This window comes from Aquabacterium sp. (genome assembly GCF_049274795.1).
GTDB lineage: Bacteria > Pseudomonadota > Gammaproteobacteria > Burkholderiales > Burkholderiaceae_C > Aquabacterium.
Genome location: NZ_JBASTH010000091.1, coordinates 1 through 55,761, shown reverse-complemented (window position 1 = coordinate 55,761; position 55,761 = coordinate 1). Strand labels below are relative to the sequence as shown.

The following is a 55,761-nucleotide window of genomic DNA, read 5'->3' as shown; positions in this document are numbered from 1 at the left end:
TGCAGGCTGAAACATCCTCGCTTTTTTGGCTAGGGGTTTGCCCTCGATCCTCTACAACCATTGCAGAAGCTCTGTCACAATAAGTTCGTTCTTACAAGAAGCATTGTCAGATTCGATTCAAGAAGAGTGGTTCGTGGGGAAATCCCTTCGCGCATACCATTTTTCCTTCCTCTGATACCCCATAGCTATCCAAGCGACAACGCCATGAGCACCTCCTACAACGTCACCGACGGCGTGGCCGTCATCACGCTGGAAAACCCACCCGTCAACGGCCTGGGCCAGAGCACCCGCGCCGGCATCGTCGACGGCATCGCCAAGGCCAATGCCGATGCCGCCGTGAAGGCCGTGGTCATCACGGGCTCGGGCAAGGTGTTCTGCGGCGGCGCCGACATCAAGGAGTTCGGCTCGCCCAAGGCGGGCGCCGAGCCCAACCTGCACGTCGTGATCGACACGGTCGAGAAGTCGGCCAAGCCCGTCGTGGCAGCCATCCATGGCGTGGCCATGGGCGGTGGGCTGGAGCTGGCCCTGGGCTGCCACTACCGCGTGGTGGTGCCTGGCGCGCAGATCGCGCTGCCTGAAGTGAACATCGGCATCGTGCCGGGCGCCGGCGGCACGCAGCGCCTGCCGCGCGTGTTGGGCGTGGACGCTGCCCTGCAGATGATCACCACAGGCGCCTCGGTGCCCAGCGAGAAGCTGGCCAAGGCCCCCGGCCAGAAGTTGTTCGACCGCCTGCTGGATGGCGATCTGCTGCAAGGCGCCATCGCCTTCGCCAAGGAAGTGGCCGATGCGCGCCCGCTGCCCTCCGTGCGTGACCTGAGCGTGGCCGCCCCGGCCGATGTCGAGGCCTTCGTCAAGGCCCGCGCCGAACTGGCCAAGAGCCGCCGTGGCCTGGACGCGCCGCAGCGTTGCGTCGATTGCGTCGAGGCTTCCGTGAAGCTGGACCTGGACGCCGGCATCAAGTTCGAGCGCGAGGTATTCGAGAAGCTGGTCACCAGCGACCAGGCCCGCGCGCTGCGCCACGCCTTCTTCGGCGAGCGCGCCGCCAGCAAGATCCCCGATGTGCCCGACACCACGCCCCTGCGCAAGATCGAGCGCCTGGCCGTGATCGGCGCCGGCACCATGGGTGGCGGCATCACGATGAACTTCCTCAATGCCGGTGTGCCCGTCACGCTGCTGGAGATGAAGCAGGAGGCCATCGACCGTGGCGTCGGCATCATCCGCAAGAACTACGAAGCGCAGGTGTCCAAGGGCAAGCTGGCCCAGGACAAGTACGAGCAGCGCATGAGCCTGCTGACCACCACCCTGAGCTACGACGACATCGCCCAGGCCGACATGGTCATCGAGGCCGTGTTCGAGGACTTCGGCGTCAAGTCGCAGGTCTTCACCAAGCTGGACGAAGTGATGAAGCAGGGTGCGATCCTGGCCTCCAACACCTCCACGCTCGATGTCGACAAGATCGCCGAAGTGACCAAGCGCCCGGCCGACGTGGTGGGCCTGCACTTCTTCAGCCCGGCCAACGTGATGCGCCTGCTGGAAGTGGTGCGCAGCAAGCACACCGCCAAGGACGTGATGGCCACCGTGATGGCCGTGGCCAAGAAGATCAAGAAGGTCGCCGTGGTCTCCGGCGTGTGCGATGGCTTCATCGGCAACCGCATGATCGAGCAGTACAGCCGCCAGGCCGGCTTCCTGCTCGATGAAGGCGCCACGCCGCAGCAAGTGGACAAGGCCGTCGAGAAGTGGGGCATGGCCATGGGCCCGTTCCGCATGGGCGATCTGGCCGGCAACGACATCGGCTGGGCCATCCGCAAGCGCCGCTACACAGAGAAGCCCGACATGCGCTACAGCGCCACGGCCGACAAGCTGTGCGAGTTGGGCCGCTTCGGCCAGAAGACCGGCGCCGGCTGGTACGACTACGAAGCCGGCAAGCGTGAGCCCATCCCCTCGGCCGTGGTCGAAGAGATGCTGGACAAGCACCGCGCGGAGAAGGGCATCACGCCGCGCCAGATCAGCGATGAAGAGATCATCGGCCGCCTGATCCTGGCCCTGGCCAACGAAGGCGCCTACATCCTGGAAGAAGGCATCTCGTCGCGCGCTTCCGACATCGACATGGTCTACCTGACGGGCTACGGCTTCCCCGTGTTCCGCGGCGGCCCGATGTTCTACGCCGACACCCTGGGCCTGAAGACCGTGGTCGAGACCATGAAGAAGTTCCAGCAGAACCCGCTGGACGATGCAAAGGGCTGGGAGCCGGCACCGCTGCTGGCCAAGCTGGCGGCTGAAGGCAAGTCCTTCAACGGCTGAGCCTGATCCAGAACAAGGCACCGACACGGTCGCGTCCACAAGAAGGTCTGCAGCGCTCTTCGGTCTGCAGACCTTTTTTTCGGCCGCGCGTTGGTGCCGACAGGTCTTTCTACTGCGCCATGAGCGCCTGGGGGCAGCATGTCCTTCATTGAAACCACGCACAACGGCCACATCCTTGAGATCCGCGTCAACCGGCCCGAGAAGCACAACGCGCTGTCGCCCGAGATGTACCGCGACATCGCCCGGGCCTATGGCGAACTCAACCGCAACCCCGAGTTGCGTGTGGCCCTGTTCCATGCCGAGGGCAAGCATTTCACTTCCGGCGTCGAGCTGGACAAGTGGGCGCCCATCTTCGGCAATGGCAAGGGCTTCGAGGTGGGCGAGGGCGAGATCGACCCCTTCGGCCTGACCGGCCCGCGCCACAGCAAGCCGGTGGTGATGGCCGTACAGGGCAACTGCTTCACCTGGGGTGTCGAGATGATGCTCAACACCGAGGTGCGCGTCGCGGCCGAGGACACGCGCTTCGCGATGCTGGAGGTCAAGCGCGGCATCTTCCCGTGTGGAGGCGCGACCCTGCGCCTGCCGCAGCAGATGGGCTGGGCCAATGCGCAGCGCTACCTGCTCACGGGTGACTTCTGGTACGCCGACCTGGCCTTGCGCACAGGCCTTGTGCAAGAGGTGGTGCCGGCCGGCGAGCAACTGGCCAAGGCACGTGCCATTGCCGAGCAGATCGCCAATGCCGCGCCGCTGGGCGTGCAGAACGTGCTCAAGTCCACCCGCACCGCCTGGAACCAGGGCGAGGCCGAAGCCGCCAGCCACCTGTTCAAGGATCTGCTGCCCGTGATGCAGAGCGAGGATGCGGCTGAAGGTATTCGCTCTTTCATCGAACGGCGCGATGCCGTGTTCAAGGGCCGCTGAGCGAGCCCAGCCGGCGCTGATCAGGCGCTGATCTGATCTTGCGCCGGACCACATCGAATCGAGAATCACCATGACCCATCGCGCCACCGTCGATTTCCTGCTGCACGACTGGCTCCACGCCGACACCCTGTGCGACCGCGAGCGCCACGCCGAGCACAGCCGCGAGACCTTCGACGCCGTGCTCGACCTGAGCGAAAAGCTCGCGGCCGAGCAGTTCGCCCCTCACAACCGCCTGATCGACATCCGCGAGCCCGAGTTCGACGGCGTGGCCGTGAGCCTGCCGGCCGAAACGCCCGTGGCGCTCAAGGCCTTCGGTGAAGCCGGCCTGGTGGGGGCCAGCAAGGATGCGGAACTGGGCGGCATGCAGTTGCCCACCGTCGTCGAGATCGCCTCGATGAGCTTTTTCTACAAGGCCAGCGTGGGCCTGGCGGCCTACCCGATGCTCACGCGGGGCAACGCCAACACCATCGTGGCGCACGGCACGTCGGTGCAGATCGAGACCTTCGCCAAGCCAGGCCTGGAGGGGCGCACCTTCGGCACCATGTGCCTGAGCGAGCCGCAGGCCGGCTCCAGCCTGTCGGACATCAACACGCGGGCCGTGCCTGATGTCGAGGGCGATGGCAGTGGCACCGATTGGATGCAGGACCCGCTGGGCCAGCGCTACCGACTCAAGGGCAACAAGATGTGGATCTCGGGCGGCGAGCACGAGATGGGCGAGAACATCGTGCACCTGGTGCTGGCCAAGATTCCTGGGGATGACGGCAAGCCCGTGCCTGGCGTGAAGGGCATCTCGCTGTTCATCGTGCCGCGCAAGCTGGTCAAGGCCGATGGCAGCATTTCCAAGCAACGCAATGACGTGGCCCTGGCCGGCCTGAACCACAAGCTCGGCTACCGTGGCACCGTCAACACGCTGCTGAACTTCGGCGAGGGCAAGTTCCCGGTGAACGGCCAGGCCGGTGCCGTGGGTTACCTGATCGGCAAGCAGGGCGAGGGCCTGAAGTGCATGTTCACGCTGATGAACGAGGCGCGCATCGGCGTGGGCCTGGGCGCGACCATGCTGGGCTACGCCGGCTACGAGGCCTCGCTCAACTACGCCAAGGAGCGCCCACAGGGCCGGCATGTGGCGGCAGGCGGCAAAGACCACAGCGCACCGCAGATCCCCATCATCGAGCACACCGATGTCAAGCGCATGCTGCTGATGCAGAAGGCCGTGGTCGAAGGCGGTCTGGCCCTGGGCCTGCTGTGTTCGCAACTGGTCGATGACGAGATGACCGGCACGCCCGAGCAGGGCGAGAACGCCCGTCTGCTGCTGGAGCTGCTCACGCCGATCGCCAAGAGCTGGCCCAGCGAATGGGCGCAGGAGGCCAACAGCCAGGCCATCCAGATCCTGGGCGGCTATGGCTACACGCGCGATTTCCCGGTGGAGCAGTACTGGCGTGACAACCGCCTGAACATGATCCACGAAGGCACGCATGGCATCCAGGGGCTGGACCTGCTGGGCCGCAAGGTGGTGATGAACGGTGGCAAGGCCCTGAGCGTGCTGGCCGAGCGCATCAGCCAGACCATCCAGAAGGCCGGCCATGTGCCCGGCCTGGCCGAACACGGTACCGCGCTGGCGCAGGCGCTGCAGAAGGTGGGCGCATCGACCAAGGCCGCCTGGGCCACCGGCGTGCCTGAAGAAGCCCTGGCCAATGCCACGCCCTACCTGCAGGCCTTTGGCCACACGGTGCTGGCGTGGATCTGGCTGGAGTTGGCGCTGGCCGCCAAGGAGGCTCAAGCTGAAGGCGAGTGGGACAAGCGCCCCGAAGGTCCCGGCTTTCTGCAAGGCAAGCTGGCCGCCGCTGATTACTTCTTTGCCTACGAGCTGCCCAAGATCGACGCCTGGCTGGGCGTGGTCTCGCGCCGCGATCTGACCTGTGCCAAGGCGCAGGCCGACTGGTTCTGAACACTTCAAGGGATACCCGACATGCTCCGACACATCGTGATGTTCACCCTCAAGCGTCCTGAGGATGCCCCCAAGGTCAAGGCCCTGCTGGACAGTTGCAAGGCTTTGGTACCGGGCATCCATGAGTTCGACGTCGGTATCAAGACCGATGGGCTGGACGCCAACTGCGACGTGGTGCTGGTGTCCACCTTTGCCAACGCCGACGCGCTCGACGCCTACCAGCCGCACCCGCACCACCAGGAGGTGGTCAAGCAGATCCGCGAGATGGCCTCCGCCCGCCACGTGCTGGACTACAACGTCTGACCGCGCCACGCAGTACACCAAGGAATCAATGATGAGCAACACCCCCCGCAAGGTTCAGCAACTCTTCGACCTGACTGGCCGCACGGCCCTGGTCACCGGCGGCTCGCGCGGCCTGGGCCTGCAGATGGCCCACGCGCTGGGCGAGGCTGGCGCCAAGGTCGTGATCAGCTCGCGCAAGGCGGCGGATCTTGAGCAGGCCGTGGCCGCGCTACAGGACGCCGGTATCGATGCGCGCTGGGTGGCGGCCGATGCCGGAAACCCCGATGACATCGAGCGCCTGGTCGGTGAGACGCTGGAGCGCGTGGGCGATGTCGACATCCTCGTCAACAACGCCGGTGCCACCTGGGGTGCCCCCGCGCAGGACCACCCGCTCGAAGCCTGGGACAAGGTGATGAACCTCAACGTGCGTGGCTACTTCCTGCTGTCGCAGGCGATTGCCAAGCGCAGCATGATCGCCCGCAAGAAGGGCCGCATCATCAACGTGGCCTCCATCGCCGGCCTGGGGGGCAACCCGCCCTTCATGCAGACCATCGCCTACAATACCAGCAAGGGCGCGGTCGTGAACTTCACGCGCGCACTGGCCTGCGAATGGGGCCAGCTGGGCATCAACGTCAACGCCATCGCGCCGGGCTTCTTCCCGAGCAAGATGACGGCGGGCCTGCTGGGCGCCGTCGGCGAGGACAACATCGCCAAGCACGCACCGCTGCTGCGCGTGGGTGATGACGAAGACCTCAAGGGCGCCACCGTGCTGCTCGCATCGGATGCCGGCAAGCACATCACCGGCCAGATCCTGGCGGTCGATGGCGGCGTGAGCGCCTGCACGGGCGGCTGAGCCGGCGCCGAGGCAAATCACCATGGCCATTCCCTTCGCCGTCAACATCCCCTTCGTGACCGTGCTGGGCGCCGAGTTGCAGCGCTACGAAGGCGGCCAGGCCGAGCTGACCCTGCAGCTGCGTGAAGACGCGCACACCAACTCCTTTGGCGTGGCCCACGGCGGTGTGCTGATGACCCTGCTCGATGTGGTCATGGCGCACGCCGCACGCAGCATCCACCGCCATCTGCCCGATGGCGGACCGGGCCTGGTCACGCTGGAGATGAAGACCAGCTTCATGCGCCCCGGCCTGGGCCTGCTCACGGCGCACGGCAGCATCCTGCACAGCACGGCCAAGCTGGCCTTCTGCGAAGGCCGTGTCCTCGGTGGTGATGGCGAGCTGTGTGCCCACGCCACCGCCACCTTCAAGTTCCTGCGCGCCTTGCCCATCTCGGGCAAGGAGGCGCGCCCCGCGGCCAAGCCGATCCTGCAAGGCCCCGGGTCCGATTGATCATCCTTCACCCTGAGTAGGAGACACCTCATGAGCCAGATCAACCGCCAGATCCAACTGGCCTCGCGCCCCCAGGGCGAAGCCACCACCGACAACTTCAAGCTGGTCGAGCTGCCTGTGCCTTCGCAGGCCGAGCTGACCGATGGGCAGGTGGTGGTGCGCCATCACTTCCTCTCGCTCGACCCCTACATGCGCGGCCGCATGAACGAGAGCAAGAGCTACGCGCAGCCCCAGCCCCTGAACGACGTGATGATCGGCGGCACGGTGGGTGAGGTGGTCGCCAGCAAGCATCCCAAGTTCGCCGTGGGCGACAAGGTGCTGGGCATGGGCGGCTGGCAAGAGTACTCGGTGGTCGATGCCAATGTGCGCGGCGCCATCCACAAGGTTGACACCACGCACATCCCGCTGTCGGCCTACCTGGGCTCGGTGGGCATGCCGGGCGTGACGGGCTGGTACGGCCTGGTCAAGATCATCAACCCGAAGGAAGGCGAGACGGTCGTCGTCAGCGCCGCCAGCGGTGCGGTGGGCAGCGTGGTCGGCCAACTGGCCAAGGCCCGTGGTTGCCGCGTGGTGGGCGTGGCCGGTGGCGCCGACAAGTGCCGCTACGTGGTCGATGAGCTGGGCTTCGACGCCTGCATCGACTACAAGGAACACAAGGATTCCAAGGCCTTCTACACCGCGCTCAAGGCCGCGACGCCCAATGGCATCGACGGCTACTTCGAGAACGTGGGCGGCATGATCCTGGACGCCGTGATGCTGCGCATGAACGCCTTCGGCCGCATCGCCATGTGCGGGATGATCGCTGGTTACGACGGCCAGCCGCTGCCCCTGTCCAACCCCTCGCTGATCCTGATTTCGCGCCTGAAGATCGAAGGCTTCATCGTGAGCGAGCACCCCGAGGTGTGGCCCGAGGCCACCAAGGAACTCGGTGGCATGGTCGCCACCGGCAAGATGAAGTTCCGCGAATCCGTGGCCGATGGCATCGCCAGCGCGCCTGAGGCCTTCCTGGGCCTGCTCAAGGGCAAGAACTTCGGCAAGCAACTCGTCAAGCTGAGCTGATCCCTTTCAAGAAAGGCATTCACCCATGTCCACACTGGAACTCAAAGCTGGCCGCACGGCCGTGATTACTGGCGCTGGCAGCGGCTTCGGCCTGGAGCTGGCCCGCCTGGGCGCCTCGCGCGGCATGAACCTGGTCCTGACCGACGTGCAGGCCGACGCGCTGGACGCTGCCGTGGCCGAGCTGACCAAGACAGGCGCCAAGGTGGTGTCGCTGCGCGGCGATGTCTCGCGCGCGGAAGACGTGCAGGCCCTGGCCGACCTGTGCCTGGAGCGCTTCGGCGTGCCGCACCTGGTGGTCAACAACGCCGGCGTGGCCCATGGCGGCCTGATCTGGGAGCACACCCAGCGTGACTGGGAATGGGTGCTGGGCGTGAACTTGTTCGGCGTGATCCACGGCGTGCGCATCTTCACGCCGCTGATGCTGGAAGCCGCTCGCAAGGATCCGGCCTGGACGGGCCACATCGTCAACGTGGCCTCGATGGCCGGCCTGCTCAACGCGCCCAACATGGGCGCCTACAACGTGAGCAAGCATGCCGTGGTCAGCCTGAGCGAAACGCTCTACCAAGACCTGGCCCTGGTGACGGATCAGGTCAGCGCCTCGGTGCTGTGCCCATACTTCGTGCCCACCGGCATTCACCAGTCGCACCGCAACCGCCCGGAGGAGCTGCGCAGCGATGCCAAGCCCACGGCCAGCCAGATGATCGCGCAGGTGATGAGCAGCAAGGCCGTCACCTCCGGCCGCCTCACGGCCACCGACGTGGCCAACCTGGTGTTCGATGGCGTGGAGAAAGGCCAGTTCTACCTCTACACACACCCGCAGGCTCTGGCCATGGTGCAGACGCGTCTGGAGGATGTGGTGCAGGTGCGCAACCCGACGGATCCCTTCGTGGGCAAGCCGGAGATCGGTGAGCAGCTCAAGAAGGCGCTGCGCGAGGCCGCGGCTCAGGCTCGCTGAGCTTCGGCAGGGGCGGGTTCAGCGCCCGTCCTGCTCGCGGTGGCGGGCCAGCACCACGTTGCGGCCCGTGAAGCGCTGCACCAGTTGCTCCACGCAATACACCGAGCGGTGTTGCCCGCCGGTGCAGCCGATCGCCACGGTTACGTAACTGCGCTGGTCGCTTTCCAGTGCCGGCAGCCAGCGCAACAGGAAGGCCTCGATCTGGGCGATCAGCTCGCCCGCTTCGGGCTGCTCCCGCAGGTAATCGATCACTGGCTGATCCCGACCGGTCAAGGGCTTGAGCTCCTTGATGTAGTGCGGGTTGGGCAGCATGCGCGAATCGAACACGAAGTCCGCATCCAGCGGCACGCCGTGCTTGTACGCGAAGGACTGGAACACCAGCGTCAGCCGCGATGGCAGGGCCTGCACGGTGTGGCGCACCCAGGTGCGCAATTGGGCCGGCCGCAGCAGGGTGGTGTCGATCACGGCCGAGCGCTCGCGCAGCGGCTCCAGCAACTCACGCTCGCGCTCGATGGTGTCCAGCAGGGCCTGGGCCGAATCGTCGTCCAGCGGCATGGAGGCGGTGTCGCCATCGGTGCTGCCTCGCTGAGAGGCCTGTGGCGACAGCGGGTGTGGGCGCCGCGTTTCCGAAAAGCGGCGCAATAGTGCCTCGTTGCTTGCATCGAGGAACAGCGGGCGTACCACCGTGCCTTCGGTGCGCAGGTTGTCCAGCACGGGCAGCAGATGGTGCAGTGATTTGGCGCTGCGCGCGTCCACGGCCACGGCCAGCAGGCGAGTGCGGCTGGGGTCTTCGCTGGCGCGTTGGCGCTCCAGTGTGAGCAGTTGCGTGAGCAGTTCGGGGGGCAGGTTGTCCACGCAGTAATAGCCGGCGTCTTCCAGTGCGTTCAGGGCGATGGACTTGCCCGAGCCGGACATGCCGGTCAGCACGACGATGTCAAGCGCGGCGCTCATGGGTACTTCCGTGCCTTTTCAGTGATGATGCGGATCAGTTGGGCTGAGTTGCGTCGGCGGGTGAGGCTCATGCCGCTTCCCGGCGTTTGCCACCGGCCTTGCCAGCGCGCGAAGTATCGGCGGCAGCCTGATCGCTCACGGCAGCCTCATGCGCCTGCTTCAGCATGGCCTGTGCATGCGCGCGGCTGGTGTCGGTGATGCTGCCGCCCAGCATGCGGGCGACCTCGTGCACACGGTTGTCGCCGTCCACGGGGCGGATGTCGCTGGTGGTGGTGCCGCCTTGCAGCGCCTTGCTCACCACCAGGTGGTGATGGGCGCTCGCGGCCACCTGCGCCAGGTGGGTCACGGCCAGCACCTGGCGGCCTTCGCCCAGTTGCTGCATCAGGCGGCCCACGGTGTCGGCCACCTGGCCACCCACGCCGGAATCGATCTCGTCGAAGATCAGGGTGTCGACCTGCTCGTCCCTGCCTGCCTGCTGCGAGGTGGTCACGGCAATGGCCAGTGCCAGGCGCGACAACTCACCACCGGATGCGACCTTGCCCAGCGGGCGCGGTGTGCTGCCCGCGTGGCCGGCCACCAGGAACTCGGCCGATTCCAGGCCATAGGCCTGTGGCTCGGGTTGGGTGGTCAAGGCCACCTCGAAGCGGCCACCGGCCATGCCCAGCGACTGCATCGCCTGCGTGACACTGGCGGCCAGTTGCGGCGCGGCCTTGGCGCGCTGGCGCGACACGGTCTGCGCCACCTTCAGCCAGGCGGCATGCGCCTTCTCGGTTTCGCGGGCCAGGCCTTCCAGATCAGCGGCGGCGTCCAGTTCGTCCAGTTCGGCCTTCCAGGCTTGCAGGGTGGCGGGCAGTTCGTCGGCGGTCTTGCGGAAGCGCCGGGCCAGGCCCATCCAGGTCGAGAGGCGTGCATCCAGCTCGCCCAGGCGATCCGGATCCAGCTCGGTGTGGCGCAGCGCGGCGTTCAGGCTGTGGGCGGCATCCTGCAATTGCGCCTGGGCGCTGCGCAGCACCTCCAGCGCATTGCCCAGATTGGGCTCCACACCGGCCACGTCTTCCAATGCATGGATGGCGCGTGAGGTGAGGCTGTCGGCGCTGTCATCGGCCTCGGACACGACGTTCAAGGCGAGCTGCGCGGCATCCAAGATGGCCTGCCCATGTGCCAGGCGCTGGTGCTCGGCGTTCAGTTCGGGCCATTCGTCGGCGCCGGGGTTGAGCTTGTCCAGCTCGGTGATCTGCCATTGCAGGCGCTCGCGCTCGCTGTCCAGGCTGGCTTGGCGGGCCTTGGCTTCATCCAGCCGGCGCTGGGCCTCGCGGCGGGTGGTCCAGGCGGCTTGCAGCGCGGTGGTGTCCACGCCGGCCTGTGCATCCACCAGCGCGCGCACCGAATCGGCACGCGTCAGGCTCTGCCAGGCATGCTGGCCGTGGATGTCGACCAGGTGCTCGCCCAGTTCGCGCAGTTGCGCCACGGTGGCGGTGCTGCCGTTGATCCATGCGCGGCTCTTGCCCTGGGCATCGACCACGCGGCGCAGCAGCAGGGCGGGCTGCTCGTCGTCGATGGCATCGAAGCCGGCTTCTTCAAGCCACGGGGCCAGGCGCGCGATCAAGGGGGCGGAGGGCTCGAACTCGGCGGTGATGTCCGCACGCGCCGCGCCTTCTCGCACCACGCCGGCATCGCTGCGGCTGCCCAGGGCCAGTTGCAGCGCGTCGATCAGGATGGACTTGCCCGCGCCGGTCTCGCCGGTCAGGGCCGTGAAGCCGGCGCCCAGATCCACTTCCAGGGCCGTGACGATCACGAAATCCCGCAGGGTCAGGCGGCGCAGCATCAGCTCACTCCTTCGTTCCAGCGCAGCTTGCGGCGCAAGGTGGCGTAATAGTTCCAGCCCTTGGGGTGCAGGAAGCGCACCCGGTGGGCCGATCGGCGCACCGTCACGCGGTCGCCGGGCAGCAGGCTGGCCAGGCTCTGCATGTCGAAGTTCATGCTCGCGTCCTTGGCCGCCACGATCTCGATGGTGATGGTGCCCGAATCCGGCACCACGATCGGCCGGTTGGACAGCGTGTGCGAGGCGATCGGCACCACCACCCAGCCACCCAGCCCGGGGTGGATGATGGGGCCGCCGGCCGACAGCGAATACGCGGTCGATCCGGTGGGCGAGGCCACGATCAGGCCATCGGCGCGGTAGTTGGCCACGAACTGGCCATCGACCTCGGCGCGCAACTCGACCATGCTGGCGGTGGCGCCGCGGCTCACGACCACTTCGTTGATCGCGAAGCCTTCGTAGATGGTGTCGACACCTCCATCGCGGTTGGGGCGCAGCACGGCGCCGGCCAGCATGGCGCGCTTTTCTTCTTCGTACTGGCCGCTGAGGATCTGGGGCAGGGCGGTCGTCATCTCCTTGTGCTGGATGTCGGTGATGAAGCCCAGACGGCCCTGGTTGATGCCGATCAGCGGGATGTCAAACGGGGCTAGTTCGCGCGCGATGGCCAGCATGGTGCCGTCGCCGCCCAGCACGACGGCCACGTCGCACTGCTTGCCGATGTCCTGCACGGACAGCGCGGGGTAGTCGGTCATGCCCGTGTTCTGTGCGGTTTCAAGCTCCAGCGACACGTCCAGGCCGGCGCGGGCCAGCAGGTGGGCGACGTCCTCCAGAACAGGCCGGATACCACGCGCGTGGTACTTGCCCACCAGGGCGGCGTGACGGAAGCGGCAGGGCAATTGGGGCATGTCTGGAATTACACCACAGGGGCATGACGGCACGGCGACGCTCTAGAATGAAACGACATGCTGGAAGACCGCGCCAAACTCCTCCTGAAAACCCTGGTCGAGCGCTACATCGCCGACGGGCAACCCGTGGGCTCGCGCACGCTGTCGCGGGCGTCCGGATTGGACCTGTCCGCCGCCACCATCCGCAATGTGATGGCGGATCTGGAAGAGCTGGGCCTGATCGTGAGCCCGCACACTTCGGCTGGGCGCGTGCCCACCCCGCGTGGCTACCGCATGTTCGTGGACACCATGCTCACGCGTGGGCGTGGTTTTGACGATCTGGCCGGCGGCGCCCACCACCAGCAACTGCAGCCCGACCAGCCCCAGCGCGTGATCACCAACGCCGCGCAGATGCTGTCCAGCCTGTCGCAGTTTGTGGGCGTGGTCACGGCGCCGCGCAAGGCCAGCGCCTTTCGCCATGTCGAGTTTTTGCGTCTGGGTGATCGCCGCGTGCTGGTCATCCTGGTCTCGCCCGATGGCGATGTGCAGAACCGCGTGATCTTCACCGCGCAGGATGTCACGCAGAGCCAACTGGTCGAGGCCAGCAACATCCTCAACACCCACTATTCGGGCCTGACCATTGAGCAGATGCGCGAGCGCCTGCGGCAGGAGGTCGATGCCCTGCGCGCCGACATCGCCTCGCTGATGAGCGCGGCCGTGCAGGCCGGCAGCGAGGCCATGGAAGAGAACACCGACCAGGTGGTGGTGTCTGGCGAGCGCAACCTGCTGCAGGTGCAGGATTTCAGCAACGACCTGGGATCGCTGCGCCGCATGTTCGACCTGTTCGAGCAGAAGACCCAACTGATGCGTCTGCTCGACGGCTCAAGCCGCGCCGAGGGCGTGCAGATCTACATCGGTGGTGAAAGCCAGGTGGTGCCGTTCGAGGAACTGTCCGTCGTGTCGGCACCGTACCAGATCAACGGCCAGGTGGTCGGCACGCTGGGCGTGATCGGCCCCACCCGCATGGCCTACGACCGCATGATCGAGATCGTGGACATCACGTCCCGGCTGGTCAGCAACGTGCTCAGCCAGAAGTAAACGCTTTCATGGGGCCGCTTAGAGCCCTCTGCGCTGACCAAGTCTTGTTTTTGGTATTGGTATTTCTTTAAAATTTACCAAGAAAATTCGATTTTACTTATCGATGCCGCTTGCCTATCGTGAGGCTGCTTCCCACAACCACAAGGCACATCGATGACCAAAACGACCATATCCCCCCTGGCCCAAGCGACTCGGTAAGACCGTGTTGGGCCTGGCCCTGCTGCTGGCCCTGGGCTGCGGCCTGATCAGCGCGGGCGACCGCACCCTGCCCATCGGCCCCGAGCCCGCTGGCCTGGCCACCTTGCCCGCCACCCAACCACCGCAGGGCCTGGCCTTCACGACCTTGCAGACTTCGCAATCCAAGGGCGCGGCCGAGGCCCTGATTGTGGGCGGTGGCCGCTGGTGGGTGCACCGCCGGCCCGTGCAGGTGGCCGTGCTGGTGCGCCACCCCAAGGGCTAGTTGCTGTTGGACACCGGCCTGGGCCGCCAGGTGGACGCGCAGTTCGCCGTCAACAACCTGTTCCATCGCCAGGTGTTCGCCTACGAGCGTGGCGACCATTTGCCCGTGGCCGACCAGTTGCAGCGCCAGGGCTGGCCGCTCAAAGGCATCAGCATGATCGTGCCCTCGCACATGCACTGGGACCATGTCAGCGGCCTGCCGGATTTCCCGGATGCCGAGGTGTGGGCCACGCCCGCCGAGCGCGAAGAGGCCGATCACGCCCACGCGCCTGCCTTTTTGCACAGCCAGTTCGACGGCGTGAAGCCCTGGCGCGAGCTGCGCTTCGACGGCCCGCCCGTGCTGGGCTTCGCGCACAGCCATGATGTGTTCTGCGATGGCAGCGTGCTGCTGCTGCCCTTGGGCGGTCACACGGCGGGGCAGGTGGGCATGCGGCTGAGCCTGCCCTCGGGCCAGCGCTACCTGTTCACGGGTGACGTGACCTGGGCGATCGAAGGTTTCAATAAGCCGGCCGACCGGTCCTGGCTGCTGCGCCGCATCCTGCCGCTGGACCACGACCCGGCCGCCAACCAGGCTGCCATTGTGCACATCTACCAACTGATGCAGCGCCACCCGCGGACATCACCGTGGTGCCCGCGCACGACGAGAACGTGCTCAAGACCTTGCCGCATTTCCCCGAACTGAGAGGCTGACCACCCGCATGAACCTGCGCAACCTGCGTTACTTCTGCGCCGCCTACGAGGTGCGCACCACAGTGGGCGCGGCGCGGCAATGCCATGTCACGCAGCCGGTGATCTCGAACGCCATCGCCCAGCTGGAAGAAGAGCTGGGGGCGCAGTTGTTCACGCGCCAGCAGCGCGGCCTGCTGCCCACCGCGGCGGCGCAGCGCCTGTACCGCCTGGGCGGCAAGCTGCTGGCCGATGCCGAGGCGCTGGTGGAAACCTTTCAGGATGCGGCCAGCCACCCGCGCCTGAGCCTGCGCGTGCACCCGTCGATGAACATCGAGTGCGCCACCTGCGGCGTGAGCTGACGCACCTGGAGGTGTCCGTGCACAGTGACGATGCCGGTGATGCGGCCACGCTGGGCCAGCCCGTGGACGCCGACCTGGTGGCCGACACCTGCGTGCCCACGGGCCATGTCTTCGTGCCGCTGTGGGAAGAGCAGTACGCCCTGGTGGTGCCGCCGGATCACCCACTGGCGATCCGTGAAGCGGTGGCCTTGCAGGATCTGCATGGCGTGGCTTTCGTGGAGCGCACGCATTGCGAATTGGCGGCCAGTTGGCACGCCGGCATGGGCCCGTTGCAGGTGGTGCCCGACGTGCGCGCCCGCGTGCGCAGCGAGGAATGGGCGCTGGGGCTGGTGGCCGCCGGCGTGGGCGTGACGATCGCGCCGCTGCACCTGGCGCGCCAGCGCGATGACGTGGTGGTGCGGGGCGATGTGCCTGAGCTGCAGGCCGCGAAGAGGCGGGTGGGGCTGGTGCACTCGGGCCGGGCCGAGGGCACGCTGGCGGAGGTGTTGCGGGTTTGCGAGGCCTGGGTGGCGGGTGGGGTGCTGGCGGGGGCGTGAGCCGACTTAGAATGGCGCACTGTTTCGCCAGATTTCTGGGCCTCTAGCTCATGCTTGGTTAGAGCAGCGGACTCATAATCCGTTGGTGCCGGGTTCGACTCCCGGGGGGCCTACCAAGCGTTCAAAAGCCAACCTCACGGGGTTGGCTTTTTCGCCTGCCGTCGTCCGTGCTCGCATCGCATGTAAGGCGATGTCGACACGGCATCGGCCACTTGGACTATTCAACGCACCCAGCGTCTCAGCGACGATGTGACCTTGGCGACCCAACACGCCTCGCGCCCTGCCATTGCCCGCATCGACGTGAACGACATGTTCGGGCTTGTCTGTTGGGCTCAGCATTTCCGGGTGTCCCGGCAGCATGTGCGGCAAGCCGTGCAGCGTGTGGGAGATGATGCGGAGCAGGTGGCTTTGTACCTGGCACGCTCGGTGTGCGCCACCGTGACGCAGGTTTGGCCTCGCTGGGCGATCTGAACTTATCGGCGCTCAGTCTTCCAGCGTTTTCAGGCGATCCTGCAGGCGCCGGACTTCTTCTTCCAGATCAGCCACCAGAGCGGCCAGCTCGGGCAGGGCGTCGAAATCACGCTCCAGGCAGGCCAGCCTGCGCAGGCGCGTCAGGGTGACGGCGTTGTAGCAGCGGGTGGCGTCCGGCGCGTCGGGGCAGGCCAGCAGCGCGCCATCGGCCAACCGCTGCTCCAGCCAGCAGGCTTCGACCACGCCCAGGCGGCACAGGTCGTCCAGATCGAACCACAGCTCTTCGAGCGGTGCTTCGATGATCACGGTGATGTCGCTCATCGTGGCTCCTCCTCTTTGGGCCGCCAGTCCGCTTCGGAGGCGGCCACCTTGCGGGCGTCAAACTCGTTTTTCAATGCATCGGACATCTGCTCGTAGAACTCGCGGGCGCGCGGATCATGCGCGCTGGGCAGCACCACGCGCAGCTTGAGCTCCAGATCGCCCGGGGTGGGTGAGGGCAGACCCTTGCCACGCACCGTGAGCGACTGGCCGCTCTGCGCACCGGCCGGCACGCGCACGTTCAGGCCCGGGCCGTGGGGCAGGGGCACGGGCACCACCGCGCCCAGTGCGGCTTCCCAGGGAGCCACGGGCAGTTCGGCCAGCAGGTTGGTGCCATCGAGCTTGAAATCGGGATGCGGTTTGATCTGCACTTCCAGCAGCAGGTCGCTAGGCGAACTGCCCCGGCTGGCCGGTGCGCCCTGGCCGGCCAGGCGGATCATCTGCCCGGGCCGCACGCCGGCCGGGATCTTGACCTGCAGTTTGCGTTCGCCGACCGAGGCATGGCCTTGCGCATCGAACTGCGGTGATTTGAGGGTAATGGTGCGTGTGGAGCCGCTCCAGACATCGGCCAGATCCAGCGCGACGGTGGCGCGTTGATCCTCGCCCCGCGCAGATGACGACGCCTTGGCGCGGGCGCCCACGCCCATGCGGCCGAACAGGTCGCTGAAGAAATCGCTGAAGCCGTTGGTGTCGGCCACGCCTGGGCCAGTGTTGCTGCTGGCGCTGGTGTGGGCGGCGGTGTCCGCATAGGCCTTGGCGGCTTCGGCCGGGCTGCGGGGGCGGGCGGCTTCTTTGCCGAAAGGGGGCTGCCGAAAGGCGGCTTCACCGGCTTCGCGTTGTTCGACCAGGCGGTCATAGGTGGCGCGCTTGTCGGGATCGGAGAGCACCGCGTAGGCCTCGTTGATCTCGCGCATGCGCTGCTCGGCCTTGTCTTCCTTGCTGATGTCGGGGTGAAAGCGGCGGGCCTGGCCTCTGAACGCCTTCTTGATCTCCTCCAGCGTGGCCTGGCGTGCAACGCCCAGCCTGGCGTAGTAATCGTGAAACTCCATGGGCGAGCGCTCCTCCCGTTGCTGCAGGGACGAGGCCCATGGTAGGCGGGTGGGCAAGCCCTGGCTGCCGACCCAGGAATCGGGCTGCATCGGGCCGACGCGGATCCGGCCCTGCCCGGGCACAATAAGGGCCATGGACGCCTCCCAAGATTTCTTCGACCTGTACACCCATGGTTTTGCCCGCGTGGCGGTGGCGGTGCCCGCCATCCGCGTGGCTGATCCGGCCTGGAACGCGGCGCGCACGGTCGAACTGATGCAGGAGGCGGCTGGTTGGGGCGCTGCGCTGGTGGCGTTTCCGGAATTGGGCCTGTCGGGCTACACCTGCGATGACCTGTTCCACCAGCATGCCCTGCTGGACGCCTGCGAGGCGGCGCTGGGCCTGGTGGTGACGGCCTCTGCCACTTTGCCGATCGCGGCTGTGGTTGGCCTGCCCCTGCGCGTGGACGAGCGCCTGTTCAACTGCGCGGTGGTGGTGCAGGGCGGCCAGGTGCTGGGCGTGGTGCCCAAGACTTTCCTGCCCAACTATGCCGAGTTCTACGAAGCGCGCCAGTTCAACGCCGCGCCCACGGCCCTGCGCGACACGGTGAGCCTGCTGGGTAGCACCGTGCCTTTCGGCAGCCTGCTGTTCGAGTGCGGCGATGTGGCGCGCCTGACCTTCCACATCGAGATCTGCGAAGACCTGTGGGTGCCGATCCCGCCCTCGTCGTTCGCGGCGCTGGCCGGGGCCACAGTGCTGGTGAACCTGTCGGCATCCAACGTCACGGTGGGCAAGGCCGACTACCGCCAGCGCCTGGTCAGCATGCAGTCGGCACGCTGCCTGGCGGCCTACCTGTATTCATCGGCCGGCGCCGGCGAATCGACCACCGACCTGGCCTGGGACGGCCAGTCGCTGGTGTGCGAGAACGGTGAGCTGCTGGCCGAATCCGAGCGTTTTGCCGCCGGCTCGCACCTGATCACGGCCGATGTCGATCTTGAGCGCCTGGCCCACGAGCGCATGCGCCAGACCAGCTTTGGCCAATCAGCCGCCTTGCACCGTACGCAGGTCGAGGCCTTCCGCCGCGTGCCCTTTACGCTGGGCCTGCCGCAGGCGCGCCGCCCCCTGCAGCGCCATGTGGAGCGCTTTCCCTATGTGCCCTCCGACCCGCGTCGCCGCGATGAGCGCTGCCACGAGGTCTACAACATCCAGGTGCAGGCCTTGGTGCAGCGTCTGAGCGTGGCGGGCCAGGGCAAGCTGGTGATCGGCGTGTCCGGCGGGCTCGATTCCACCCACGCGCTGCTGGTATGTGCCAAGGCCGTGGACCTGCTAGGCCGCCCGCGCAGCGACATCCTGGGCATCACGATGCCGGGCTTCGCGACCAGCACGCGCACCCTGGACCAGGCCCATCGCCTGATGCAGGCCATCGGCTGCACGGTGCAGCAGATCGACATCCGTCCCAGCTGCGAGCAGATGCTGAAAGACATCGGCCACCCGCACACGCCCGAGAACTCCGTCTACGACGTGACCTTCGAGAACGTGCAGGCCGGCGAGCGCACCAGCCACCTGTTCCGCCTGGCCAACCTGCACCACGGCATCGTGGTGGGCACGGGCGACCTGAGCGAGCTGGCGCTGGGCTGGTGCACCTATGGCGTGGGCGACCACATGTCGCACTACAACGTGAATGCCAGCGTGCCCAAGACGCTGATCAAGCACCTGGTGCGCTGGGTGGCAGACACGCAGCAGTTGGGCGACCAGGGCAGCGAGGTGCTGCACGCCATCGTCGACACCGAGATCAGCCCGGAGCTGGTGCCCGGCGCCGATGGCGACCAGCCCGGCCAGAGCACCGAGAGCTTCATCGGCCCGTACGAGTTGCAGGATTTCCACCTGTTCCAGCTGGTGCGTTATGGCTTCTCGCCATCGAAGGTGGCCTTCTTGGCCTACAGCGCCTGGCACGACCGCGAGCAGGGCCGCTGGCCGCAGGGGCCGGGCGTGCCGCACAACCAGTACACGCTGGCCGAGATCAAGAAGCACCTGGGCGTGTTCCTCAAGCGCTTCTTTACCAATCAGTTCAAGCGCTCGTGCGTGCCCAATTCGCCCAAGGTGGGCTCGGGCGGATCGCTCTCGCCGCGCGGGGATTGGCGTGCGCCCAGCGATGCACCGCCCATCACCTGGCTGGATGAGCTGGCGCGGGTGCCCGATCAGGGTTGACGGCGCCGATCAGAACTTGAAGATCGTGAAGCCCGCGCCCAGGCTGGTCTGCCGGAAGTTGTAGTCCAGCAGGGTCTCGCCATAGCCGTGGAAGGCCTGCACGTACCAGCGCAGGCCATCAGGGTGCTCGGCGTTGACGGGGTAGGACCAGTTCAGCTCCACCGAGCCTCGGCCGCTCAGTGAGGGGCGCCACGTGAGTGATGCGATGGAGCGCCCCGGCGACCAGTTGACCTGCGCCTGCACATTGCCCAGGTAGCGCTCGATGTCCGGGTTGTCGTCGTACTTGTCGTTGCTTTTGGCCAGAGGTGCTTCCACGCGCAGGTTGGCGTTGAGCCCGCCACGCTCCACGCCGAAGGAGGCGTAGGCGCGGTTCCAACTGCGCGACAGTTTGTCGGACTGGCCGTTGGACTGGTGGACCAGACCGACGCTGGTCAGGCGCCACTTCCATCCGAAAGGCAGGTGCTGCATCCCCGAGGGCATGGGCACCATGTAGATCAGCTCGGGCTGATAGTCGGTGTTGCGAAAGGGCGAGGACTCCTCGTTGTTCCAGGTCTGCCAGGTCGATTGCTGGGTGTAGGCCACCCAGAGGTCCGCATTGGGCAGCAGCACGTCTTCGAACACCTTGGTGCGTAGCGAGATCTGCAGCTTGGTCTCCAGGTGCTGGAAGTTGGGCAGGCTGTTGGCCACGCCGCGCGAGGGGCTGCTGGGGTGCTGGTTGACCTTGCGCATGCCCCGCAGCGGCAAGAAGAAATTGGGCCGGTAGGCGGTGTAGTTGAAGGTGCCGCGCTTGTCCGCCGGTGACAGCTCCCAGAAGCGCGAGAGGAAACCTTCATCGGGCGGTGTGTCGCCGGTGGGGGGCATGCTGCCCGGCGGGGCCACAACCACCTGCGCGGGGGCGCCGGGCTGGGCTGTCTCGGCCTGGGCCGCAATGGGCGATGCCGGCAAGGCCAGCATGGCTTGCCCGTTCATCTGACGGTCGTAGCAGGCCAGGCGCGCGGTGTTGTCGCTCACCTTCATGCAGGCCTGCAGCTCTGTCGAGATGGCGGCGGGCGCTGGCGGGGCCGCCTGCTGCGCCACCACAGGCAGGGCGCTCAAGGCTAAGGTGGTGGATGCCCAGGTGCGCGCCAAAGGGGCTGCGGGCCGTGCTCGAAGATGGTTGCGGGGCATGAAGGGCTCTGGGTGAGGTTCTTCCGCGCGCCAGGGCATGCAAGCCCTGGCGCAGCATCGCCCCGCAGCATAGAGGCTTGTGAGAATTTGTGAAGCCGGGCGATGGCTCGGCACCACGTAGGGGGGCGCTGACGTCAGTGACGCACGGGCTGTTTTGCGGAAGGCGCCAGGTAGTCTCGCACGGCCTTCTCCACATGCAGCTTGATCTCTGCGCGTGTGGGAAGGGCGGCGCCAGGCTCGTCGAAGGTGGCGGCGTATTCGTACAAGGGCACAAAAAGGCTGTCCTTGTCTGGCGCGCCTTTCAGGCGCAAGGGCTCGGGCCGCGCGATCAGGCGGTCCCATTGCCGGCGCACCTCTGACCACACCGGCTCGGTGGCCTGCAGGTAGCGGTCGCCGGGGCTCCAGTCATAGCCTTCGATGCGTTCGTAGCGGTTGAAGCCCAGCTCGCGCGCCACCACCGCATCCTTGGGCAGCAAGTGGCCGGCGGCATCGAGCTTGGCCTTGAGGTTGGCCTGTTCATGCATCCAGCCCGTGGGCGTGATGATGTGGCGGTTGTTGCCGATCAGCACCTGGTAGTCATTGCGCACGCTGAACTCGCGCCGGGGCAGGGGGCGCCAGCCATCGGCATCGCTCCAGGCGGAGTAGTTGCCCAGATGCTGCCAGGCGGCCACGCCCGAATAGCGCGGCGAATCATCGACCTGGTAGACCGTCTGGCGCCACTGGCCCTTGCGCTGTGCCGCCGGCACGGCCACGCGCTGCCAGGTGTTGTGGCCGCGGTAGACCAGTTGGTCCTTGGGTTCGTAGTGCCAGTCCTGCCGCCAGTGCTTGACCACGAAGGGCGGTTCGGTCTTGCCATCCTCGCTCACCATGGTCATCACCAGCAGGTGCTGCAGCACGATGGCGGTGCCCTTGTCCTCCAGCACGTAGACCTTCTCGGTGCCCCAGCTCTGGTAGGGTTTGTCGGGTTGGAAGGCAGCGGTGAAGCCCGCCACCTCGATGAAGTCGAAGCTGGCGCGGTAGGCGCCGGCCATGGCCAGGATGGCCCGGCGATCACGCTCGAAGCCACTCAGGCCCGGGGCCTGCAGTGCCTGCCATTCCGCCGTGGGCTGGGTCACGGGTTGTACGGCGGAGCCGGCGGTGCTGCCGCCACGGGGTGCCAGCGAGGATTCGTCCAGGAACTTCCACGAGAAGGTGTACTGGCGAAGGCGCGGTTCTTTGGGCGTTGCAGTGGCGGCGGGAGCGGTGTCGCCCGAGGCCGTGGTGCTGGCCGCGGAGGCCGAAACCGCGGATGCAGGCGCAGCCTTGGCGCCATACGCGAAGGCGCTACCGTGCACCGTCATGTCCATGAGGGCTGCGACAGCGAAGGTGCCCAGGCCGAGCAGGCGGGGCAGATGTGGCGCACGTGGCATGCATGCCAGAGGCCGTCGATGCGAAAGGAGCTGGATCATGGTCGTCAGGCGAAGTGATGGTCCAGCCCGCGATCATGCATGAAAGTGGTGCGCCCGCACCGATGGCCTCAAGCGCGAAAAGGGCCTGAGGTCATGCGGGGGGCGCATATGAGGCCTGAGCTCAGGCGCGGCGACGCTGGCGGGCGATCAGGCCGACGATGCCCAGGCCGGCCAGGGCGTAGGCCAGGCTGCCAGCCTCGGGCACGGGCGAGGTCAGCACGAAGGACAGGTTGTCGGCATAGCCGTCGTTGTCACCGCCGCCCTGGCGCTCCATGGACAGCGAGAACTGCAGCTGCGCCACGCCCACGGGCAGGACTCCGCTGGCTTCGCGGAAGAACAGGCCCGTCTGGTTGCCACGGTCACCGGGGGTGACGGGGCCGATGGAGGCGAAGCCGATCTCATTGCCGGTGATGTCCAGGAAGGACACGTACAGCAGGGCGTTGTCGCCCTGGGACTGCCAGCCGCCCAGCCAGCCGGTGAGCGAGTACTCGACCGGTGCGCCCGTGGCGGTCAGGCTGCTCACGTCGATGATCTGGAAGCCCGCGCTCTGGCCGCCGACACCGGTGAACATCTTGCTGCCGCGGTCCACGGGGCCGGGCTGCGTGGGCAGAACCCAGTTGCTGCCGTAGTTCACGGACTGGAACAGGTCGTAGCCGTCGAAGGCGGTCCAGCCGCTGACACCGCTTTCGGCGGCGCCATTGCTGATCAGGTTCTGGTTGTAGCTGGCGGCCTGGGCGGCCAGGCTGAGGGTGGCGGCCGCGAGGGCCAGGATGTGCTTGAACTTCATGGTGATGCTTTCTTGAGAAATCGAGGGAAATGGATGGGGGCGTGATCAGACCTGGTACTGGTCCAGCAGGGCCGTGCCTTGCATGGCCGGATCGCTGATGGAGGCTTCGCCCGTTTCCAGGTGGCCCGCGAAGCGGCGGCTCCAGCCGGCCAGGTTCTTCACGCGCATGCCCTGGTCGTACCAGTGGTGGCTGTCGGCCAGCGGCAGACGCAGGGTCTGCGAGCTGCGGGCGGGCACGGCGATCTCACGGGCGGGGCTGTTGTCGTACTTCAGGGCCTGCAGCACGAAGGTGCAGGCGGTGTTGCCCTCGTTGATCAGTTGCACGCTCAACTCGCCATTGGCGCGGTCGCTGCTGACGCGGATGTCCGGGCGGGCGGCGGTGCTGCCGGCCACCGGCGTGTTGCCGGTGACGTGGCGGTGCAGGCCGTTGGGGCCCAGCACCCACAAGTCGTAGGCGCTGCCGGCGGTGGTGGCCCACACACCGTCCAGGTACTTGCCGGCTTCCACGGTGTAGCGGCGCGGAGCCTCGGCCAGCGCGCGGCGGTTGTAGACGTGGAACACGGCGGCGGCTTCGCCGTCGTTCTGCAGGCGCAGGGTCACGCTGGTGGGCTGCACGGTGGCGTGCACGTGCAGGTCATAGGGCAGGGCACGCGCTGGGCGCACGCCCGCCGGTTGCACCGGGGCCACCAGCGAGCTGGGTGTGGCCGGCGTCTTGGTGGCCGGCAATGCGCGGGCCAGCAGGCGGCGGGCCTCGGTGGCAGGCAGGTTCTGCACGAAGGCGCTGTCCTCGGGCGTGGCGAAATCGAAGCAGCCGCTCAGGTCGCTGCTGACGGCGCGGCGCCACGGCGTGATCAGCGGCTCCTGCACACCGAAGCGTGTCTCCAGGAAGCGGATCACCGAGGTGTGGTCGGACACCTGCGAGTTCACCCAGCCGCCCTTGCTCCACGGCGAGATCACGTACATGGGCACGCGGGGGCCCATGCCGTAGGGGCGGTGCTGATAGGCCGGGTTCGAGCCATTGAGGTTGTGGTGGTACTCACCGGTGGTGTCCACGGTCGATGCGCCGGCGAACTGCGCCTGGGCCGGGTTGGCCGCGTAGCTCAGGTAGTCGGGCACGGCCGGGGGCGGCATGTGGTCGAAGAAGCCGTCGTTCTCATCGAAGTTGATGAACAGAACAGTCTTGCTCCAGACCTCGGGGTTGGCCGTGAGCGCATCGAGCACGCGGGCCGTGTAGTCGGCGCCCTGGGCGGGGCTGGAGGGGGAGGGGTGCTCGGAGCCTTCGGCCGTGGCGACGATCCAGCTGACCTGAGGCAGCTTGTTCGCCAGCACGTCTTCCTTGAGCTTGTCGAGGTCGCGCGTGGAGACGCCACGGTCACGCAGGGGCTGGGAGTAGCCGGGGCGCTGGTACCAGGCGTTGCGGAAGCTGCGGAAGCCCGCCAGCGGGTTGTCGGTGAAGTTGTCCGACATGTTCTGGTAGACCTGCCAGCTGATGCCGGCGTCCTGCAGGCGCTCGGCGTAGGTCGTCCAGGTGTAGTCGGTGGCGGGGTTCTCGTTGAACCAGTCGTGGCTGTTGTCTGTGGAGGGGCCGCCGGCCACGGCCAGCGGATCATTGCCGCCGCTCCACAGGAACAGGCGGTTGGTGTTGGTGCCGGTCTGCACGGCGCAGTGGTAGTGGTCGCACAGCGTGAAGGCACGTGCCAGGGCGAACTGGAAGGGGATGTCCGCCTCCTGGTAGTAGCCCAGCGAATGGTTCTGCTTGGCCTTGGGCCAGTTGTTCATGCGGCCCAGGTCCCAGGCGGCCTGCGCGTCGTCCCACGAGTGCGGCGTGCCGGACACGCGCATCACGCCGAAATCCTGCTGCGTGTTGAGATGGAAGGGGGCGATGCCGCGCTGGGCGCTGCCCCAATCCGGGCGGCCGGGCACCGGGGCGCCGCCGCCGGTGGGCTGCACGAACACGGTCTTGCGCGTGAAGGTGCCGGTGCGATCGAGCACGGGGATGGGGAAGGGATCGGCGAAGCCTCGCACACCGGGCAGGGTGCCGAAGTAGTGGTCGAAGGAGCGGTTTTCCTGCGTGAGGATCACGATGTGCTCGACATCGTGGATGGTGCCGGTGCGCTGGGCGGCCGGGATGGCCAGGGCGCGCTGGATGGCGGGCGGGAAGGTGGCCAGTGCGGCGCTGGCGCCCACGGCGCTGCCCATGTTGCGCAGGAAGCTGCGACGGTCGTTTCGTGTCATGGTGTTGTCTCTGGTGATGAGCGGGGGACTCATCCGCCCCGGCCTGGACAACGGTCGTCATGGCCTTGGGTTGGACTGTGCCCAGGCCATGGGCGACGGGTGCCCAGGCGTCCGTGGGGTGGACGTGCAGGGCACTCTAGGGAGCGACTTTGAAAGGGCCGTGATTGGTACAGGCCCGATCAGACCATGTTATGAGGCGTCATGCTGCATCCTGAACGGATCGGTTCAGGGAAGCAGCACCAGTTCGTTGAAAGCGACCATCTTGACGCGCTCATCGATGTGCTGATCCTTCAGGTAGCCGTTGATGGCCTGCTGGATGGCCTGGCCATAGCGCTGGACACCTTCACGGCCCTTGATGTCGGTGCGGGTCATGGTGGTGCCGACCTGTTCGATCATGGCCTTGAGCGCGGGCTCATGGCCTTCGAGCACATTCGGATCATCGCGGTTGCGCAACTGCAGGTTCACCTTGACGGAGAGCATGCGGCCATCGGCCAGTTGGGACTGCACTTCGGGCACGTCGAGCCACACGGCGCCGTTGCGTGGCTTTTCCATGGCAGACCATTGGGTGTAGATCCAGGTCGCGAAGGCCACGAGGATCGCGCCCAGGGCAATGCCGATGGCCAGTGTCCAGTCGCTGCTCTTGTCCTTGCGGGTCATGCGGATCGAGGCGCTGCCACTCATGTGTTCCAGGCTCCTGTTGCTTGTTGCCAGGAACTGTAAGAGCGACGGTGCCATACCCCGCGAATGCGGGGGTATCGATCTGCGGCATATGCACGCAGATCGGCCTATCCGAACCCGGGGTGTTCCAGGTCCTGTTGCATGAGCTCTATTTGCTGGCGCAACTGGTCGGCCTGCTGCTGCCAGTACATGGCCTGGCCGAACCACGGGAAAGCGGACGGGAAGGCCGGATCGTGCCAGCGGCGGGCCAGCCAGGCGCTGTGGTGCACCAGGCGCAGGGTGCGCAGGGCCTCGACCAGGGTCCACTCACGCCAGTCGAACTCGGTGATGCTTTCGTAGCCGTCCATCAGGGCGTACAGCGCGGGCTGGCGTTCGCGGCGGTGGCCACCGAGCAGCATCCACAGGTCCTGCACGGCGGGGCCGTTGCAGGCGTCGTCCAGATCGACGAAATGGGGGCCCTGGTCGGGCGTCCACAGCACGTTGCCCAGGTGGCAGTCGCCGTGCACGCGGCCCATGCGCAGGTCAGGCACGCGGTCGAACACGGCCTGGGCCGTGTCCAGCGCCTGCTCGGCCGCGGCCAGCCAGACGGCGCGCTGGGGTTCGGGCAGGTCGCCATGCTCGCGCAGCCAGCGCCAGGCGCTTCGGCCCAGTTGATCCACGCTCAGGGTAGGGCGGTGCTTGAACGGATGGCGGCGGCCCACGGCGTGCAGCCGAGCCATCAGGCGGCCCAGCCATTGCAGCACCTCGGGGTCGTCCAGCTCGGGGGCGCGCCCGCCGCGGCGCGGGCTCACGCTGTAGCGGTGGCGGGCCGGGGGCTCGGTGGCCGCATCGATGTCGGTGGCTTGCCAGACGGCCAGCGTGGCGGGCTCGCCCAGCAGTTCGGCGCGCGGGCCGTGTGCTGGCGCATGCAGAGTCAGGGGGGCGACGGCGGGCACGTCGGCATCGGCCAAGTCCAGCGCGAAGCGGTGCTCTTCCAGGATCTGCACATCGCTCCAGCGGCCGGGGCGGTAGAACTTGGCGACGGCCATGTCGCCATCGGCCAGGCCGACCTGGAAAACGCGGTTCTCGTAGGAGTTCAGAGGCTGCAGGCGGCCATCCGGGTCCAGGCCTGCGGCGACCAGTGCATCGATGACGGCATCGGGTGTCAGGCCGGCATAGGGCGTGGGGTCAGACGGGCTGGCGTGGTCGGGCGCGGAAGGCTGGCTCATGCCCGATGGTAGCGCGGTGGGCTGCTGGTTCCGCAGCCTCGCGCCGCGATGGATGCAAGTGCCTCAGGTGGCGGCTGGTCGGGCCATGCCCCACTGAACCAGCGCATCGTTGATCACATGCATGCTCAGGCCGCACAGCGAGAGTTGCAGGGCCAGCAGCAGAGCCGAGGTCTCCGGCTCGCCCGGTGCACCGGAGGGCATGATGGACAGGGCCACCAGGGACCCGACCAGCGGCAGGCAACCGGCCACGCTGCCCGCCAGCAGGGTTCGGCAACTCAGGTGGTGCCGACGGCCGAAGGCGCGCAGGATGCCCATGCGCCAGGCGGTGAGGAAGTAGTTGCCTGTCAGGACCAGGGCCAGGATGGTCACGCCGAACAGGGGGCGGATGTCGTCCATGTCAGAAGGAGGGAACTGCTGCGTGGGGGGAGGCTCTGTCGGAATCACAGATCCACGATGGTCTGAAGCTTAGCGTTGTAACGCGCAATATGTAAGGGTTATCCATTGATGCGAGGGGTGTCGTGCTGAACAGAAAACACGGTCATTTGCATGGTGGAAAACGGGCCCCTGCATGGGGTGCGCCGAAAGCGGCGGCTGCGCTGTTGAGCCTGGGCTGGGCCTTGTCGGCCTGTGGGGGCTCTGGTGGTGCGGCTCAGTCGCCCGCTGGGAGTGGAACCGTCAAGTTCACGGTGGACACCGTGGCCAGCGGCCTGGCCACCCCCTGGGGTTTGGCCTTCATGCCGGATGGGCGCATGCTGGTGACCGAACGCGGTGGCCAGTTGCGCATCGTGACGGCGGCTGGCGCGGTGAGTGCGCCCTTGCCGGGCTTGCCGAGCAACATCGCCGTGGGTGGTCAGGGTGGTTTGCTGGATGTGGCGCTGGATCCGAACTTCGCGGCCAACCGTCGCGTGTATTTGAGCTTTTCGGAAGCGGGCACGGGGGCCGAGAACGGCACCAATGGCACCTCGGTGTGGCGGGCCGAACTCAGCCCCAGTGGCACCGCGCTGGTCAACGGCACGGTGATCTTCCGGCAGCGGCCCAAGGTGAACAGCGCACAGCACTTCGGCAGCCGGCTGGTGTTCGCCAGGGATGGCACCCTGTTCGTCACGCTGGGCGACCGGGGTAGCCGCTCCACCGATGCGCAGGACACCAGCAACCATCTGGGCAAGGTGGTGCGCATCCGCACCGATGGCACGGTACCGCCAGACAACCCGCTGGTGAGCACGGCAGGGGCGGCCCCCGAGATCTGGAGCTGGGGCCACCGCAATGTGCAGGGCGCGGCGCTCCACCCGGGCACCGGCGTGCTGTGGACCCATGAGCATGGCCCGCAAGGCGGCGATGAGCTCAACATCGACCTGGCCGGCCGCAACTACGGCTGGCCGGTGATCACCTACGGGTGCACCTACGGCCTGTGCAGCAAGATCGGCGAAGGCACGGCCAAGGCGGGCATGGAGCAGCCGGTGAGCTGGTGGCCCAAGCCTTCCACGGCGCCTTCGGGCCTGATGTTCTACACGGGTGAGGGTTTTGCGCCCTGGAAGGGCAACGCCTTCATCGGTGGGCTGGCTGGCCAGGTGCTGTGGCGCCTGACCTTGTCTGGCGACAAGGTGGCCTCACGCGAGACCCTGCTGGGCGACCGGGGCGAGCGCTACCGTGCGGTGGTGCAAGGCCCCGATGGCTGGATCTACCTGCTGACCGATGACAGCAACGGCAAGGTGCTGCGGCTGCGCGCGCCCTGATCTGAAGCCGGGGGCTCAAACGCCCCTGTTCAGTCGAGCTGAGAGGCGGCCGCGATGGCCTTGAGCAGGGCGTTGTTGATGTCCTGCTGGGCCATCAGCAGGCCGTCGCTGGCTTCGCGGATCTCATCCAGGGTGGTGCCCTCGATGGCCTTGATCATGCGGAAGTAGGGCTCGTAGGGGCCGGTGCCGTCGACCAGTGCCTGGAACACGCGCTCGGGCACCGGGATGGTCTTGAGCAGTTCCGAGAAGGGCTGGTTGAACATGCGGTCCAGCAGCGAGAACACGCCGCAGATGAACAGCTCGCTGCGCATCTCGTCGCTGCTGCCGCGTGAGATCTCTTCCATCAGCAGGCCACGGCGCACGGCGGCGAACATCACGGGGCGCATGTTCGGGTCCTTGCTGGCGGTGGCCAGCAGCAGGGCCAGCCAGCGCTTGAGGCGCTGGTAGCCCAGCACCATGATGGCGTGGCGGAAGGACGAGATCTCGACCGACAGCCCGAACGCCGGCGAGTTGATGTAGCGCAGCAGCTTGTAGGCCAGGGCCGGATCGCGCTTGAGCGTGGCTTCCAGATCCTCGATGTCTGCCTCTTTGTGCACCTGGTCGATCAGCAGCACGATGGCCTGCAGCGAGGGCTGCTCGGCCTTGCGCGCACCGGTCTGGATGGCGTCATCGATGGGCCAGCCCAGCACGGCCGCGGCGCCGCGCCGGAAGGCGGCTTCCATGTCGGCCACATTGGTGACGCCGTTCTGCACATGGCTCACGGTGCGTGCCACGCCCGACGAACTGGCCACGGTCTCGTCCACCCGGCGGTCATCGGCCAGATCGACGATGGAGTACTTGAAGCAGGGCAGCACTTCGCGCGGCAGCTCCTGCAGCGGGCGGCCCTTGAGCAGCAGGGTGTTGCCGTTGGCGTGCAGCGTGGTGATGGCGTCGGTGTGGGCACGGTCGCCCGCCATGAAGGCCGGGATCTCGATGAACACGTGCGTGGCCGGCTGGGCCTGCAGCAGGCCTTCGAGCAGGTTCTCGCTCAGGGCATTGAGCCAGACCTGGCCGGCACCGCCCGTGGGCCAGACCTCCGCGATCGCTTCCAGCAGGGCGCCGGCATCGAGCTGGCTGCCTTGCTGAAGCGGAAACACCGTCAGCCGGGTGGCGATGACGGCGCGGTTGCGGTCGATCACCGGGCTGTAGGCCAGGGCAATCTGTCCGAGGATCGGATGTTCACTCATGAGCGGGGCGGCGTGGGCTGCGGTGTGGGTCAGCCGTTCACATATTGGAACAGCGAGAGCTTCTGCACCATCGAATAGCTCTTCAAGGCTGCATCGTAGCCGGTTTGCTTGCTCTGGAATGCTGAAATCGCCTCCACCATGTCGAGATCTTCCGCGCTGGAGCGGTCGGTCTGCGCCGTCAGCTTCAGGGTGGCGATCCTGCCCTCGATACTGTCCAGACGCTTGAGGGTTTCGCCAGTGGCGGATTCGGCCGACATCATGTTGCCCAGCACACTGTCCAGGTTGCTCAGGCCGCCGTTGACCGCCTGCTGGATCTGGCCATTGTTCAGGCTAGTGGTGTTGAGTTGGGCGATGACCTGGTCGAGCGTGTCGAACACGCTCAGCGTGTTGGTGGACTGGCCGATGGTGAAGGTGTCTCCGGTGGCCGGGGTACCTGCCACGTTCACCGTCATGCCTCGCCCCGGGATGACGATGCCGGCACCCGTGGTGTAGGGCACGCCGGTGCTCAGGGCGTTGCCGTCCTCCAGCACAGAGTAGGTGGTCACGCCGCCGGTTACGTCGAACTGGATGGTGTAGTTAGGGGGCGCGGTTCCCGTGGCCGTTGGGAAGGGCACGTCGTTGGGCGAGCTCACGGTGCCGGGGCTGATCCAGGACGAGCCGGTGTTGGTGCTGGCCGCGGCTGTGGCGAACACGCCGTTGCCCGTCTTGGCCTTGAGCCAGACCAAGTCGCCATCGACCGTGAGGTTCACATTCTCGCTGGACGAACCTTGCGCCTGGCCGCCCTGGCCTACGAACTGCACGCCGCCGGGCGCGTCGATGAAGGGCGGGCTGGACGAGCCCTGGCCGCCGAACACGAAGCCGCCGCTGCCATCTGATCGGTTGGCGACCGACAGCAGCTGGTTGCGAATCTCCTTGAGCTGCACGGCCAGGCTTTGCCGCTCCGCATCCGAGTAGCTGCCATTGCCCGCCTTTACCAGAGATTCGCGCGCAGTCTGAAGTAGCTCGACCGAATCGCGCAGCACGCCGGAGCCCAGTGTCATGGCATTGCGGCTGGCCTCCAGGCCCCGCTGGTTGGCATCGCTGCGCGACATGGTGGACAGCGCACGCTCGGCACGGGCGGCGGCAACGGGGTCGTCGCTGGCGTTGTTGACCCGCTTGCCCGTGGTCAGTTGCATCTGCGAGTCGGTCAGGTCGTTCTGGCGTTTCTGCAGGTTGGCGATGGCCGCGTTGAAACTGTAGGCAGTACTGATGCGCATCGTAAGACTCCTCAGCGGGCGGTTTGAAGCAGGGTGTCGAAGATCGTCTGCGCGATCTGCAGGATCTTCGCGGCGGCCTGGTAGCTCTGCTGGAACTGGATGAGGCGGGCAGCTTCCTCGTCGAGATTGACCCCCACCTTGTTAGACAGGACTCCCTGGGCGTTGGATGCCATGGTGGCCGAAATCGAGGCAGAGGTCTTGGCGCCCTGCACCTGCACGCCGATCACGCCGATCATCTGCGAGTAGGCATTGGTGATCGTGGCGCCCGGTGCAGTGCTGCCGCCACCGTTGTCGCGGCGGCCGACGATGTCCTCATCGCGCAGGGCCAGCAGCGAGAGGGCATTGCCGTTGTTGCCGGCAGGGTAGGTGGTGTTCTCGACCTTGATGACGTCACCATTGGAGGGCACGCCGTTGAGCATCAGGTTGAAACCGTTGTAGCTGATCGGGCTGCCGGCTTGCCAGGTGCCGCTGGCCACGGCGGTGCCCAGGGGGGATTGCAGCTCGTAGTCGCCGCTGGCCGACGTGAACACGATGTTCAGCTCGGTGCCGTTGAGCGGGGGCAGGGTCGCATCCGGCTGAGACACCATCGAGAGCGAGCCCACCGTGGCCGTGCCCTTGTTGGCGGCGTTGGTGGTGGCTGTAAAGGGCGAGGCGGCCGCGATGCCGGTGGGGTTGTCCAGCACACGCCGCATCTGGCCGGCCGAGGCACTGGCGGGGCGCAGCTCGAACTTGTCGCCCGCGTTGATCGCGCCAGTGATGTTGATGCGGAAACCATCGACCTCGCTGCCATCGACCACGCTGGTGACCAGCCCATCGCTCTTGCGGGTCAGCGTGTACTGGCCGGCCACGGCGGGGTCGGGCACCAGGCTGTAGTCGCTGGCCTGCAGTTCGCGGCCATCCAGGATGGTCATGGAGACTGGCGGTGGCGACAGCGACGAGGTGTTCTTGGTGGAGGGCAGCACCTGCGGAGTGCCAGTCGAAAAGATCGCGCCACCGGCACCGGGCGGGGTGCCCAGGTCCAGGCCCAGCGACTGCTGCTGGTTCACGCGCCAGGCCAGCGCGGCGCTCATCTGGCCCAGCAGCGCGCGCGCGCTGGGGATGTCCTCGTTCTGCACCTTGAGCAGGCCAGCGATGGTGCCGCCCAGCACCAGACCCTGATTGACGGGGCGCTTGATGCCCACGTCCGAGAGCAGCAGGGTGGCCTTGGACGAGTCGAACTCGTCCGTGCCGATGGCGAGCTGTTCTGCGGAATTGCTCAGCACCAGGCGCTGACCACCGCCGATGAACACGCTTAGCGTGCCGTCATCGGCCTCCACCGTGGAGACCTGGATCAGCTCGTTGAGCTGCTTGACCAGCAGGTCTCGCTGGTCGAGCAGGTCATTGGGCGAATGGCCCACGCCCTTGACCGAGGCGATCTTCTGGTTGATGTTGGCGATGTTCTGCGCAATGGAATTGACCTGCTCGACGGTGTTGCGCAGGTCGTTGGTCACGCCCTCCTGCAGGGACGACAGTTGCGTGTCGGCCGAGCGGATGCGCGAGGCGAAGTCTTCGGCGCGGGCCAGCACCACCTGCCGTGCGGACAGGTCCTGCGGCTGGTTGGCGACATCCACGAAGGCATTGAGCATTTGGCCGGCTGAATAGCCCAGGCCGCCTTCGCCCAGCGGGAACACCTTCTCGAGCTGCGTGAGCTTGTCCAGACGGGCCTGGTCGGCCGAGGCCACTGACGCGGTGTTGTTGGCTTCGCGGGCCAGGTAGGGGTCGGAGGTGCGGCTGACCGTGGCGATGCGCACGCCGCGGCCGAAGAAGCCGGCGCCGGTGAAGCGGCCGTCTTCCGTGGCCAGTTCCACCTGCTGGCGTGAGTAGCCTTCGGTGTTGGCGTTGCTGATGTTGTTGCTGATCGTGTCGAGCACCGCCGTGTTGGCGTACATGGCACGGGTGCCGAGCGCGAAGAGTCCTGATCCCATGGTTCACCGCCTCCCGGACGTCACGTGACGGAGCGCTGCAGGCGCAGCGTGGTGTTGATCACCTTGGTGAGCTTGTCCGCGTAGGCCGGATCGGTGGCGTAGCCGGCCTTCTGCAGGCCCTGGGCAAAGCCCTTGGCCGTGTCGGCCTGGGCCACCGTCTGACTGTAGCGCGGGCTCTGCGTGAGCAGGCGGGCGTGGTCCTTGAACGCATCCTCGTAGGAGTCGTAGGCTCTGAATTTGGCCGTGACTTTTCTCGCAACGCCGCCGATGTACTCGGTGGTGGTCACCTCGGCGACCTTGCCTGTCCAGCTGGACGTGGCCTTGATGCCGAACAGATTGTGGCTGGTCGTGCCATCGGCCATCTTGGGCTCCTTGCGGCCCCAGCCCGACTCCAGCGCGGCCTGGCCCAGGATGTTTTCCGACGGGATGCCCGTGGCCTTCTCGGCGGCTTCGGCGGCCTCGGCATGCTTGCGCACGAAGCGCTCGGATGGGCTGAGCTTCTTGTCGTCGATGTCGGCATCGGCGCCAGAGGCTGCGCCGGTACGGGCCGTGCCTCCGATGCCACTGGTGTCGATGGCGCCGGTCAGGCCACCCAGGCGGCCTGAGGGCAGGTTCAGCCCGGTGCCGTCGGCCGCCTTGTCGCTCGACGCCACCTTGCCCACCTGGCGTTCGAGCTGCTTGAGGATCATGTCGCCCAGGCCGCCGGGCAGTCCGCTCATCTTGGCCGACAACTGCGTGTCCAGCATGTTGTTGCCCATCTCGGTGGCCTGGTTGTCCAGCATGCCGGTGCTCATGGTCGTGGCGCGCATGGACTTGAGCAGCTCGGCCATGAACAGCGATTCGAGCTGCTTGGCCGCTTCCTTCAGGCCAGCCGTGTCCTTGCCGCCCTTGGCCGCACTGGCGCGCAGGCTGTCCAGCGAGCGCAGATCCATGGTCAACGAAGCGTTGCCATTGGACATCGATGACGTGAAGCTGCTCATGTCAGATCACCTCCAACTCCGCCTGGAGCGCGCCGGCAGCCTTCATGGCCTGCAGGATCGCCAGCAGATCCTGAGGATTGGCCCCGAGCGTGTTGAGCGCCTTGACCACGTCGGTGAGCTTGGTGCCCGCGGGTAGCTGGATCAGTGCGCCGGGCTCCTGGTTGATGCGGATGTCCGCCCTTTCGGTGACCACCGTCTGGCCCTGCGACAGCGGCGAAGGCTGGCTGACCTGTGGCGTGCTGCTGATGGTGACCGACAGGTTGCCGTGCGCCACGGCGCAGGGGCCCAGGGCCACGGCCTGGTTCATCACGATCGAGCCGGTGCGGGCATTGACGATCACCTTGGCGATCGGCGTGGCCTGGTCGATGGGCAGGTTTTCCAGATCGCCCATGAAGGCCACGCGCTCACCGGCGGCCTGGGGCAGGCGCACGGCCACGGTGCGGCCATTGATGGCCTCGGCGGTGCCGGCACCCTTGGCCTTGTTGATGGCGTTGGCGACGTTGCGGGCGGTGTTGAAGTCTTCGGTCTGCAGGTCGAGCTGGGCCACGCTGGTCTGCAGCCAGGGCGTGGGCACGGCGCGCTCGACGGTGGCGCCGGCGGGGATGCGCCCGGCGCTCAGGTGGTTGACCTGCACCTTGGAACTGCCTGACGAGGCACCGGCGCCGCCGACGATCATGTTGCCTTGCGCGAGCGCGTAGATCTGGCCATCGGCGCCCTTGAGCGGGGTGGCGATCAGTGTGCCGCCGCGCAGCGACTTGGCATTGCCCAGCGAGGACACGTTGATGTCGATGGCCTGGCCGGGCTGCGCGAAGGGCGGCAGCGTGGCCGTGACCAGCACGGCCGCCACGTTCTTGAGCTGCATGGCCGCACCAGGGGGCACCGTGATGCCCATTTGCTGGAGCATCGCGTTCAGGCTCTGGGTGGTGAAGGGGGTCTGGGTGGTCTGGTCACCCGTGCCGTCCAGGCCGACCACCAAACCATAGCCCATGAGCTGGTTGGGGCGCACGCCCTGCACGGAGGCGATGTCCTTCAGGCGCATGGCCTGGGCCGACATCGGCAGGGCGGTGGCGAAGACTGCGGCCACCACGAACGCCGAGGAGACGAGGATCTGGAGAGGGCGTTCGAGCTTCATGGCGGGACCGATCATGGAAGGGGTTCGGTCCCATTGTTCTAGACTTTAGATCGGCGAAAGGCTCAAGAAGAACCGCGCCAGCCACCCTATTCCCTGCGATTCCCCCTGGGCGCCGCGGCCTCTCTGCTCAACCCGGACATTTGCCACGGTTGCCGAGCTCACGACGTTGCCGGGCTGGATTTTGAGAGGATCGATCTGTCCGGAAAAGCGCAGCACCTCCACGTTGTGGTTCACGCCGATCTGCTTCTCGCCGGCCACGACCAAGTGCCCGTTGGGCAGCACCTCGATCACGCTGGCCGTGATGTTGCCCGTGAAAGTGTTGTTGCTCTCGGTACTGCCCTTGCCGTCGAACGAATTGTTCGAGGTGCCGCCGGCATTGAGCTTGGCCAGCGTGCCCGCCTGCAGGAATGGGAAGGCCGAGACACTGCCGCTGATCGTGCCCGTCTTGTCGATGGAACTGGTCGATTCCTGCTTGGCCGTGATCCGCTCCACGATGTTGATCGTGACGATGTCGCCGACCTGGCGGGCACGCGGGGTTTCGTACAGCGGGCGGTATCCCACATTCTGGAACAGCGAACCGCTGTTGGTGGAGGGGGGCGCGATGGCTATGGGGCGCGCCTGCGTGGGCTCCATCACCTCGACACGGGGGGCGGTGGCCATGCAGCCGGCCATGCTGAAAGCCAGCAGGGTGCCGCCCAAGACCCGGGCGGAGGGTGAAAGAAGACGCGTCATCACAGTTGTCCCAGGCGTTGCAGCATCTGATCGGAAGTCTGGATGGCCTTGGAGTTCAGCTCGTAGGCCCGTTGCGTCTGGATCATCGTGATCAGTTCCTGGACCACATTGACGTTGGACGCCTCCACGAAGCCCTGCGACAGTGTGCCGGTGGCGTCCAGGCCGGGATTGGTGACGGTGGGCGTGCCCGAGGCCACCGATTCAGTGAACAGGTTGCCGCCGCGTGGATCCAGTCCGGCCGGGTTGATGAAGTGCGCCACCTGTATCTGACCCAGGTTGGCCGGGGCGGTCTGGCCGGGCAGGGTCGCCGTCACTGTACCGTCGCCACCGATGCTTACCGTGACTGCGTTCTGTGGCACGGTGATGCCGGGCTGTACGGTGTAGCCCTCGTTGGTGACGATCTGGCCCTGTGAGGACAGCTTGAAGGCGCCATCCCTGGTGTAGGCCGTGGTGCCATCGGGCATCTGAATCTGAAAGAATCCGTCGCCGTTGATGGCCACGTCCAACGTATTGCCCGTTTGCTGCAGCGTGCCCTGCGTGAATTGGCGTGCGGTAGCCACAGGCTTGACGCCAAGGCCGACCTGAAGGCCTGTAGGCAACTGCGTTTGCTCCGAACTATTGGAGCCGACCTGACGCAGGTTCTGGTACATCAGATCCTCGAAGATCGCGTGCGAGGCCTTGTAGCCGTAGGTCGAGCTGTTGGCCAGGTTGTTGGACACATGGTCGAGCTGGATCTGCTGGGCTTCCATGCCCGACTTCGAAATCCACAGGGAGCGCATCATGGCCGTTCTCCTTCAAACATCAAACTAGGTCAGGTGGGCGAGTTGGACAACAACTGCGCAGCCTGCTGCTCGTCCTTCTCGGCGGTCTGCAGCGAGCGCATCTGTGCTTCGTACTGGCGTGCCGCCGAGATCATCGAGATCATGGTTTCGATCGGGTTCACGTTCGAGCCTTCGAGCGTGCCCTCGTGTACACGGGCGTTAGGGTCGGCGGGGAGGTCCCCGTTGGCGGCGCGGAACAGCCCGTCTTCACGGCGGTCCAGCTTGGTCTCCGGCGTCACCAGCTTGAGGCGGCCGATGGGCGTCACGGTGCCGTTGGCTTCTTTGACGCTCACTGTGCCGTCGCTGGAGATCGATGGACGAGTGTTGGGCGGAATGTTGATAGGGCCACCATCGCCCATCACCGTATAGCCCGTGTAGGTGACCAGCGCGCCCTCGCTGTTCACCGTGAGCGCGCCGTTGCGCGTGTAGGCCTCGGTGCCGTCCAGGGCCTGCACGGTCAGCCAGGACCGATCTCGCATGGCCACATCCAGCGGATTGCCCGTGCGGTTTAGCGGGCCCTGCGCTTCGTCGTAGCCCACGGTGGTTTCCAGCGAATAGACGCGGGTGGTAGAGCCATCGCCGCGCACCGGCACGGCGCGGATAGCCTGCATTTCGGCTCGGAAGCCCGTGGTCGATACGTTGGCCAGGTTGTGCGCCAATACATCTTGGCGCTGCATGTCCATCTTGGCGCCGGCCATGCTGAGGTAGATCATGCGGTCCATCGCGAACTCCGGTTAGGCGTGGTGCTCGAATGGGTCAGCGCAGGTTCACCAGGGTCTGCAGGATCTGATCCTCGGCCTTGATGGTCTGGGCATTGGCCTGGTACATGCGCTGGGCCACGATCATGTTGACCAACTCGCCGGTCAGGTCCACGTTGGACTCTTCCAGCGCGCCCGATTGCAGCAGGCCCATGTTGCCGTCGCCGGGGATGCCCGTGACCGGGTCGCCCGACGAGTAGGTTGAACTCCACTCGTTGCCCCCCTTGGGCTGCAGGCCCTGCGGGTTGCGGAAGGTGGCCAGTTCCACCTGGCCGGCCGGCTTGGATTGGCCGTTGGAGTAACGGGCCATCACGACGCCGTTGGATTCGATGGCAATGCTCGTAAGTTGACCTGGCGCGTATCCGGTCTGGGTCAGACCCGTCACGGCGAAGCTGGAGCCGTATTCCGCTGAACGAGACAGATCCATGCTGATGCCAGGAATAATCTCTGTCAGGGCGCCCGAGGACATGGTCACCTGAGGAATGTCGGGCAGCGTGAATTTGCCGTCTGTTGCTGTGGTGATGGGTGTGTTGCTCGCGTCGTAGGTGGTGATGGTGCCTGGGTCGCCCTGCACCGCGCCGCTGTTGGTGGTGGTCGGGTTGCCGCCGGAGGCCGCGAAGGTGATGCTGGCCACCCGCACGGGGTCGCCGGCACCGTCACTCTGGATCGAGGTTCCGTTCGCAGTAACGTATACGTCCCAGTTGTCGGCGCTGGTTTTGCGCATGTAGTAGGTCAAGCCTGTGGCTTGGCCCTTCACGTCGTATACCGTCTGCGATGTGGCGAAGTTGTAGGTGTTGGGATCGTCGAAGTCGATGGCTGTGCCCGATCCTACGGCCGTGCGCGAGTCGAACGTCATCTCCAGATTGATCTGGTCCGTCCGATTGGGCTCGATGCCGGAGGTCGGAAGCGTCAATGGAGACGCCTGCGAAGGAATGATCGTGCCCTGGTTGTCTGCCTGGTAGCCCAGCAGCATGCTGCCCGAATTGTTGACGATGTAGCCCTCGCGATTGAGCTTGAACTGACCATTGCGAGAATAGGTGACGGGGTTCTTGCCATCGCTGAGTTGGAAGAAGCCGTTGCCGTTAATGGCCAGGTCCATCGGATTCTCGGTGGTGGTGATGTTGCCCTGCGTGAACTGCTGGGCTACCGCGCCGATGTTCGCGCCAATGCCGATGTTGTTGCTGCCCGAACCGTTAAGTGCATTGGCATACATGTCCGCGAATTCGGCGCGAGAGAACTTTGCGCCAAAGGTGCCGGAGTTGGCGACGTTGTTGCCGATCACCTCCAGGTTGCGTGCCGACACGTTCAGGCCGGAGAGTCCTTGCTGAAAGCCCATGGTTGTTTGCTCCTAGGTGAGGTGAGGATGATCAGGACAGCGCCTTGATCTTGCTGTAGGCGGTGTCGCCGCTCAGCCGCAGTTGCACGTTCAGGGCGCCGTCCTTCATGCTGACGGCGTCGACCATGTCGGTCATGATGGGTTTGGAGGTGATGGCGCTGCTGCCGCTGGTGGCCGTGACCTTGAATTGCAGGCCGCTGGTGGCGATGTTCTCTGGCACCGTCCAGTTAAAGCCGTGCTGGCCGGCCTTGGCGGCGCCCAGATTCAGCGTGTCCAGCGTGGCGCCGGTGGACGACAGGATCTCCACCTTCACGTTCGACGCATCGGATGTGAGTTCAACACCGCCGGTGGCCACACGCTTGTCGTCCACGGCCAGCTTGTTGCCTTCGAGCAGCACGGTGCGGCCCACCATGGTCACGCTCTGCATCAACTGCGCAGAGGCCATCGAGCTGTTCAGCCCGGCCACCGTGTTGTTGAGCTTGTCGATGCCCGTCACCGTGTTGATCTGCGCCATCTGGCTGGTCACCTGGGCGTTGTCCATCGGGTTGAGCGGATCCTGGTTCTGCATCTGCGTGACCAGCAGCTTGAGGAAGCGGTCGGAGGCTTCTGTCGTCTTGTCGCTCTTGGCCGTGTTGTTGTTGAGCAGGTTGTTGGGGATGCCGTTGGTGGTGTTCGTGGTGGTGACCATGGCGGTTTTTCCTGTTCAGATGTGGTGGTGTTGTATGGCGCGAAGGATCAGCCCTGGCCCAACTGCAGCGTCTTCAGCAGCAGGCTCTTGGCGGTGTTCATCACTTCGATGTTGTTCTGGTAGGAGCGCGAGGCCGAGATCATGTTGACCATCTCTTCGATCACGTTGACGTTGCTGTAGGTCACGTAGCCCTGCGTATCGGCCTGGGGGTTGCCGGGATCGTGGATGCGGCGCCCTGGCGTGTTGTCCTCCACCACGTTGCTCACGGTGACGCCGGCGGCGCCCACATCACCCATGGGCTCGGTGGTGAAGACCACATGGCGCGCCTTGTAGGCGCTGCGGTCTGGGCCGGCCACCGTGTCGGCGTTGGCCAGGTTGGACGACACCACGTTCAGGCGCTGGGCCTGGGCGCTGACGGCCGATCCGGAGACATTGAAGATCTGGAACATGGACATGGCTCAACTCCTTCACTGGCCGTTGATGGCTGTGGTCAAGGTCTTCATCGATCCATTGATGAAGCGCAGCGTGGCTTCGTAGCGCACGGTGTTGTCGGCGAAGTTCGCGCGTTCGCGGTCCATGTCGACACTGTTGTTGTCCAGGCTGCTCATCGAGGCGGTGCCGTAGCCCAGCTCGGGCTTGGCGCCTGCACCGGCGGGTGAGCCGCCGCGATTCATGTGATTGGCCGAGCCGGTGACCATCTGTAGTACGGGCATGGTTAAAGAGCTATGGCCTGCCGAGCGGCGGCCCGTGGCCTGGCTGAGCGCATCGGCGAACTTGAAGTCCTTCGATGTGTAGCCCGGCGTGTCGGCATTGGCGATGTTGCTGGCGATCAGGCGCTGGCGCTCGGAACGCAGCTTCAAGGCCTCGGCCTGGAAGTCGATGCTGTCAGTGAGTCGGTTCAGCATGGCATCACCTTGAAAAACAACCTTCGGAAAATCACGTCGGAATGGTGAATCCTCCGGGCCCAAAACATGAGCCGAAATAGCCGGGACAAGACCTGCTAATTCGCGCCGCAGCGCTGACGGCAGGCGCGTAGAGTCGCCCTCACCATGAAAGCGTCCCTGCGTTCTATCTACCTGTCCGCCCTGTCGGTGGCTTGGCTGTTGCCTGCCCTGTTGTGCGCGATGCTGGTGGCCTTGGTGGAGCCCGCGCAGGCGCAGAGCATGAACTGGGGCGCTGCACCCACGGCAGCGCAGGCGCAGCCGCCGGCATCGCCCGAGATGGCCGGCTTCCAGCACGAACTGGAAGTGCTGCTCAAATCCAAGACAGAAGCAGAGGCTGTGGCCCCGGGTGGCGCGCATGCCCAGGCGGCACGCCCCTTCAAGCCCCGCCTGGAAGTGATCCTGGGTCGGCTCGATCCGCGCCTGAAGCTTGCACCTTGTGAAAAGGTGCGGGCCTTCCTGCCCGAAGGCACCCGCCTGTGGGGCCGTGCCCGCGTGGGCCTGCGCTGTGAGCAGGGCGCCGTGCGCTGGAATGTCTACTGGCCGGTGACCATCAAGGTATGGGCGCCGGGCCTGGTGGCGGCGACGCCGCTGCGCGCAGGTGCCACCATCACCGAGGCCGATTTGCGCGTTGGGGAGATCGACCTGGCCGAAACCATGTCGCCGGCTGTGCTTGACGCAGCCGAGGTGGTTGGTCGCACCATGATGCGCAATGTGGATCCGGGTGAGAGCCTGCGCCAGGACGACATCAAGCTGCGCCGCTGGTTCGCCGCAGGCGAGCCGGTCAAGGTGACCGTGAAGGGCAATGGATTTGCCGTGGGGGCGGAAGGCACCGCTCTGTCCCACGGCGATGAGGGCCGTTGTGCGAGGATACGCATCGACGGTGGCCGTGTCCTGTGTGGACTGCCGGTGGGGGAGCGCCGGGTGGAGGTTGCTTTGTGATACGAAAAATCCGGCATCTCACCCCCCTGACCAAGGGGGATTCGGCCATTGGCATTAAAGTCGCGCGCCCTCGGGACGATAAGACAGGTGTCAAGGCCCGGTGCATGCCGGGAGCAAGGAGCAGATGATGAAAATCGGAAACAATGGTGCAGACAAGGCGGTCAACGGTGCCGGCACCGCCACGCGCACGGATGCGGCCGTCAACGCCACGAACACCGGCAAGACCGGCAAGCTCGAGGGCGGCCCGGAAGCCAGCGCCAAGGTGACCCTGTCCGGGGCCGCCAATGGCCTGAGCACGGCTGGCGTGGAAGGTTCTTTCGACAGCGCCAAGGTCGACCGCATCAAGAAGGCCATCGACGATGGCACTTACAAGGTCAATCCGGACGCGATCGCCGACAAGCTGATCGCGAACGCGAAGGAACTCCTGAGCCGCCAATAAAAAGCGGCTCGCCCAGACGGCTTCGGCCGAAGGCAGGCATGACTTGAGCGATATCAGCGCCTCTCCCTCCCACGATCCGAAAGATCCGTGGTCGAGCCACGCCCAGGCCCTCGAAGGCCATCTGCAGGCGTTGGATGAGGCTTTGCGCTCGCAAGATGCCGCCCGGCTGGAGACCGCATCGCAGGCGCTGCACAAGTGCCTGGCCGATGCGCTGGCAACTTTCCATCAGGCAAAAAAGACGGGCCTGCAGCCTTTGTCGCCCCTGATGCGGCAGAAGTTGATGCTGGCCCAGACTCGAGTGACGGGTCTGCAGAGCACGGTGCACCGGGCGAATGCGTCGCTGTCGCGCACCTTGAGCGTGCTGTTCCCGGAAGAAGAAGCCGGGCAAGGCGCCACCTATGGCGCGCTGCAGTCGGCCGGCGGCCCGGGTGCGGCCATGCGCTCTGCCTACAAGGGCTGAGCTAAAACCCCAACTCAGGCGCTTTCCGCAGTGTCGGCGCCTTCCACCACCAGTTGAACCCGCTGGCGCCCCTGGAACTCGTCCAGTGAGAGGCGGAAAGCCAGGCGTGTGCGCGCCGGCAGGGGCTCGCTGCGCCCGAACCAGATCCCATCGCGCAACTGGCCTTGCACCCGCAGGCTCAGCTTGAGATGGCGCTCGCCCACCAGGCGCTGGTTCACCACCTCCACCATGTCGCAGAACACCGGGGCCTCGAAGCCCGGGCCCCACACGGCCTGGTCGATCAGCTGGGCCACCTCGGCGGTGTACCACTGGCCGTCCAGCGCGCCATCGGTGTGCACGCGGCGTGACAGCAGGTCGGCGTCCAGGCCGGCATCGGCCACGGCCAGCAGGGCGCCCTTGAACCGTTCGTGATCGTCCGGCGCGATGGTGCAGCCGGCCGCCATCGCGTGCCCGCCGAAGCGGTGCAGCAGGCCAGGGTGGCGCTTGCTGACCAGGTCCAGCGCGTCGCGCAGGTGAAAGCCCGGGATCGAGCGGCCCGAGCCCTTGAGCAAACCATCCTGCCCACGCGCGAAGATGAAGGTGGGGCGGTGCAGGCGGTCTTTCAAACGCGAGGCCACGATGCCGACCACGCCTTCGTGGAAGCCTTCGTCGAACAGGGACAGGGCCGAGGGGATTTCACCCTCCGGAAGCAGGCTGTCCAGCGTCATCTCGGCCTGGTCGCGCATGCCTGCCTCCACCTCGCGGCGTTCGCGGTTGATGGCGTCCAGTTGGCGGGCCAGCATGTCGGCGCGGTCCAGATCGTCGGTGATCAGGCACTCGATGCCCAGGCCCATCTCGGCCAGGCGGCCAGCCGCATTGATGCGCGGGCCCAGTGCGAAGCCGAAATCCTGCGCGCTGGCACGGGCTGGATCCCGGCCGGCGGCGCGGTACAGGGCGGCCAGGCCCGGCTGCATGCGACCGGCGCGGATGCGCTTGAGGCCCAGGGACACGAGCCGGCGGTTGTTGGCGTCCAGCTTGCCCACGTCGGCGATGGTGCCCAGGGCCACCAGGTCCAGCAAGGTGTCGATGCGCGGCTGGTTGGCCGCGTCGAAACGGCCGCGGCGGCGCAATTCGGCGCGCGTGGCCAGCAGCACGTAGAACATCACGCCCACGCCGACCAGTGCCTTGCTGGCGAAGGCGCAGTCAGGCTGGTTGGGGTTCACGATGGCATCGGCGGCCGGCAGGCTGGGCTGGCCTTGGGGATCGATCACGGGCAGATGGTGGTCGGTGATCAGCACCTGCATGCCCAGGGCGCGGGCCTTGTCTACGGCCTCGTGGCTGGCCATGCCGTTGTCCACGGTGACCAGGATATCGGCCTGGCGGGCGCGCACCATGTCGACGATGGGGGGCGTGAGGCCGTAGCCGTGCAGGGCGCGGTCGGGTACCACGTAGCAGAGCTGGTTGGGCTTGGCGCCCAGCAGGGCCAGACCGCGCAGGCCGGTGGCGCAGGCTGTGGCGCCGTCGCAGTCGTAATCGGCCACGATGCAGATGCGCTTGCCCTGGTCGATGGCATCGGCCAGCAGCGTGGCGGCGGTGCCCAGGCCGTGCAGGTCCGAGGGGGGCAGCAGGCGCGCGGGGGCGTCGTCCAGCTCGTCAGCGCTGCGGATGCCGCGTGCGGCCAGCAGGCGGGCGAGCAAGGGGTGGGTGCCGGCCTGCTCCAGGGCCCAGGCGGGGCGGGGAGGGATGTCGCGGGCGATGAACTTCATGGCGAGGGCAGGGATCGGGTCAGAGCTGGCGCAGCAGATCGGCCGCGCTTACGGTGGTCTTGCGCCAGGGCAGGGCGCGGCCCAGGTTGGCCAGCAGGCCGGGGCGCCGGGTGGGTTGAGAAAGGGTCAGGGCATGCCGCTCGCCGCACAGGGTCAGGCGCACGGGACGGCCGGCATCCAGAGCCTGGCTCAATTGTCGCAGCGGACCGGCATCGAGGGCCTGCCAGGCAGCTTGCCAGGCGGGCAGATCGCCGCGCAACAGGGCCTGACGGGGCGCATCGGCCAGGTGCAGTGGCCAGTTCGGCCAGGCGGTGTCACCCGTGTTGTGAGCGGTCTTGTCCGCTTGCTCTGCGGGCGTGCCGGTGCCGCTGAGCCAGAAGGAGTTCACGCTCAGCGCGCGCCGGGCATCGCGCGCATCGTTCACGGGGTGCTGGTACAGCAGCATCTGCACCTCGTTCTGCAGGCGGCGCAGCAGGCGGGCCTGCGGGTGGTTGGGCATCCACAGATCCGGGTTGCGGCCGATCACGCGGTCGAGCGAGGCGCTGGGCAGGGCGGCCAGCGAGGGGTGTTGCACATACCAACGCAGGGGCGCTCCCCAGGTCAGTTGCCAGCCTTCGCTCTCGAACAGTGGGCGCACGGCGTCGAACAGGGTGCGGGATTCGGCCTCGCTCAGGGCCAGTTCGTCAGGGTGCAGCAGCGTGAGGTGGTCACGGCCCATGAGCCAGTGCGAGGGCGTCAGCAGGCCCCAGGCTTCATCAGGCTTGGCGGGCAGGCCATCCAGGTGGGCCCACAGCGCGGCCCAGGGGGCTTGTGCGGGTTGTGTGTCGGTGTTGCTGGTGGCGGCGTCGGCCGTGTTGGCGGTGGCCTGCTGTGGCGGCGCTGCGGCTTCTCCACCTGGCCAGCCCACGGCGTTGGCCAGCAGGCGCTCGTGCGGGGCGGCCAGTTGGTATTCATCGCCGTGCAGCCACTGTTGCTCGGTCAGCCGGGCCAGCAGGCTCTGCAGCACGGGCAGTTCAGGCAGGGCATCGGCCATGTCCAGCCCGGGGCGGGCTTCTTCCTGGGGCTCGGCCAGGGCCACGGCCCAGGGGATCACCAGGTGGTCGGCCACAGGTTGGCTGGGCAGGGGCGGGGTCAGGTCGGTGGTCGGCAAGGGCGAGGCAGAAGGCGCGGGCATGGGGTGATTATCGAATGAGTACACTGCGCACACCATGAAGCTTCCCTATGAATGGCGCATCGGCTGGCGCTACACCCGGGCCGGGCGCAGTGCCCGGCGCAACGGATTCATCTCCTTCATCTCAGGCGTGTCCGTGATTGGCATCGCCCTGGGCGTGGCCGCCCTGATCATCGTGCTGTCGGTGATGAACGGCTTCCAGAAGGAGGTGCGCGACCGCATGCTCTCGGTCGTGTCCCACGTGGAGTTGTTCGATTCCCGTGGCGCGCCCTTGAGCGACTGGCAGGCCCTGGCGGCCCAGGCGCGCAAGAACCCGGCGGTGGTGGGCGCGGCGCCTTTCGTGCCCGCCCAGGCCCTGATCGCTCGGGGTGAGGACATGCGCGGCGTGCTGGTGCGTGGCATCGACCCGGTCCGCGAGGCCGAGGTGACGCCGCTGGCGCGCGGCCTGCAGCCGGTGCTCAACAAGCTTCAGCCCGGCGGCTGGGGCGTGGTGATGGGCGGTGAACTGGCCCGCAGCATGGGCGTGCATGTGGGGGACCCGGTCACCCTGGTGGCGCCCAGTGGCCAGGTCACGCCGGCCGGGGTGGTGCCCCGCCTCAAGCAGATGGTGGTGGTGGGCACCTTCGAGGCCGGCCACTACGAGTACGACAGCGGCCTGGTCATGGTGCACATGGACGACGCAGCCCGCCTGTTCCGCACCGGCGGGCCCACGGGCGTTCAGATCCAGCTCAAGGATGCGCAACAGGCCCGCGTGGTCGGCAATGAACTGGCCGAATCGCTGGGGCCGGACGTCATCGTGCGCGACTGGACGCACACCAACCGCAACTGGTTCGACGCCGTGCAGGTGGAAAAGCGCATGATGTTCATCATCCTGACCTTGATCGTGGCCGTGGCCGCCTTCAACCTGGTCTCCACCCTGGTAATGACGGTGACGGACAAGCGTGCCGACATCGCTATCCTGCGCACGCTGGGCGCGAGCCCCGCCTCGGTGATGGGCATCTTCATGGTGCAGGGGGCGCTGTCGGGTGTGCTGGGCACGCTCTCGGGCCTGGGCCTGGGCCTGTTGGTGGCCTTCAACATCGATGTGATCGTGCCTTTCATCGAAGGCCTGCTGGGCGTGCACTTCCTGCCCGGCAGCATCTACCTGATCAGCAAGATGCCCAGCGAGCCCCAGTCGGGCGACATCATCCCCATCGCGGTGCTGTCCCTGGTGCTGGCGCTGCTGGCCACCATCTACCCCAGCTGGCGTGCCAGCCGCGTGCAGCCGGCCGAAGCCCTGCGCTATGAATAAGAACCGAGAAGGCACCCGCGCATGAGCGAGATCATTCTGTCGGCCCAGGGCGTGCACAAGCGCTACGAGGAGGGGCCCCTGGACGTGAGCGTGCTGCAGGGTGTGGACCTCAGCGTGTCGTCCGGGCAATCGCTGGCCATCGTGGGCCAGTCCGGCTCGGGCAAGAGCACCTTGCTGCACGTGCTGGGCGGGCTGGACCTGCCCACCCAGGGCCGCGTGATGCTGATGGGGCATGACTGGGCAGGCATGTCCGCTGCCGAGCAGGGGCGCTGGCGCAACCAGCACCTGGGCTTCGTCTACCAGTTCCACCACCTGCTGCCGGAGTTCTCAGCCGTGGACAACGTGGCGATGCCGCTGCTGATCCGCCGTCTGCCGCTGGAAGAGGCCCGCCGTGCGGCGCTGGCCGTGTTGGGCCAGGTGGGCCTGGGTGCGCGGGCCGAGCACCGGCCGGCGGAGTTGTCCGGCGGTGAGCGCCAGCGTGTGGCCGTGGCGCGTGCGCTGGTCACCAAGCCGGCCTGCGTGCTGGCCGATGAGCCCACGGGCAACCTGGATCGCCGCACGGCCGATGGCGTCTTCGCGCTGATGCGCGAGGTGGCGCGCGAGCAGGGCACCGCGCTGATCATGGTGACGCACGACGAGGCGCTGGCACAGCGCTGCGATGTGCAGGCGCATCTGGTCGAGGGGCGGCTGAGCATCTGAGTGCCTGGGCCGGGCGGGGCTTTCCGCTTGCCCTTGTGTCATCACGAAGCGCTGCGCCAAGGCATGATGGTGTCATGGCCGACTTCTGGATCGACACCCACAGCCACCTCGATGCGTCCGAGTTCGATGCGGACCGCGCCGCGGTGATTGAGCGCGCCCGTGAGGCGGGCGTTCAGCAGGTGGTGGTGTCCATCACGCCGGGCACCTTCGAGGCTGCCCGCCAGGCCGCCGTCGATTGCGACGGTGCCTATGCACTGGGCAGCCACCCGCTGTTCGTCAACGACGTGGGCAGCGATGCGCCCGAGCGCCTGCGAGAAGCTCTGCATCGGTGGCGAGACGATCCCCGCCTGGTGGCCGTGGGTGAGATCGGCTTGGACGGCTTCGTGCCGGCGATTCAGGACGAGGCCAGCCGTGAGCTGCAGGACAAGCTCTACGCCGCCCAACTGGCCGTGGCCCACGATGCCGGCCTGCCCGTGATCCTGCACGTGCGCCGCACGGCGGACCAGTTGCTCAAGCATCTGCGTCGCATGAAGGCCGAGGGCCGCCCGGTGCCCGGTGGCATTGCCCATGCCTTCAATGGCAGCGAGCAGCAGGCCGAGGCCTTCGTTGAACTGGGCTTCTGCCTGGGTTTCGGCGGCGCCATGACTTTTGATCGGGCCTTGCAGATACGCCGCATCGCGGCCTGGCTGCCTGAATCGCACCTGGTGCTGGAAACCGATTCACCCGATATCCCGCCGCACTGGCTCTACAAGACGGCCGAGGCGCGCGCGCAGGGCGAGCACAGCCGCAATGAGCCGGCACAGTTGCCACGCATCGCTGAGACACTGGCCGAGCTGCGCGGCTGGAGCCTGGATCAGGCCCGGCGGATCACGACCGCCAATGCGCTGCGGGTGCTGCCACGGCTCGGATCCCTGATGGGCTGACCAGCTACGCCAACCCCACCTGCTCGAACACGTCGCGCCAGTCCGCCACCTTGCGCTCGAACGACCACGACGCATTGGCCGGGCTGGTCGATGGCAGCTTCACCACCGGCAGGCCCAGCGCCTGGGTGATCTTCATGTGCCGCGCCGATTCGCCGCCGTTGTGGGCGATGGCCTGCAGGCCAGGCGCCCATGCCTTCAGTTGATGCAGCGGGTTCAGCTCGGCCTGCTCGATGTCGCTGTCCAGGCTGCCCTCGCGCAGGCAGCTCGCGTAGACATCCCAGATGCCCAGGCCACGACGCTGCGCCTCGGCAATGCGCTCCGCATAGGGCCGCCGCTGCAGGGCCGCATCGCCCTCCAGCCCCCACAGCGCGGACAGGATCGGCCAGAAGTGGTTGCGTGGGTGCGCGTAATACTGCTGTTCCACCAGCGAGGCCACGCCTGGAAAGCTGCCCAGCACCATCAGCCGTGTCTGCGGGGAAATGATGGGCGCCAGCCCTTGCAGGGGCGGGGGCGCCGCCTGGTCAACGGTGGGCAGGGCAGGGGCCGGGCGCGGTTTTGAGGGCATGCGGCCATTATCCAAAAAGCCCGCATGCGACACTTACGCTCCGTGAAGCGATCCAAGAAACCTATCCTGGCCGAGGCCACGATCTCCGAAGAGCGGGGCATCCGCTACCTGCACCTGGGCACGCCCTGGATCCAGGGCGCCATGCGCATCCGCAAGCCGCTCAAGCTGGAGCTGGAGTACATCCAGCGCATGATGGCCTGGCTGCTGCTGCGCCCTGAAAGCGCGCTGCCCGGCACCCGCTGCCTTCAACTGGGCCTGGGCACCGGCGCCATCACCAAGTACTGCCATGCGGTGCTGCGCCTGCCCACCACCGTGGTCGAGATCAACCCCGGCGTGATCGCCGCCTGTCGTGCCTGGTTCCACCTGCCGTTCGATGATGAGCGCCTGACCGTGCTCGAACAGGATGCGGCCCGGTTCGTGACCGACCCCGGGCACACGGCGGCCTTCGACGCCCTGTGTGTCGATTTGTATGACCACGAGGCCGCCAGCCCCGTGCTGGACGACGAGGCCTTCTACCGCGCCTGCTGGAACGTGCTGGACGATGGCGGCGTGATGAGCGTGAACCTCTTCGGGCGCGAGGCCAGCTTCGACCGCAGCGCCGAGCGCATCGCCGCCGCGTTCGGGGTGGAGCGCATGGCCATGCTCAAGCCCACCACCGAAGGCAACACCATCGTGCTGGCTTGGAAGGGTTTTGACCTGCCCCCGCGTGACGAGTTGGCGTCAAGAGGGGAAACTTTACAGACACGGTGGGAGCTGCCTGCGCGAAAATGGGTGAAGCTTCTGTCGTCGTTCGCCGGCACCCGCAAGGCGTCGGCGTCTTCCTGAGTCACAACCCGCTGCCCCTCTATCGCCATGAGTGCTGTGCCTCCCGTCGCCAACCTGGCACCCCAGCCCGCTGCCCCGCAGGCGCGGCCGCATCCCCGGCCGATCACCCACAAGGGCCCGCTGGACTGGAAACTGCTGGTCACCTGGCTCACGGAAGACAACGTCATCGCCCTCAAAGACGCCGAGCGGGTAGCGCAGCGGTTTTCCGCTGGCGGCAGCTCGCAGCACCCGCTGGTGCGCCTGGCCGGCCTGGGCCTTACCCGCCAGGACACGGGCACCGTGCTCGAGCTGGAGCCGCTCACCGAATGGGTGGCGGCGCGCGTGTCCATGCCTTATGTGCGCATCGATCCGCTCAAGGTGGACGTGTCCCGCGTGGCCGACGTCATGTCCATCAACTACGCCGAGCGCCGCAAGTCCCTGCCCATCCAGGTGGGCCTGAACGAAATCACCATCGCCACCTGCGAGCCGCTGGACGTGGCCTGGATCGACGAGATCCTGGCGCACACCAAGAAGTCCGTCCGCCTGGTGGTGGCCAGCCCGCTGGAGCTGCAGCGCTACCGCACCGAGTTCTACACGCTGGCCAAATCGGTCCGCGATGCCAACAAGAAGACGGGCGACAGCACGGCCAGCAGCTTCGAGCAGTTGGTGGAACTGGGTCGCACCAACCGCCAGCTCGATGCCAATGACCAGGGCATCATCCAGGTGGTCGATTGGCTCTGGCAGTACGCCTTCGATCAGCGCGCCTCGGACATCCACCTCGAGCCGCGCCGCGACATGGGCGCCATCCGCTTCCGCATCGACGGCGTCATGCACATGGTCTACCAGGTGCCCCTGTCGGTGATGCAGGCCATGACAGCACGCATCAAGTTGCTGGGCCGCATGGACGTGGTCGAGAAGCGCCGCCCGCTCGATGGCCGCATCAAGACGCGCAACCCAGCCGGGGAAGAAGTCGAAATGCGCCTGGCCACCATGCCCACCGCCTTCGGCGAGAAGCTGGTGATGCGCATCTTCGATCCGGACAACACGCTCAAGACCTTCGATGCGCTGGGCTTCGCGTCGCAGGAACTGGCCATCTGGGAACAGTTGGTCGGCCGCTCGCACGGCATCATCCTGGTCACTGGGCCCACGGGCTCGGGCAAGACGACCACGCTGTACTCCACGCTCAAGCGCCTGGCCACCGAAGAGGTCAACGTCTGCACGGTGGAGGATCCGATCGAAATGATCGAGCCCTCCTTCAACCAGACGCAGGTACAACCCAATATCGACCTGGGCTTCGCCGAGGGCGTGCGCGCGCTGATGCGGCAGGATCCGGACATCATCATGGTCGGCGAAATCCGCGACCGTGAAACCGCCGACATGGCCATCCAGTCGTCCCTCACGGGCCACCTGGTGTTCTCCACCCTGCACACCAACGATGCGGCCTCGGCCGTGACGCGTCTGGTGGACATCGGCGTGCCGGCTTACCTGATCAGCGCCACCGTGATCGGCGTGCTGGCCCAGCGCCTGGTGCGCACCCTGTGCGTGGCCTGCAAGAAGCCGGACGATGCCCTCACGGCGGAGATGCTGACCGAGACCATCAAGCCCTGGCGCCTGAACGGCACGCCGCGCCCCTACAAGCCCGTGGGCTGCCTGGAGTGCCGCATGACGGGCTACAAGGGCCGTGTGGGCCTGTACGAGCTGCTGCCGTTGAGCGAGGCTATCCGCCAGACCATGCACCCCACGGTGGACATGGCCCGCCTGCGCCAGCAGGCCGTGCAGGAGGGCCTCAAGCCCCTGCGTCTGGGCGGTGTCATGAAGGTGGCCGAAGGCGTGACCACGCTGGATGAAGTGCTGCGCAGTACCCCGCAGTGGGAGATCTGACGGAGATCTGACCGCTGGCAGGTGAGGGCAGTGGTCAACCCGGTACGGGCGCCGAGAACTGCTCCACCACCACCTCGCAGCCGATGCCGCGAGGCTCCAGCTCCTGCCAGGTCACGGTGCCGCCCAATTGCTTGGTGCGCTTGCGCACGCCCCCCAGGCCCAGCCCGTGCGACCAGGATTCAGGGGAGCGGCCCAGGCCGTTGTCCGTCACCGAGAGCGTCAGCCGGTCGTCCTTGAAGGTCAGCTCCACGCGCACGCGGTTGGCCTTGGCATGGCTGATGGTGTTGTTGACCAGTTCGCGCAGGATGCGGGTCAAGGCCGACCACTGCACCACGGTGAGCTCCACGTCCTCATCCTGCGTGAGGTGCCAGTCCAGCTCGCAGCGTGCCACGTGCAGCCGGTGGCTCAGGTCGCGCTTCCATTCGCTGGCGGCATCGCTCAGCGTATGGGTCTGCACGGCCAGGCCGCGCGTGAGGGTCTTCAAATCCTGCAGCGTGTGGCGGATGTAGTCTTCGATCTCGGGGTTGGGCGCCTGGTACATCAGGGTCAGCAGGCGCGCACCGATGTCGTCGTGCAGATCCTGCGCCAGGCGCATGCGCTCTTCACTGCGGCCGCGCTCCACCGCGCGGTCGAAGGTGAGTACGCGGTGCAGCTGCTCCACGATGCGGTCGGCCAGGCGCGCGTCTTCCGAGGTGAACAGGCGCCGGCCCTTGTCCGCATGCTTGAGCACGAACACCTTGGTGCAGCCCTCGGTGTGCGACAGGTGGGGCAGGGGCACCAGCAGGATCCCGCCGTTGCCGCGCAGCGCGGTGGTGGGCACATCGCCCTGCACCAGGCTGATCTCGATCGGATCGAACAGCTCGCGCATCAGGCGCGCCATCAGGTCATCGAGCCTGTCGGGGCGGCGCTCCAGCTCGCGGGCGATGCGGTACAGGCGCTCGAACAGGCGCTCGGTGGTGATCGGGTCGCGGCTGAGCACATTGGTCATCACCCAGCGGCGGATGCTCAGGTACACGCCGAAGGACAGGAACAGCGACAGCGTCATCGATGTGAACTGCCCCAGCGAGAACACCGCCACGAAGAGCAGATCCAGCGAGGCCGCCACCGTGCTGGAAGCCGCCAGCAGCGAGAACTCCTGCAGGATCTGCTTGGAGCGCGACAGGTAGGGCGACAGCAGCAGCTGCGAGGCGAAGAACACGTGCCAGGTCATCACGCCGAAGGTGGTGACGTTGAGCTGCATGTCCGGCCGCGTGGTGGCCATGGTGACGGCCACGCTCAGCAGGATCCAGCTGCCCAGCGTGATGCTGGTGAAGCGCCGCAGCACCAGGGTGAAGGGGTGCGGTGCCTGCCGGTAGGTCAGCGTCATGAAGCAGATGGCCGCCAGCACCAGCAGGGCGCAGCTGCCCTGCACCCACCACCATTGCCAGGCCGGCGTGAGGTAGGACAGGGCCAGGCCCACGGCCACTGCGGCAGCCCAGCCCCCCAGGGCGACCAGCCCCCAGCCGCGCAGGCGGCGTGGGTGCAGCACGGCCACCTGGATCATGGCGGCGGCGGACACGATGTCCAGGCCCGTGCGCAGGCTGGCATCGAGGTCGACGAACCACACGGGCATGAACATGTCCAGGTTCGATTCGGCCGCAATCAACAGCAGGTGCGCACCCTGGGTCAGGGCCAGCATGGCAAAGGCGGCGTTGCGCCACTGAGGCCCGGCCAGGAAGACCACTGCCCCCACGCCCATCACGACCAGCGCCAGGGCTGAGAGCATCCAGAACAGGGGCGTCAGGCCGCCCCAGCCGCGCTGGGCCACCAGCATGGGCTCGTCCGGCGCATTGACCAGCTCCAGCACCACCACACCGCCCTCGGGTGGCAGCATGGCCGCGGCAGCGGCCAGCCGGCGGTGCAGGTCCGCATAGTGTTCACGCGCCTTGGCATCGGGGATCCAGCGCGCGCTGTGCTGCAGGGCCAGCAGCTCGATAGGGGCTTCCAGCACGGTCACCGAGCCGCTGGGGGCGATCTGCTCCACACGCACACCCTCGATCGCATGGCCCTCCAGGCGCTGCAGCGTGGGCATGTTGGCGGTCACGATCTTGACCGAGCCTTCCGGTGAGGCCTTGAGCGTGACGGGCAGGCGGGGCTGCACCGTGAGCCACTGCGCCAGCGCGAACACCAGCACGCAGCCGCCCAGGATCACGCCCACCAGCAGGCGCAGGCGCCAGCCGATCCAGCGGGGCAGGTGGCTGCTGCTTTGCAGTGCTTCGTCGAGGGTGGTGGGGCCGTGCCGATCGCTCAGGCTGAGATCGCCGGCACCGGGCGATGGGGTCACACCAGGCCCTGCTTGCTGGCGAGCACGGCCGCTTCAGCGCGGCTGGAGACGTTGAGCTTCTTGTAGATGGACTTGATGTGGTCGTTCACGGTGAACCACTTGATGCCCATCAGGTTGGCGATTTCCTTGATCGTGAAGCCCTTGCTGAGGTAGGTCAGCACTTCACTTTCGCGGGGGGTGAGCCGTTCGTGGTCCAGCGGTGCCGCGGGGGCGGCCGGCGCCGCCGCGATGGCTGCACTGGCCACGCCGCTGCCGGTGTGCAGGGCACTGGATGAGTGCGAAGGGAAACCTTCGCCGGTGCGGAAGTGCGTCAGCAGGCGCCGCGCGATGGCCGGCGACAGCGGCGGCTGGCCCCGCACGATCTTCTGCAGCTCTTCGACCAGCACCTCGAAGCGGTCTTCCTTGAGCAGGTAGCCGTCGGCACCGCATTGCAGGGCCGGGAAGAGGTGCTCGTCGTCCGAGTAGAGCGTGGTGACGATGCGGGTGGCCGGGTAGTTGGCCAACTCCGACAGCAGCTCCAGCCCACTGCCGTCGGGCAGTTCCAGATCAACCAGGATGAGCTGGTAGGGATCGGCCGAGGCAGCCGCGCGCTGGCCTGCAGCATGCCCGAGCAGGCGCCGCACAGCCTCCAGATCACCGGCTTCGGTGATGCTGCTCACGTCGCTGAAGCTCTCGCGAACCACGCGACACAAGAAACCCCGCGCAACGGGGTTGTCTTCAAGAATCAGTACTTTGACCGCCATGACTTGCTCCCGAGGAGGCGCCAACTGAACAGGCCCCCTGGGTTGAAAACGCTGCGCCCGAACGATGCTGATGCCGCACCTTGTCGGGGAAGGCCCCCTGTTTCCAACCTAAGCCGAACCGAGCCCATTATCGTCGGGCGCGCGCCGATGCGACAGACCCCCAGAAGGGGCCGTCACCGAAGAACGTGTCTGCCCGCCTACAATGTGCCCATGCGTATCTTGATCGCCAACGACGATGGCTACCTGGCCCCAGGCCTCGAAGCCCTCGTGCAGGCCTGCGAAGGGCTGGGCCATATCGACGTCTTCGCCCCAGAGCGCAACGCCAGCGGGACCTCCAATTCCCTGACCTTGCACCAGCCGCTCACCGTTCACACGGCCCGCAATGGTTTTCGTTTTGTTACAGGAACACCCTCCGATTCCGTCCATCTGGCCCTCACTTCGGGGCTGATCGAGACCCCTGATCTGGTGTTGTCCGGAATCAACAATGGCGCCAACATGGGCGATGACACGCTCTATTCCGGCACCGTGGCCGCCGCCACCGAGGGTTTTCTCTTCGGCATTCCGGCCATCGCCTTCTCGCTCACCGACAAGGGCTGGACCCATCTGGACGCCGCCGCGAAGGTGGCGCGTCGCGTGGTCGAGCATGTGCTGGCGCGCCCGCCCGGTGCAGGCGCCTGGCTGCTCAACGTGAACATCCCGGCCATTCCCGACAGCGAGCAGGCTCCCTGGCAGATCACCCGTCTGGGGCGCCGCCACGCCAGCCGTCCGGCCATCGTCACGACCAACCCTCGCGGCGAGCCCATCTACTGGATCGGCCCGGCCGGCGAGGCCCGTGATGAAGGCGACGGCACCGATTTCCAGGTCACCCGCGCGGGTGGGGTGTCCATCACCCCGCTGCAGGTGGACATGACCGATCACGCCGGCCTGCCGCGCTGGCGTGACTGGGTGGGCAACCCGCCCGGCAGCGAAGGCTCTGCTGCATGAGCACGCCGCCCGGCGGCCAGCGCACCCGGCGTTTTCCGCTGAGCCTGGACCGCGTGGCCACCCCCGCCAAACCCGCGCCCGCGCGCGAACTGCTGCGCCC

54 protein-coding genes and 1 tRNA gene are annotated in these 55,761 nt (G+C 66.7%); 26 read left to right on the top strand and 29 right to left on the bottom strand.

The window, feature by feature from the left end; translation table 11 throughout:
- Positions 1–204: 204 nt before the first annotated feature.
- The 8 genes from WAQ08_RS15045 (at position 205) to WAQ08_RS15010 (ending at position 8,803) form a co-directional block, all read left to right on the top strand.
- Complete coding sequence (locus WAQ08_RS15045) at positions 205–2,301, top strand: 3-hydroxyacyl-CoA dehydrogenase NAD-binding domain-containing protein (protein WP_422192550.1); 2,097 nt, start codon at positions 205–207, stop codon at positions 2,299–2,301.
- 138 nt (positions 2,302–2,439) lie between these two features.
- Positions 2,440–3,219, top strand: a complete 780-nt coding sequence (locus tag WAQ08_RS15040) for a crotonase/enoyl-CoA hydratase family protein (protein ID WP_422192549.1) — start codon at positions 2,440–2,442, stop codon at positions 3,217–3,219.
- Positions 3,220–3,289: 70 nt separating this feature from the next.
- Positions 3,290–5,164 carry an acyl-CoA dehydrogenase gene (locus tag WAQ08_RS15035; protein WP_422192548.1) on the top strand — a complete coding sequence of 625 codons (1,875 nt, stop codon included), beginning with the start codon at positions 3,290–3,292 and terminating at the stop codon, positions 5,162–5,164.
- 21 nt (positions 5,165–5,185) lie between these two features.
- Positions 5,186–5,467: a Dabb family protein gene (locus WAQ08_RS15030; protein ID WP_422192547.1), complete on the top strand. Its 282-nt coding sequence runs from the start codon at positions 5,186–5,188 to the stop codon at positions 5,465–5,467.
- A gap of 31 nt (positions 5,468–5,498) precedes the next feature.
- A complete protein-coding gene (locus tag WAQ08_RS15025) occupies positions 5,499–6,299 on the top strand; it encodes an SDR family oxidoreductase (protein WP_422192545.1) in 801 nt (266 codons plus the stop codon).
- 22 nt (positions 6,300–6,321) lie between these two features.
- On the top strand, positions 6,322–6,789 hold the full coding sequence (locus WAQ08_RS15020; RefSeq protein WP_422192543.1) for a PaaI family thioesterase: 468 nt from the start codon (positions 6,322–6,324) through the stop codon (positions 6,787–6,789).
- 30 nt (positions 6,790–6,819) lie between these two features.
- Positions 6,820–7,848 (top strand): NADP-dependent oxidoreductase, encoded by a 1,029-nt coding sequence (locus WAQ08_RS15015; protein WP_422192541.1) that lies wholly within the window; start codon positions 6,820–6,822, stop codon positions 7,846–7,848.
- 25 nt (positions 7,849–7,873) lie between these two features.
- Complete coding sequence (locus WAQ08_RS15010) at positions 7,874–8,803, top strand: SDR family oxidoreductase (RefSeq protein ID WP_422192540.1); 930 nt, start codon at positions 7,874–7,876, stop codon at positions 8,801–8,803.
- Positions 8,804–8,821: 18 nt separating this feature from the next.
- Here the strand turns inward: WAQ08_RS15010 and rapZ are convergent, their stop codons facing one another.
- The 3 genes from rapZ to WAQ08_RS14995 all read right to left on the bottom strand — a co-directional run bounded on the left by rapZ (position 8,822) and on the right by WAQ08_RS14995 (position 12,469).
- Entirely contained in the window at positions 8,822–9,754 is a 933-nt protein-coding gene (gene rapZ / locus WAQ08_RS15005; RefSeq protein ID WP_422192538.1) for an RNase adapter RapZ, read from the bottom strand.
- Positions 9,755–9,821: 67 nt separating this feature from the next.
- Complete coding sequence (gene recN, locus WAQ08_RS15000) at positions 9,822–11,579, bottom strand: DNA repair protein RecN (RefSeq protein WP_422192537.1); 1,758 nt, start codon at positions 11,577–11,579, stop codon at positions 9,822–9,824.
- Positions 11,579–12,469: an NAD kinase gene (locus tag WAQ08_RS14995; RefSeq protein WP_422192579.1), complete on the bottom strand. Its 891-nt coding sequence runs from the start codon at positions 12,467–12,469 to the stop codon at positions 11,579–11,581. The genes recN and WAQ08_RS14995 overlap by 1 nt, the downstream gene beginning before the upstream one ends.
- Before the next feature lie 66 nt (positions 12,470–12,535).
- On the opposite strand from WAQ08_RS14995, the gene hrcA reads away from it, so the two are divergent.
- The 7 genes from hrcA (at position 12,536) to WAQ08_RS14960 (ending at position 16,049) form a co-directional block, all read left to right on the top strand.
- Entirely contained in the window at positions 12,536–13,555 is a 1,020-nt protein-coding gene (gene hrcA, locus WAQ08_RS14990) for a heat-inducible transcriptional repressor HrcA (RefSeq protein ID WP_422192535.1), read from the top strand.
- A 202-nt stretch (positions 13,556–13,757) separates the two neighbouring features.
- Positions 13,758–14,015, top strand: coding sequence for a hypothetical protein (locus tag WAQ08_RS14985; RefSeq protein ID WP_422192533.1), 258 nt, complete (start codon positions 13,758–13,760; stop codon positions 14,013–14,015).
- Complete coding sequence (locus WAQ08_RS14980; protein WP_422192532.1) at positions 14,016–14,696, top strand: MBL fold metallo-hydrolase; 681 nt, start codon at positions 14,016–14,018, stop codon at positions 14,694–14,696.
- Between the two features lie 16 nt (positions 14,697–14,712).
- Positions 14,713–15,042, top strand: a complete 330-nt coding sequence (locus WAQ08_RS14975; RefSeq protein WP_422192531.1) for a LysR family transcriptional regulator — start codon at positions 14,713–14,715, stop codon at positions 15,040–15,042.
- A 17-nt stretch (positions 15,043–15,059) separates the two neighbouring features.
- Positions 15,060–15,578, top strand: a complete 519-nt coding sequence (locus tag WAQ08_RS14970) for a LysR family transcriptional regulator substrate-binding protein (protein ID WP_422192530.1) — start codon at positions 15,060–15,062, stop codon at positions 15,576–15,578.
- Between the two features lie 37 nt (positions 15,579–15,615).
- Positions 15,616–15,694, top strand: a tRNA-Ile gene (locus tag WAQ08_RS14965).
- Positions 15,695–15,833: 139 nt separating this feature from the next.
- A complete protein-coding gene (locus WAQ08_RS14960; protein WP_422192529.1) occupies positions 15,834–16,049 on the top strand; it encodes a DUF3606 domain-containing protein in 216 nt (71 codons plus the stop codon).
- 12 nt (positions 16,050–16,061) lie between these two features.
- Here the strand turns inward: WAQ08_RS14960 and WAQ08_RS14955 are convergent, their stop codons facing one another.
- Both WAQ08_RS14955 and WAQ08_RS14950 read right to left on the bottom strand, forming a co-directional pair.
- A complete protein-coding gene (locus WAQ08_RS14955) occupies positions 16,062–16,370 on the bottom strand; it encodes a MerR family transcriptional regulator (RefSeq protein WP_422192528.1) in 309 nt (102 codons plus the stop codon).
- The gene (locus WAQ08_RS14950) at positions 16,367–17,551 is read right to left on the bottom strand and encodes a DnaJ C-terminal domain-containing protein (RefSeq protein ID WP_422192527.1); all 1,185 of its coding nucleotides are present in this window, start codon (positions 17,549–17,551) and stop codon (positions 16,367–16,369) included. Before WAQ08_RS14950 ends, WAQ08_RS14955 begins: the two co-directional genes overlap by 4 nt.
- Here WAQ08_RS14950 and WAQ08_RS14945 point away from each other — a divergent pair.
- Complete coding sequence (locus tag WAQ08_RS14945) at positions 17,550–19,601, top strand: NAD(+) synthase (RefSeq protein WP_422192526.1); 2,052 nt, start codon at positions 17,550–17,552, stop codon at positions 19,599–19,601. The genes WAQ08_RS14950 and WAQ08_RS14945 overlap by 2 nt on opposite strands.
- Before the next feature lie 9 nt (positions 19,602–19,610).
- On the opposite strand, the gene WAQ08_RS14940 is transcribed toward WAQ08_RS14945, so the two are convergent.
- From WAQ08_RS14940 to WAQ08_RS14910, 7 genes are all read right to left on the bottom strand, one after another.
- Complete coding sequence (locus tag WAQ08_RS14940) at positions 19,611–20,696, bottom strand: phospholipase A (RefSeq protein ID WP_422192524.1); 1,086 nt, start codon at positions 20,694–20,696, stop codon at positions 19,611–19,613.
- Between the two features lie 206 nt (positions 20,697–20,902).
- Complete coding sequence (locus WAQ08_RS14935; protein ID WP_422192522.1) at positions 20,903–22,216, bottom strand: DUF6607 family protein; 1,314 nt, start codon at positions 22,214–22,216, stop codon at positions 20,903–20,905.
- A gap of 121 nt (positions 22,217–22,337) precedes the next feature.
- Positions 22,338–23,003, bottom strand: a complete 666-nt coding sequence (locus WAQ08_RS14930; protein WP_422192520.1) for a PEP-CTERM sorting domain-containing protein — start codon at positions 23,001–23,003, stop codon at positions 22,338–22,340.
- Positions 23,004–23,048: 45 nt separating this feature from the next.
- On the bottom strand, positions 23,049–25,238 hold the full coding sequence (locus tag WAQ08_RS14925; RefSeq protein WP_422192518.1) for a phosphocholine-specific phospholipase C: 2,190 nt from the start codon (positions 25,236–25,238) through the stop codon (positions 23,049–23,051).
- Positions 25,239–25,463: 225 nt separating this feature from the next.
- The gene (locus WAQ08_RS14920; RefSeq protein WP_422192516.1) at positions 25,464–25,919 is read right to left on the bottom strand and encodes a flagellar basal body-associated FliL family protein; all 456 of its coding nucleotides are present in this window, start codon (positions 25,917–25,919) and stop codon (positions 25,464–25,466) included.
- A gap of 104 nt (positions 25,920–26,023) precedes the next feature.
- Positions 26,024–27,124, bottom strand: a complete 1,101-nt coding sequence (locus WAQ08_RS14915) for a serine/threonine protein kinase (RefSeq protein WP_422192514.1) — start codon at positions 27,122–27,124, stop codon at positions 26,024–26,026.
- A 63-nt stretch (positions 27,125–27,187) separates the two neighbouring features.
- Positions 27,188–27,520 (bottom strand): hypothetical protein, encoded by a 333-nt coding sequence (locus tag WAQ08_RS14910; protein WP_422192512.1) that lies wholly within the window; start codon positions 27,518–27,520, stop codon positions 27,188–27,190.
- Between the two features lie 209 nt (positions 27,521–27,729).
- Here WAQ08_RS14910 and WAQ08_RS14905 point away from each other — a divergent pair, with 209 nt between their 5' ends.
- On the top strand, positions 27,730–28,857 hold the full coding sequence (locus tag WAQ08_RS14905) for a PQQ-dependent sugar dehydrogenase (protein ID WP_422192578.1): 1,128 nt from the start codon (positions 27,730–27,732) through the stop codon (positions 28,855–28,857).
- A gap of 29 nt (positions 28,858–28,886) precedes the next feature.
- On the opposite strand, the gene WAQ08_RS14900 is transcribed toward WAQ08_RS14905, so the two are convergent.
- The 12 genes from WAQ08_RS14900 to flgB form a co-directional block, all read right to left on the bottom strand.
- A complete protein-coding gene (locus WAQ08_RS14900) occupies positions 28,887–30,083 on the bottom strand; it encodes an EAL and HDOD domain-containing protein (protein WP_422192511.1) in 1,197 nt (398 codons plus the stop codon).
- Between the two features lie 29 nt (positions 30,084–30,112).
- Positions 30,113–31,339, bottom strand: a complete 1,227-nt coding sequence (gene flgL / locus WAQ08_RS14895; RefSeq protein ID WP_422192509.1) for a flagellar hook-associated protein FlgL — start codon at positions 31,337–31,339, stop codon at positions 30,113–30,115.
- 11 nt (positions 31,340–31,350) lie between these two features.
- Positions 31,351–33,303, bottom strand: a complete 1,953-nt coding sequence (gene flgK / locus WAQ08_RS14890) for a flagellar hook-associated protein FlgK (protein ID WP_422192507.1) — start codon at positions 33,301–33,303, stop codon at positions 31,351–31,353.
- A 20-nt stretch (positions 33,304–33,323) separates the two neighbouring features.
- On the bottom strand, positions 33,324–34,283 hold the full coding sequence (gene flgJ / locus WAQ08_RS14885) for a flagellar assembly peptidoglycan hydrolase FlgJ (protein WP_422192506.1): 960 nt from the start codon (positions 34,281–34,283) through the stop codon (positions 33,324–33,326).
- A gap of 1 nt (position 34,284) precedes the next feature.
- On the bottom strand, positions 34,285–35,337 hold the full coding sequence (locus tag WAQ08_RS14880) for a flagellar basal body P-ring protein FlgI (RefSeq protein ID WP_422192576.1): 1,053 nt from the start codon (positions 35,335–35,337) through the stop codon (positions 34,285–34,287).
- A 123-nt stretch (positions 35,338–35,460) separates the two neighbouring features.
- Positions 35,461–36,147, bottom strand: coding sequence for a flagellar basal body L-ring protein FlgH (locus tag WAQ08_RS14875; protein ID WP_422192505.1), 687 nt, complete (start codon positions 36,145–36,147; stop codon positions 35,461–35,463).
- Entirely contained in the window at positions 36,147–36,929 is a 783-nt protein-coding gene (flgG, locus tag WAQ08_RS14870; RefSeq protein WP_422192503.1) for a flagellar basal-body rod protein FlgG, read from the bottom strand. The genes WAQ08_RS14875 and flgG overlap by 1 nt, the downstream gene beginning before the upstream one ends.
- Before the next feature lie 29 nt (positions 36,930–36,958).
- Positions 36,959–37,690 (bottom strand): flagellar basal-body rod protein FlgF, encoded by a 732-nt coding sequence (gene flgF / locus WAQ08_RS14865; protein ID WP_422192501.1) that lies wholly within the window; start codon positions 37,688–37,690, stop codon positions 36,959–36,961.
- Between the two features lie 34 nt (positions 37,691–37,724).
- Positions 37,725–39,062, bottom strand: coding sequence for a flagellar hook protein FlgE (flgE, locus tag WAQ08_RS14860; protein WP_422192500.1), 1,338 nt, complete (start codon positions 39,060–39,062; stop codon positions 37,725–37,727).
- Positions 39,063–39,093: 31 nt separating this feature from the next.
- A complete protein-coding gene (locus tag WAQ08_RS14855; RefSeq protein WP_422192498.1) occupies positions 39,094–39,750 on the bottom strand; it encodes a flagellar hook assembly protein FlgD in 657 nt (218 codons plus the stop codon).
- 47 nt (positions 39,751–39,797) lie between these two features.
- The gene (gene flgC / locus WAQ08_RS14850) at positions 39,798–40,205 is read right to left on the bottom strand and encodes a flagellar basal body rod protein FlgC (RefSeq protein WP_422192496.1); all 408 of its coding nucleotides are present in this window, start codon (positions 40,203–40,205) and stop codon (positions 39,798–39,800) included.
- Positions 40,206–40,217: 12 nt separating this feature from the next.
- Entirely contained in the window at positions 40,218–40,655 is a 438-nt protein-coding gene (gene flgB, locus WAQ08_RS14845) for a flagellar basal body rod protein FlgB (RefSeq protein WP_422192494.1), read from the bottom strand.
- Between the two features lie 144 nt (positions 40,656–40,799).
- On the opposite strand from flgB, the gene flgA reads away from it, so the two are divergent.
- The 3 genes from flgA (at position 40,800) to WAQ08_RS14830 (ending at position 42,532) form a co-directional block, all read left to right on the top strand.
- Positions 40,800–41,633: a flagellar basal body P-ring formation chaperone FlgA gene (flgA, locus tag WAQ08_RS14840; protein ID WP_422192492.1), complete on the top strand. Its 834-nt coding sequence runs from the start codon at positions 40,800–40,802 to the stop codon at positions 41,631–41,633.
- A 127-nt stretch (positions 41,634–41,760) separates the two neighbouring features.
- Positions 41,761–42,072, top strand: coding sequence for a flagellar biosynthesis anti-sigma factor FlgM (flgM, locus tag WAQ08_RS14835; RefSeq protein WP_422192490.1), 312 nt, complete (start codon positions 41,761–41,763; stop codon positions 42,070–42,072).
- A 43-nt stretch (positions 42,073–42,115) separates the two neighbouring features.
- Complete coding sequence (locus tag WAQ08_RS14830) at positions 42,116–42,532, top strand: hypothetical protein (RefSeq protein ID WP_422192488.1); 417 nt, start codon at positions 42,116–42,118, stop codon at positions 42,530–42,532.
- A gap of 14 nt (positions 42,533–42,546) precedes the next feature.
- On the opposite strand, the gene recJ is transcribed toward WAQ08_RS14830, so the two are convergent.
- Positions 42,547–44,277 carry a single-stranded-DNA-specific exonuclease RecJ gene (gene recJ, locus WAQ08_RS14825; protein WP_422192487.1) on the bottom strand — a complete coding sequence of 577 codons (1,731 nt, stop codon included), beginning with the start codon at positions 44,275–44,277 and terminating at the stop codon, positions 42,547–42,549.
- Positions 44,278–44,296: 19 nt separating this feature from the next.
- Positions 44,297–45,451: a hypothetical protein gene (locus tag WAQ08_RS14820; protein WP_422192486.1), complete on the bottom strand. Its 1,155-nt coding sequence runs from the start codon at positions 45,449–45,451 to the stop codon at positions 44,297–44,299.
- 34 nt (positions 45,452–45,485) lie between these two features.
- On the opposite strand from WAQ08_RS14820, the gene WAQ08_RS14815 reads away from it, so the two are divergent.
- From WAQ08_RS14815 to WAQ08_RS14805, 3 genes are all read left to right on the top strand, one after another.
- A complete protein-coding gene (locus tag WAQ08_RS14815) occupies positions 45,486–46,739 on the top strand; it encodes a lipoprotein-releasing ABC transporter permease subunit (protein WP_422192484.1) in 1,254 nt (417 codons plus the stop codon).
- Positions 46,740–46,760: 21 nt separating this feature from the next.
- Positions 46,761–47,438, top strand: a complete 678-nt coding sequence (locus tag WAQ08_RS14810; protein ID WP_422192482.1) for an ABC transporter ATP-binding protein — start codon at positions 46,761–46,763, stop codon at positions 47,436–47,438.
- A 74-nt stretch (positions 47,439–47,512) separates the two neighbouring features.
- Positions 47,513–48,361, top strand: a complete 849-nt coding sequence (locus WAQ08_RS14805) for a TatD family hydrolase (RefSeq protein WP_422192480.1) — start codon at positions 47,513–47,515, stop codon at positions 48,359–48,361.
- Positions 48,362–48,365: 4 nt separating this feature from the next.
- Here the strand turns inward: WAQ08_RS14805 and WAQ08_RS14800 are convergent, their stop codons facing one another.
- Positions 48,366–48,926: a DNA-deoxyinosine glycosylase gene (locus WAQ08_RS14800; protein ID WP_422192478.1), complete on the bottom strand. Its 561-nt coding sequence runs from the start codon at positions 48,924–48,926 to the stop codon at positions 48,366–48,368.
- 42 nt (positions 48,927–48,968) lie between these two features.
- Between WAQ08_RS14800 and WAQ08_RS14795 the strand changes: the two genes are divergently transcribed.
- Positions 48,969–49,751 (top strand): spermidine synthase, encoded by a 783-nt coding sequence (locus tag WAQ08_RS14795; protein ID WP_422192476.1) that lies wholly within the window; start codon positions 48,969–48,971, stop codon positions 49,749–49,751.
- A 27-nt stretch (positions 49,752–49,778) separates the two neighbouring features.
- Entirely contained in the window at positions 49,779–51,611 is a 1,833-nt protein-coding gene (locus WAQ08_RS14790) for a GspE/PulE family protein (RefSeq protein WP_422192475.1), read from the top strand.
- 34 nt (positions 51,612–51,645) lie between these two features.
- Here WAQ08_RS14790 and WAQ08_RS14785 read toward each other — a convergent pair whose 3' ends face one another.
- Both WAQ08_RS14785 and WAQ08_RS14780 read right to left on the bottom strand, forming a co-directional pair.
- Positions 51,646–53,934: a sensor histidine kinase gene (locus tag WAQ08_RS14785; protein WP_422192474.1), complete on the bottom strand. Its 2,289-nt coding sequence runs from the start codon at positions 53,932–53,934 to the stop codon at positions 51,646–51,648.
- Entirely contained in the window at positions 53,931–54,677 is a 747-nt protein-coding gene (locus tag WAQ08_RS14780) for a LuxR C-terminal-related transcriptional regulator (protein WP_422192473.1), read from the bottom strand. Before WAQ08_RS14780 ends, WAQ08_RS14785 begins: the two co-directional genes overlap by 4 nt.
- A 210-nt stretch (positions 54,678–54,887) precedes the next feature.
- Between WAQ08_RS14780 and surE the strand changes: the two genes are divergently transcribed.
- Positions 54,888–55,661, top strand: a complete 774-nt coding sequence (gene surE / locus WAQ08_RS14775) for a 5'/3'-nucleotidase SurE (protein WP_422192471.1) — start codon at positions 54,888–54,890, stop codon at positions 55,659–55,661.
- Positions 55,662–55,761 lie beyond the last annotated feature (100 nt).

Bases quoted from the DNA above. Each gene is read 5' to 3' on its own strand.
- WAQ08_RS14790 (WP_422192475.1), top strand. From the start codon at position 49,779: ATGAGTGCTGTGCCTCCCGTCGCCAACCTGGCACCCCAGCCCGCTGCC.
- WAQ08_RS14810 (WP_422192482.1), top strand. From the start codon at position 46,761: ATGAGCGAGATCATTCTGTCGGCCCAGGGCGTGCACAAGCGCTACGAG.
- flgB (WP_422192494.1), bottom strand. From the start codon at position 40,655: ATGCTGAACCGACTCACTGACAGCATCGACTTCCAGGCCGAGGCCTTG.
- WAQ08_RS14855 (WP_422192498.1), bottom strand. From the start codon at position 39,750: ATGGTCACCACCACGAACACCACCAACGGCATCCCCAACAACCTGCTC.
- flgF (WP_422192501.1), bottom strand. From the start codon at position 37,690: ATGGACCGCATGATCTACCTCAGCATGGCCGGCGCCAAGATGGACATG.
- WAQ08_RS14910 (WP_422192512.1), bottom strand. From the start codon at position 27,520: ATGGACGACATCCGCCCCCTGTTCGGCGTGACCATCCTGGCCCTGGTC.
- surE (WP_422192471.1), top strand. From the start codon at position 54,888: ATGCGTATCTTGATCGCCAACGACGATGGCTACCTGGCCCCAGGCCTC.
- WAQ08_RS14955 (WP_422192528.1), bottom strand. From the start codon at position 16,370: ATGAGCGACATCACCGTGATCATCGAAGCACCGCTCGAAGAGCTGTGG.
- flgA (WP_422192492.1), top strand. From the start codon at position 40,800: ATGAAAGCGTCCCTGCGTTCTATCTACCTGTCCGCCCTGTCGGTGGCT.
- flgM (WP_422192490.1), top strand. From the start codon at position 41,761: ATGAAAATCGGAAACAATGGTGCAGACAAGGCGGTCAACGGTGCCGGC.
- WAQ08_RS15020 (WP_422192543.1), top strand. From the start codon at position 6,322: ATGGCCATTCCCTTCGCCGTCAACATCCCCTTCGTGACCGTGCTGGGC.
- WAQ08_RS14800 (WP_422192478.1), bottom strand. From the start codon at position 48,926: ATGCCCTCAAAACCGCGCCCGGCCCCTGCCCTGCCCACCGTTGACCAG.
- WAQ08_RS15025 (WP_422192545.1), top strand. From the start codon at position 5,499: ATGAGCAACACCCCCCGCAAGGTTCAGCAACTCTTCGACCTGACTGGC.
- WAQ08_RS14915 (WP_422192514.1), bottom strand. From the start codon at position 27,124: ATGAGCCAGCCTTCCGCGCCCGACCACGCCAGCCCGTCTGACCCCACG.
- flgK (WP_422192507.1), bottom strand. From the start codon at position 33,303: ATGGGATCAGGACTCTTCGCGCTCGGCACCCGTGCCATGTACGCCAAC.
- flgL (WP_422192509.1), bottom strand. From the start codon at position 31,339: ATGCGCATCAGTACTGCCTACAGTTTCAACGCGGCCATCGCCAACCTG.
- WAQ08_RS15035 (WP_422192548.1), top strand. From the start codon at position 3,290: ATGACCCATCGCGCCACCGTCGATTTCCTGCTGCACGACTGGCTCCAC.
- hrcA (WP_422192535.1), top strand. From the start codon at position 12,536: ATGCTGGAAGACCGCGCCAAACTCCTCCTGAAAACCCTGGTCGAGCGC.
- WAQ08_RS14900 (WP_422192511.1), bottom strand. From the start codon at position 30,083: ATGAGTGAACATCCGATCCTCGGACAGATTGCCCTGGCCTACAGCCCG.
- recJ (WP_422192487.1), bottom strand. From the start codon at position 44,277: ATGAAGTTCATCGCCCGCGACATCCCTCCCCGCCCCGCCTGGGCCCTG.
- flgE (WP_422192500.1), bottom strand. From the start codon at position 39,062: ATGGGCTTTCAGCAAGGACTCTCCGGCCTGAACGTGTCGGCACGCAAC.
- recN (WP_422192537.1), bottom strand. From the start codon at position 11,579: ATGCTGCGCCGCCTGACCCTGCGGGATTTCGTGATCGTCACGGCCCTG.
- WAQ08_RS14975 (WP_422192531.1), top strand. From the start codon at position 14,713: ATGAACCTGCGCAACCTGCGTTACTTCTGCGCCGCCTACGAGGTGCGC.
- WAQ08_RS14815 (WP_422192484.1), top strand. From the start codon at position 45,486: ATGAAGCTTCCCTATGAATGGCGCATCGGCTGGCGCTACACCCGGGCC.
- WAQ08_RS14945 (WP_422192526.1), top strand. From the start codon at position 17,550: ATGGACGCCTCCCAAGATTTCTTCGACCTGTACACCCATGGTTTTGCC.
- WAQ08_RS14925 (WP_422192518.1), bottom strand. From the start codon at position 25,238: ATGACACGAAACGACCGTCGCAGCTTCCTGCGCAACATGGGCAGCGCC.
- flgJ (WP_422192506.1), bottom strand. From the start codon at position 34,283: ATGAGCAGCTTCACGTCATCGATGTCCAATGGCAACGCTTCGTTGACC.
- WAQ08_RS15015 (WP_422192541.1), top strand. From the start codon at position 6,820: ATGAGCCAGATCAACCGCCAGATCCAACTGGCCTCGCGCCCCCAGGGC.
- WAQ08_RS14950 (WP_422192527.1), bottom strand. From the start codon at position 17,551: ATGGCCCTTATTGTGCCCGGGCAGGGCCGGATCCGCGTCGGCCCGATG.
- WAQ08_RS15045 (WP_422192550.1), top strand. From the start codon at position 205: ATGAGCACCTCCTACAACGTCACCGACGGCGTGGCCGTCATCACGCTG.
- WAQ08_RS14880 (WP_422192576.1), bottom strand. From the start codon at position 35,337: ATGTCGGCCCAGGCCATGCGCCTGAAGGACATCGCCTCCGTGCAGGGC.
- rapZ (WP_422192538.1), bottom strand. From the start codon at position 9,754: ATGAGCGCCGCGCTTGACATCGTCGTGCTGACCGGCATGTCCGGCTCG.
- flgC (WP_422192496.1), bottom strand. From the start codon at position 40,205: ATGTCCATGTTCCAGATCTTCAATGTCTCCGGATCGGCCGTCAGCGCC.
- WAQ08_RS14780 (WP_422192473.1), bottom strand. From the start codon at position 54,677: ATGGCGGTCAAAGTACTGATTCTTGAAGACAACCCCGTTGCGCGGGGT.
- WAQ08_RS15040 (WP_422192549.1), top strand. From the start codon at position 2,440: ATGTCCTTCATTGAAACCACGCACAACGGCCACATCCTTGAGATCCGC.
- WAQ08_RS15010 (WP_422192540.1), top strand. From the start codon at position 7,874: ATGTCCACACTGGAACTCAAAGCTGGCCGCACGGCCGTGATTACTGGC.
- WAQ08_RS14920 (WP_422192516.1), bottom strand. From the start codon at position 25,919: ATGAGTGGCAGCGCCTCGATCCGCATGACCCGCAAGGACAAGAGCAGC.
- WAQ08_RS14930 (WP_422192520.1), bottom strand. From the start codon at position 23,003: ATGAAGTTCAAGCACATCCTGGCCCTCGCGGCCGCCACCCTCAGCCTG.
- WAQ08_RS14875 (WP_422192505.1), bottom strand. From the start codon at position 36,147: ATGACGCGTCTTCTTTCACCCTCCGCCCGGGTCTTGGGCGGCACCCTG.
- WAQ08_RS14820 (WP_422192486.1), bottom strand. From the start codon at position 45,451: ATGCCCGCGCCTTCTGCCTCGCCCTTGCCGACCACCGACCTGACCCCG.
- WAQ08_RS14805 (WP_422192480.1), top strand. From the start codon at position 47,513: ATGGCCGACTTCTGGATCGACACCCACAGCCACCTCGATGCGTCCGAG.
- WAQ08_RS14935 (WP_422192522.1), bottom strand. From the start codon at position 22,216: ATGATCCAGCTCCTTTCGCATCGACGGCCTCTGGCATGCATGCCACGT.
- WAQ08_RS15030 (WP_422192547.1), top strand. From the start codon at position 5,186: ATGCTCCGACACATCGTGATGTTCACCCTCAAGCGTCCTGAGGATGCC.
- flgG (WP_422192503.1), bottom strand. From the start codon at position 36,929: ATGATGCGCTCCCTGTGGATTTCGAAGTCGGGCATGGAAGCCCAGCAG.